We start from the raw sequence: 57,671 nt of genomic DNA, 5'->3' as shown, positions 1-57,671 counted from the left end.
TCATCACCTGCCGCCAGAGGCCCTGCCATTGCCGGTACCCGGCAACCAGGGTAGGGGAAAGGCTCGGGCACCCGGCCAACCTCGAACGCCGCCTCGTACTGCACCCAGATCAACATCGTGTTGTTGAACGACCGCGACCGGAACCATGCCGCAAAGGCCAGCGCATGCCGCCAGCCGTCACCCGAGACCAGCGACTCGACCGCGCCAGTCAGCTTCTCGTGCAGCTCGTCGAGCTTCGCCTCTCGCACCGCGCGGGCGTCCTCGTTCGATGCCATGCTCCGGCCTCCTCTTCGGCGGGCCGCGCCAAGGTTGCGCGCGGCGGTAAACCTGGCAGGTAGGCGCGAACACCCGCAACCAGACCGTGAGCTGGACATCGTTCACCACCTTGAGGAAGCCCGACCCGAGACGGGCACGCCGACATTGAGCATGCACAACCACACCTTGGGTGGACTACATCGATGCCTTGCCCGTCGCGAAGGGAGGGGTCAGCGTCATGACCGAAGACGAAAGTCAGGCTGCGGCCGAAGACCTCACTAAACGTCTGCGGCTCCTGATGGACGTCGCCGTCGTCGAGTCCGGCACGGAGCCGACCTACTCGCAGATCGCCGACTACCTCCAAGAGCGAGGCACCAACCTGTCGCGGTCGCGCTGGACATACATGGTCAGCGGTGACCGTTACGTCCAGGACCCGGCAGTGTTCGAGGGTCTCGCCGCGTTCCTGCTCGGCGAGGACGGTGCCGCCACGCCCGAGAAGGTCTCAGCGCAGCTCGATCTGGTTCGGTCCATGCATGCCGCGAAGGTGAAGTCCTACACAGCCCGCACCCTCGGCGATATCTCGCCGAAAGCGCTCCACGCCATCACCAAGTTCCTGGATGAGGAAATGACCTCAACGCCTGAGCACTGACGTGTGTCGCGCAAGTCGAAGCCGGTGCCGGTCGCTGCTCCCCACTGAGAAGGGCGAACCGTGAATACCGAACAGACCGTATCGGCGGCCGTGCCGGGCCTTCAGCTCGGTGATACCTTCACCTTCGACGAGCTCCTCCGCTCTGTCCAGGACCAGCGGCACCGCAGGCTTCGGGTCATTGAACTGGCTAATCTCGACACCCACGACGACCTCTGCGCGCTCTGGCGGGCAACCGAGACCGACGACCTCGTGCTCCACGCCCGCACCGACTCGACACTCCATAGACAGCAGTTCATCCTCCATGAACTCGCCCACATGATCCTCGCCCATTGCGACGGCGATGACTGCGCCGCGGGCATCCGAGGATCAGTGTTCGCAGAGTCGGCATCCGGTCTGACCCCGAAGGCCGGCGACCGGGCCTCCCGGCGCGGCATCCACTACGCCACCCCAGCCGACGCCGGACTCCACACCCGCGACATCACCATCACCACTCCGGCAGGGCCATGCCCGGCATGGCGCATCGACGGCGACCCTTCGACGTGGGCGATCCACATCCACGGCCTCGGCAGCACCCGCGTCGGCACCCCCGCGGCGTCCTCGCCGCAACCGAACTCGGCTACACCTCCATCCTCGTCAGCTACCGCAACACCACGGAAGGGCCACGAGCCGGCGCCGACCGCTCAACCCTCGGCGATACGGACATGGCCGACGTTGACGAAGCCATCGGATACGCTTTCCGACGCGGTGCTCGCCAGACCGTGTTCGTCGGTTGGTCGACGGGTGCCGCACTCGTCCTCGACTCACCCGTCCTCGACTGGACCGCACGATCAGCAGACCTGACGACGCCGACACTGATCCTCCGCGGCACGCGAGACGAGTCCGTACCGATCCAGCTCTCACAAGCACTCCGACACGCTCGCCCGGACCTCGTCGAGCTGGAGTCCTTCGACGCCGGCCACACCCTCAGCTGGAACTCCGACCCCGACCGGTGGCAGGAAGCAGTGACGACTTGGCTTCAAGCACGTGTCCCGCGCTGATCGCTGAACGGAGCGACCACCCTCGGCACCCATCTCGTTCAGCCACGCCCGGAGATATCCAACTCAAGCCGTACATCCACCGGTATCATCGTGAGTGATGGCCTGCCTGGGCCATTGAGCGAGGGAGGACCAAAGTGGGGTGAGCCGTGACTGTCTGCCGACGATATCGCCGCCCACTTCGGGTCACCAAAGACACCGTCTACACCTGGATCGCCGAAAAGGCCATGCCCGCTCACAAGGTCGGACGCCTCTGGAAGTTCCAAGCCGGCGAAATTGGTGACTGGGTTCGACGAGGTGGGGCTGCCGCCGACTCCGAACCCTCCGCACTGGGGTGAGCGTTTCGCTCGCTTCGAGCCACTAACACTTTGTCGGTGGCAGGACGAACCCTGATGCACTGCCCAAAATCGGAAGGAGGCACCAGATGAGCATCAGATCTCAGGGACATGATCGATACGCGCTGTCCTTCACCAGCGGTGCCCTCCTGGCTCGGGAGGCGGTGATCGTCGCGCCGCTCTTCCTGGAAGTTCGTGACTGGGGTCTGGTTCGAGACCAGCTCCGTTCAGAGAACTTGCTCCAGGCGCGAACCGCATCGTCCGGATTCCGGCTGGCGCGCGAGGTCGCGCAGCGATTGGCAGTGCTCACGGACCCGGAGCTGGAGTTGCTGCGAGACGCCAGCCCCAGTGAACGTGGGCACCTGATGTGGGTCGCGGCGTGCCGGCGCTACGCGCTCATCGGCGACTTCGCGGAAGAGGTGGTACGCGAGCGCTTCCTCTTGCTCACTCCCACCCTGGGATACGACGACTTCGACAGCTTCGTTCGTGGGAAGGCACTGTGGCACCCCGAGCTCGCAGAGGTGAAGGACTCGACGTTGCAGAAGCTCCGGTCGACCGTGTTCCGCATGCTGACCGAGGCTGGACTGCTTGCAGGCGGCGAGATCGTCAACGCGGCGCTGTCAGAGCGTGTCCGGGAAGCACTCGACGCTCAGCTACCAAGTGACCTCCGCTACCTCCCGGCCCGTGACAGCAAGGAGGCCTCGTTGTGACGCTCCATGAACTTTCCCGCCAGGAGGAGCATCTGTTCGCGGTGCTCAGCGGCGAGCGCTTCCTGAAGATGGAGGGCTTGTCGAACGAGGTCCCATTCTTCATTTATCCCTACGAGCCGGAGCACGCGCTCGATGTGGCGAAGGCCAAGAAGCGCGTCAAGAACCGCCTGGCCAGCAAAGGCATCGAGGTGCGCGAGATCAACCTCTACGACCTGTCGGTGGACGTACTCAAGGAGCGCGGCGACTGGGACGAGGTACTTGAGGTCGAACCCGAGCTCGAAAAGGCCGAGTTCACCGAGATGCTGCAGTCCATGCTCAACCCGCAGCAGCACCTGGCTCCCGCGATCCGCGAGCGGCTGGCAGACGGCGAGTTCGACATCGTGTTCCTGACCGGGATCGGTGAGGTCTTCCCCTATATCCGGTCCCACAACGTGCTCAACAACTTGCAGAGCGTTGTGGTGGGCCGGCCGATGCTCATGTTCTTCCCCGGCCGCTACGAACAGTCCGACACGCTCGGCTCATCGCTGGTGCTGTTTGGCAAGTTGAAGGACGACCAGTACTACCGTGCCAAGAACATTCTGGAACAGGAACCGTGACCGTTATGCAGCTCACCGAGATTTTCGCTAAGGACGTCCAGCGTCCCATCGAGGGCGTCATCAAGGCCGACGACGTTGCGCACCTTGCCACCGAGGTCGACGAGTACGTCCTGACCAACGAGGCCGCCAAGGGGCTGGAGTTGCTGCTGGAGGCGTACACGAACTACACCAACGCGAACGGCGTGTGGATTTCGGGCTTCTTCGGCTCCGGTAAGTCGCACCTCTTGAAGATGCTCGCACACCTCCTTGGTGATGTGGAGGGCGACGACTTCCCCCGCGAGCGTGTCTCGGCGAGCTTCCGCGCCAAGGCGACGGATGCGTTCTTGCCACCGCTGCTCGACAAGGCTGACCGCATCCCGGCGAAGAGTCTGCTGTTCAACATCGACCAGAAAGCGACCTTGATCAGCAAGGATCAGACCGACGCACTGCTACGCGTGTTCGTGAAGGTCTTCGATGAGTCCCGCGGCTACTACGGCGACCAGGGACACATCGCCCGCTTCGAGCGCCAGCTCGACGACGAGGGTCAGCTCGACACCTTCAAAAAAGCCTTCCTTAAGGTGTCGGGCCGGGACTGGGTGGAGCGCCGGCCGAGCTTCGGGCTCCCAACCGTGCGACGCCAGGTCAACGAGGCATACGCACAGATCACCGGGTTGGACGCGACGACCGCGCCCGACATCCTGAAGACCTATCAGGACACCTACTCGGTGTCGATTGAGGACTTCGCCGACGAGGTGCGCGCCTGGCTGGACAAGCAGCCGGCCGGCTACCGGCTCAACTTCTTCGTCGACGAGGTCGGGCAATTCATCGGCTCCAACACTCACCTGATGCTGAACCTTCAGACGATCGCCGAGTCGCTGAACACGAAGTGTGGCGGACGGGCGTGGGTGTTCGTGACCTCCCAGGAGGACATGGACAAGGTCGTCGGCGACCGCACCAAGCAGCAGGGCAACGACTTCTCGAAGATTCAGGCCCGGTTCAAGACCCGAGTGAAGCTCACCTCCGCAGACGTCGAAGAGGTCATCCGCAAGCGACTGCTGGAGAAGAACGACAAGGGCACCCAGGTACTCGAAGCCGTCTACGCGCAGGAGTCTGCGAACTTCAAGACACTGTTTGACTTCGTCGATGGAGCGAAGACCTACCGGAACTTCACCGACGAGACCCACTTCGCCGGCACCTACCCGTTCGTCAGCTACCAGTTCCCGCTGTTCCAAGCCGCGATCGAGGGCATCTCCGACCACAACGTCTTCGAGGGCCGCAACAGTTCCGTTGGTGAGCGGTCCATGCTCGGCGTCGTCCAGCAAGTCGCCAAGGACATCGGCAATGTCGAGATCGGCACGTTGGCCACCTTCGACGCCATGTTCGCCGGAATTCGCGCGTCGTTGAAGTCCGCGGCACAGCGCTCGATTGACCGCGCCGAGCGCGACCTGCCCGACAGCGGTTCACCGGTAACCAAGCTCGCGGTGCGGCTACTCAAGGCGCTCTTCCTGGTGAAATACGTCGAGAGCTTCCGGGCCACCCCGCGCAACCTAACAGTGCTGGTCTACGACCGATTCGGACTCGACCTGCCCACGTTGTCCAAGCAGGTTCAAGACGCGCTGATGCTGCTGGAGACGCAGACCTACGTGCAGCGCAACGGCAACGTCTACGAGTACCTGACCAACGAAGAGCAGGTGATCGAGGAAGAGATCAAGAACGTCGAGATCGACTCATCTGAGGTCTCGACCCGGCTGAACAAGATTCTCTCCGGCGATGTGGTCAAGACCTCCAAACTCCGCTACGCCAAGAACGGGCAAGACTTCCCATTCGGATACAAGCTCGACGACCAGCCGTTCGGTCAGCAACGCGAACTCTCACTTCACTTCATCACTCCCGAGTACCCGTACGGTCCGGAAGAGATTCGGATGCACTCGGCAGGCAAAGACGAGCTTCGTGTGATCCTCGCTCCCGACGACCGGGTGCTGGCCGACCTGCGGCTGCTGATCAAGACCGAGAAGTACACGAAGCGCAAGCAGACCAGTTCACTCTCTCCGGTCGAGGAGCAGATTCTGCGCGCCAAGGCGACTCAAAACGCGCAGCGCGAGAAGGAGCTTGTAGAGCGAATCCGCCGCGCCGTCGGGCGAGCCGATCTCGTGATCAACGCCGCAGACCTCACATCCGGGTCGCAGGAAGCAGTCACGCGGATCACCGAGGGGTTCCAAGACCTCATCGCGCGTACCTACACGCAGCTCAGCCTGCTCGGTGGACGCACCTACAGCGCGCAGCAGGTTGCCGGGTTCGCGAACCCCGACCAAGCCGCCATGATTGACGACTCCTCAATGCACGCGCTCGCGGCCCCGGCAGATGAGGTGCTGTCGTACGTCCTGCAGCGCGACCGTCTCGGGGAGCAGATCACCGTCAAGAAGATCGTCGATCACTTCCAGGCCAAGCCCTACGGATGGGACCTCGCCTCCATCGAGTGCGTGACGGCCTGGCTCGTCGGCACCTCGAAGATCACCCTCACCGTCGACTCGAATACCCTCAAGCGCAGCGAAGTCGCCGCCGTGTTGCGCAACACGCAGAAGCACTCCCATGCCGTCGTCGCCCCTCAGAAGACCTTCGACCAGCGCAGGATCGCAGCGCTGCGCACCTTCTGCACGGACTTCTTCGATGAGCCCAACGCACCGAAGGACCCGCTCGAACTGGCCCGGCACGCGAGCGAACGCCTCCGCGCCAAGTGTGAGGAGCTCAAGGCGCGAGTCAGCGGCTCGAAGTACCCCTTCGTGACTCAACTCGAAGCCCCGATCGCACTGCTGGAATCCGTGGCGGGCAAGCCCGACGACTGGTTTCTGACCGACTTCGTGCTCACTGACGACCTCCTCGATGCGAAGACCGACATCATCGATCCGATCCAGGCCTTCTTCGGTGACGAGAAGCAGCGAGGCGCTCAGCGCAAGATTTATGACGAGGCCACCCAACTGCTCGCCGACAACGCCAGCAACCTCAACTACCTCCCATCGGGGAGCAGTCAGGAGGTGGCGCAGCTCCTCGCCGACCCGCAAGCCTTCCGCGGGAACCGGATGACCAAGCTCAAGGGCGCTGCCCTTGAGCTCCAATCCCGCATCGACGAGGCGCTCGTAGCCAACCGTGATGGAGCAGTCCTGGAGATCGACTCCCGGTGGGCGCCTCTACAGACCAGCACGATCTATCTGGGAGCCGCCGACGACGCACAGCGAAGCGTGAGCCAGAAGGTCAACGCGATTCTCGATCGGATCAGCCGGGAGAACCAGATCGCCGTCGTCCGCGAGATCGCGAACACCTTCGAGGAATGCACCTACCCAGCCATCCTCGACCAACTCGCCGCATTCCCAAGCATCAGCAGTGCGGACGATAGCGACGAGCTGGCACCGGCACCGATCAAGAAGCAGACCGTCTCAGTCAAGAGCATCAGTGCCACCGGCATACACGGCGTGCTGGAAACCGAAGAAGACGTCGATCGCTACCTGGACGCGCTGCGCGCAGCGCTGGTCCAGGCTCTCAACGACGACAAGCGCATCGCACTGTAGGAGACACCACGCATGGAGACCACACCGCTGAAGAGCTTCGCCACCTGGGCCAGGCGCGAACTCATCACTCAGGTCAGCGCCCGGCTGACTGCCGTGCTCGCGCCCGGATCACCTGAGCGGGTCGAGAACCAGCGCGCCGTGACCATGCTTGAACGCGACATCACGGCCGCGGGCGGCGGCGCCAAGGGAAAGGACGCCATCGCTGACAGGGTTGCCTACACCTGGTTCAACCGCATCATCGCCCTCCGCTTCATGGACGCCAACGGCTACACCGGTGTTGGCGTGGTCTCGCCAGCCCACGGCCAGCAGACCGGGCAGCCAGAGATACTCGCAGATGCCAAGCGTGGCAGCATCGACCCCGCTGTTGTCAGCAACAAGCGCACCGTCGACACAATCACTGGACTCCTCGACGGAACCCGCCCCAGTGCAGACGCTCAGGGTGAGGCCTACACGCTTCTGCTCGCCGAGTACTGCCGCTTCTGGAACCGCTCGATGCCGTTTATGTTCGAGCGCGAAGGCGATTACACCGAACTCCTCATCCCTGCGAACCTTCTCGCCGCAGACTCGATCCTCGCCAGGGCTGCGGCGGTGCTCTCTGAGGAAGTCTGCCGAGATGTCGAGGTGATCGGCTGGCTCTACCAGTTCTACATCGCAGAGCGGAAAGACGAAGTCTTCGCCGGATTCAAGAAGGGCAATAAGGCAGGCGCGGCCGAGATTCCGGCCGCCACCCAGCTCTTCACTCCACACTGGATCGTCCGCTACCTGGTCGAAAACTCCGTTGGCCGGCTCTGGATGCTCAACCACCCTGAGTCTCGGCTCATCGACCAGATGGACTACTACATTGCGCCGGTCGACGAAGAAACTGACTTCCTCAAGATCGCCGACCCCGAAGAGCTGACGGTCATTGACCCAGCTTGCGGCTCCGGACACATGCTTACCTATGCGTTCGACCTGCTCTACGCGATCTACGAAGAGGAGGGCTACGCACCGTCCGAGATTCCCGGGCTCATCCTTGCCCAAAACCTCTACGGCACCGAGATCGACCCGCGCGCCGGCTCACTGGCGGCGTTCGCACTTACCATGAAGGCCCGCGCTAAGCAGCGAACATTCTTGACAAAGGGGCTCGCGCCGGCGATCACAGTCATCGACTCCATCTCGTTCACCCCGGATGAACTGGACCTTCTGGTCACGAGGAATGGAGACCTGCGTGCGGAAGAAGGAGTTTGGAATCAGTTCGCCGAGGCAAACGTGCTCGGGGCTCTCATCCTTTCCGACCTGGGACAAACCCAGCGGCTGTCTCACCGCCTCGAAACACTGGACGAAGCAAACGACCTCGTTTGGTCGGCCACCCTCAATCGTGCGTCAAAAGTGCTACGCCAAGCAACGGCACTGTCGCGGCGCTATGCCGTAGTGGTAGCGAACCCTCCTTACATGGGCTCGAAAAACATGGGAGCCACGCTCGCGGACTTCGCGTCGGGGAAGTTCCCCGACAGTAAATCTGATCTGTTCGCGATGTTCATCGAGCGCGGGTTTGAATTTCTGAAACCGGGGGGACTCTCGGCGATGGTCACCATGCAGTCCTGGATGTTCCTCAAGTCCTATGCCGGGCTTCGCAAACAACTGCTCAATGACCGACATCTGGAATGCATGGTTCACATGGGGAACGGAGTCATGGGCATAGCTTTTGGCACGGCGGCGGCCATCTGGCGTTCTACCCCGGGGGAAGGGGTCTCATCTTTCTCCTTCGTTTCGACGTTGGACCTTTATGGAGACAAGCCGAGGGTGTTCCCAGTACCAAACTCAAGACACACGGAGATGTCGCTTCGAGAGCTCAGTTCTATTCCGGGAAGTCCGATTGCTTACTGGGCGTCCTCGGCCCTTCGCGCCACGTTCCAAACTGGGCGAACTATCGAAAGTGTTGCGCCGGTACGCCAGGGATTTCAGACGGGCGATAATGACCGCTTTATGCGTTTCTGGCACGAAGTGTCCCGAACGCGAATTGCTTTCGACTCCGAGTCTACGGAAGAGTTTCATGCATGTGGGGCCCGATTCGCTCCATACCTAAAGGGCGGCCCCCTGCGCAAGTGGTTTGGCAACGACGAGTACATTGTTGCTTTCAGTCCCCATGACTTCAGTGAACTCTCGAAGCTTGGGAACAAGCTTCCTTCGCGGAACCTTTATTTCAAGGATTCGATCACGTGGTCGGCGATGTCCTCGTCCGACTTCGGCGCACGCTATGCGGGCGTCGGCAGTACCTTCAGTGCAAAAGGCGCGTGCGCGTTTCCAGTAGATAGATACTCCCGTTCGCTCACGCTGGCAGTCCTGAATTCGTCAGTGGCGCGTCAACTCCTCGAATTCATGGGTGCGACTATGGACTTCAACGTGGGGTCCCTGCGAGAGATTCCACTTCCAGCGGAGATTCCGCTCGACGACAGAGATCGGATATCTTCGCTGGTCGAACTGTTGGTGCACCTCCATCAGCAGGATTGGAATCTGAGCGAGTCTGCGCCCGGGTACGAAGAGAATGCGCTAATCAAGCGCGGCGGGGTAGGCCGCCTTGCGAGTCTGGTCGACGGACACTTCGCTGATTGGCGAGCCTACTCTGCGCAGGTCAACGAGGCTCAGGAAGCACTCGACGCGATCATAGCTAAGTCCTACGGATTGGAGCCCTCAGGTGAACTTAATGTCACTCTGAACAACCTGGTGGTGGGCACGCAAGGTAGAGCTGAGCGGAATGTTCAATTGCGCGACATGATTGCTGACCTTGTTTCTTTCGCTGTGGGATGTATGTTCGGCCGCTACAGCCTCGACGAGACCGGCCTAGTTCTGGCCGACCAGGGCGCGACAGTGCAGGACTACTTCGCGAAGGTGCCGCAGCCGAGATTCACCCCTGATGCTGACAACGTTCTCCCGATCGTCGATGGCGATTGGTTCGAGGACGACATCGTGGCGCGGCTCCGTCAGTTCCTGCGGGTTGCCTTCGGGGAGCAGTACTTCGAGGAGAATCTCCGGTTCGTTGAGGAGTCGCTCGGCGTCAAGACTCTGCGGGAGTACTTCATCACCCGAGCGGGCCGGTCGAAGTTCTACGACGATCACGTTAAGCGGTACAAGAAGCGTCCGATCTACTGGCTGTTCTCCAGCCCGAAGGGATCGTTCAACGCGCTGATCTACATGCACCGCTACACCCCGTCCACGGTCTCAACCGTACTGAACGAGTACCTGCGCGAGTTCGAGTCGAAACTGGAAGCGAACCTCCAGCACCAGGAGCGTCTCGCCGCCGGGGAGGGTACGCCTCGCGAGAAGGCAGCGGCACTGAAGGAAGCCGAACGACTTCGAAAGGTGCTGGTGGAACTCAGCGAGTACGAACACGACGTGCTGTACCCACTGGCGTCTCAGCAGATCGCCATCGATCTCGATGACGGGGTGAAGGCCAACTATCCGAAGTTCTACCCCGCCCTCAAGAAGATCGCAGGGCTGGAGGCTACCGATGCCTGAGATCGCTCGGAACAGCGAGGAGGCAGAGCGAGACCTGCTCGCTCGCGCCTCTGAGGTGAACGAGGAGGACAAGGACGGAATCGTGGTGGCGGAGTATTGGACGGCGCTGCCGCCGAAGGCCGAGCTTCGGGCCCGCATCCAACAGATTTATGAGGCAGCAGCAGAGCGGGTCGCAAGGCGCAAGCTCGAAGCTTCCTCGCAACGGGAGGACAACGAATGAGTTCGCTCAGTGTCGTCCTGCCTCACCTAGAGCAGAGGTTCGAGTCACAGCGCCTGGTCTTCTGGCACGACGCCGACGGCGAGTACGCCGCCGAGATTGATGCGCTTGATCTCAGCGGCGTGACCACTGTGCGGGTGGAGAACAACGAGTACGCGGTGAAGAACCGAGTGCTCCACGACGAGCCGGCGGGCAAGTTTCTCCTGTACCGAGGCGCTCCTGTGCCTGCGGGTACGGGGAACTGGTTGCTTGACCTTGAGCTTGCCTATGGGATCTTCACCGCTGACCGGACCGCGCTCGTGCGCCAGGACCTAGGTCTCAGCGGTAGCGGGATCGACGAGGTGGTGCGAGAGCACGAGAAGTTCTTCCGAGCCGTCAAGCGAGTCGAGAGCCTCAAATCCCTCCTCGCGACCAGCGATGACGCCGACAGGTTGCGAGCGAAGATGTCTGCCGTGGTGCTTGGTCAGCACGAGCACAGCATGCTTGAGCTCATGCGCGCGTTGCTGATCGAGAACGCACGCGGCGCGCACACCAAGTACGACGCGCTGGCCGAACAGGGTCTGGACAGCTTCCACTGGGCCGGTGTTGCCAAGATTTACGGCTACGAAGCAAGTGAGCCTAGCGTCGATGACTTTGTGCTGTGGATGTTCCGCCAGGCGATCAAGCGGTTTGCATCGGACACGCCCGGAGCCCTGCGCAATATCGAGCTCGACTTCGCGAGCCTGCGCAACGACCGACGCAGCGCCGATGCTCTCGCCACGTTGGCTCGGCGCGCAGCTGAAAGTCTTGACTACGCCAGCACCATCGAGGATGCCGAACTGGCTGAGCTTGTGGGCAACGATCTTTTCGAGGACGTGGAGCGCAAGATCATCAGCGTGCTGACACAGGCAATCGTCGAGCGGACGATGGGCACACGCGAGGTGTCCGAGATCATCCGTTCCCGACAGAGCAGCATCTGGGTGGACGGGTACCGGGAACTCTACGCGGCGCTCGCCGCTGCCTCTGACCTTCTGAGCGAGCTCGCGACTGCAAGATTCGAGATCGCGTCCTTCGATGACGGACTCGACCGTTACTGCAAGCGCTGGTTCCGCATCGACCAGCTCTACCGACAGTTCCACTTTGCCGCCCGCACAACGGAGTACACCGGCGCCCTCGAAGCGCTCCGGGTTGAGGTGGAGAAGCACTACGCGAACCGATTCCTCTACGAGCTCGGCAACGCCTGGCAGCAGCAGGTTGATGCCGTGACTGATTGGCGATCGGTGGTGTTGCGCCATCAGACAAGGTTCTTCACCGATCACGTCGAGCCCATCATCAGGAGGGGCAACCGGAAGGCCGTCGTCATCATCTCTGATGCGCTGCGCTACGAGGTAGCCGACGATCTGGGCTCACGTATCCGTCAGGAAGACCGCTTTGACGCGGAACTCCACGCGATGCTGGGCGTGCTTCCGAGCTACACACAACTCGGCATGGCCGCCCTGCTTCCGCACACGACGCTGGCTCACTCGCACGATGGCGACCTGGTGCTCGTTGACGGCCAGCGTTCCGACGGAACGGCGAACCGCAACAAGGTGCTGGCTCCGGTAGACGGGTTCGCAATCCAGGCCGAGGACGTTCTCGCGATGCCGCGCGGTGAGCTGCGCGAACTCTACCGTGCGCACCAGGTGCTGTACGTGTACCACGACCGGATTGACGCCGCTGGCGACAAGGCCCGCACCGAACGACAGGTGTTCGAGGCCGCCAACGACGCGCTACGCGAACTGGTCGTCCTCATCAAGCAACTGACGAATGCGAATGCCACGAACATCCTCGTGACCGCCGACCACGGCTTCCTCTACCAGGACACCGCGCTTGCCGGTGCCTCCTACCTCTCGACCAAGCCGCAGGGGGACGAGCTCGTGGTGACGAACCGTCGATACGTGCTCGGCCGGGGGCTCAAGGACGATCCCGCGTTTCGAAAGTTCGAGCCTGAACAGCTCGGGCTGAGTAGCGACCTTGAGGTGCAGCTTCCCAAGTCGATCCATCGACTCAAGCTGCCGGGCGCGGGCTCCAGGTTCGTCCACGGCGGCGCCGCACTCCAGGAAATCGTCGTTCCGGTGCTCACCGTCAACAAGAAGCGCAAGAGCGACACTCGCCTCGTCAACGTCGAGGTGCTGCCCGAGACGGACAAGATCACCACCGGTCAGCTCGTCGTGAAGCTCTTCCAGTCCGAGCCGGTTAGTGAGAAGGTCCAGGCTCGCACGCTACGCGGCGGCCTCTACGTCGGCGAGACCCTGATCTCGAATCAGCCCGAGCTGCTCTTCGACCAGCCCTCCGATGACACGCGTGACCGCTACCAGAGTGCACGGATGCTCCTTAGCCAGGACGCCAACGAGTTCAACAACCGCACGGTCGAGTTCCGGCTCGAAGAGCAGATACCCAACACCACCCAGTGGCGCGTCTACCAGCGGGCTCAGTACCTGCTCAAGCGCTCGTTTACATCGGACTTCGATTTCTAGAGGAAGTAGCAGCCATGACTGACACCGCGAGCCACTCCGGCGAGGAACGCAACACCGAGTCAGCCACACCGCAGCAGAGCGATCTTGACTACAAGACAAACCTGCTGTTCGCTGGCTCCGTCGTCCGCAAAGACCTCGTGAAGGCTGTCAAGGGCAACGCGATTGTCCCCTCTTACGTGCTGGAGTACCTGCTTGGCCAGTACGCCGCCTCCGACGACGAGGCAACGATCCAGGCCGGTATCGATGCGGTGCGCAAGATTCTCGCCGACCACTACGTGCACCGCAACGAGTCGGAACTGGTGAAGTCCACTATCCGCGAGAAGGGCCGCCACCGGATCATCGACAAGGTGACCGTGACGCTGAACGACAAGCAGGACGTGTACCAGGCCTCGTTCGCCAACCTCGGGCTCAATGGCGTAATCGTCGAACCCGCGACAGTGAAGGCGAACCCGAAGCTGCTGGTCAGTGGCGTGTGGTGCATCTGCGACATCGAGTACTTCCACAGCGACGACGCCCGCGTCGTGCCCTGGATTCTGGGGAGCTTGAAGCCGATCCAGATGTCGAGTTTCGACTACGAGGGCTATCTCGCATCACGGAAGGAGTTCAACACCGAAGAGTGGATCGACCTGCTGCTCCAATCCATCGGGTTCAACCCTGAGATGTTCGGACGACGGGCGAAGCTGCTGCAGCTCGTCCGTCTCATCCCCTTCGTCGAGCGGAACTACAACCTGGTCGAGCTGGGGCCGAAGGGCACCGGCAAGTCACACATCTACTCCGAGTTCTCGCCCCACGGCATGCTGATCTCCGGTGGCGAGGTCACCGTCCCGAAGCTCTTCGTGAACAACGCCAACGGTCGCATCGGCCTTGTCGGCTACTGGGACGTCGTTGCGTTCGACGAGTTCGCCGGCAAGAAGAAGCGCACCGACAAGGCGCTCGTCGACATCATGAAGAACTACATGGCGAACAAGTCGTTCTCCCGTGGCGTCGAGACCCTCGGAGCTGAAGCGTCGATGGTATTCGTGGGCAACACCTCCCACAACGTGCCCTACATGCTCAAGCACTCAGACCTGTTCGACGAGCTGCCGGAGGCATACCACGACTCCGCCTACCTCGACCGACTCCACTTCTACATCCCCGGCTGGGAGGTAGACACGATCCGCAGCGAGATGTTCTCGTCCGGCTACGGCTTCGTCGTCGACTACATCGCCGAAGTGCTGCGATCCATGCGGAACACCGACTACTCCGACCGCTATAAGCAGCACTTCACGCTCGGCTCCGACATCTCCACACGAGACCGAGACGGCATCCACAAGACCTTCTCTGGCCTGATGAAGCTCATCTACCCGGGCGGCGAGGCCACGCAAGAGGAGATCGAGGAACTGCTGCGCTTCGCCATCGAAGGACGCAAGCGCGTCAAGGACCAGATTCTTCGGATCGACAACACACTGGCCGCCGTCAACTTCGGCTACTCCGACAAGTCGGGCACCTGGCGTGGCGTCACCACGCTTGAGGAGGACGAGTACCCCAACTACTACCAGGCTCGCAGCCCCGAGGCCGAGGGCGAAGTAGAGGCGTCGGCGGAGGAGCGTGGGTCCGCGCAAGCAGAGGTCGCAGTTGCGGCTCCAGTTGCTCCCGAGGTGGCGGCGCCCCTGTTCGAAGGGCACAGAGAGTTCCAGGAGAACCAGCGTGGAGTCTCGTACGAGACGCTGCTCATGCCCTATTTGCACGGCGCCACGGACATCACCATCGTCGATCCCTACATCCGGCTCCCGCACCAGGGACGCAACCTCGTCGATCTGCTGGCCCTGCTAGCGGCGGCCAAGGACCCCGCCGACGAGATCGCGGTAACACTGGTGACCAAGGAAGACCGCGGCGAGTACGCACAGCAACACCTCCTCATGCTCAAGGACATCCAGGACAGCACCGCCACCGTCGGCATCAAGTTCACCGTCACCTGGGACGAAACCATCCACGACCGGTCGATCCGCACCGACCACGGCTGGAAGCTCGTCCTCGGGCGTGGTCTCGACATCTTCCAGAAGGGCTCCGGTAGCCAGTTCGACCTCGGCTCCCGCCGCCAGGAGTTCCGTCAGGTGTTCGCGTTCGGCATCACCTACATTCACGAGACTGAAACCGACGCGAACTGATGAAGGTTCGCCAACTGGAAATCGAGAACTTCCGTGGTGTCCGCGCGGGCAAGGTTATCTTCGTCGATAACACTCTGCTAGTTGGTGAGAACAACGTCGGCAAGTCAACCGTCTGCGAGGCTCTTGACCTCGTCCTCGGACCCGAGCGCACGAGTCGGCGCCCTGTCGTGGACGAGCACGATTTCCACAGGAGCACAGAGGCCACCTCCGACGGTGGAACGACACGGATCGGAGCTTCGTCGATGATCTGAAGAACGGCGCGGAGCACGCTGACGACGAGGGTGTAACCTGGGCGCTTCCAGTCTCCTTCCGCGCGCGATACGACGCCGTCGAGGACGACTTCGAAGCTGATACGTTCTTTGAGCATCCGCTTCCCGAACTTGACGAGCTTGATAACGAAGAGGCGAGTTCACTCAGCGAAGGACGCGATCGTTTCACCAGGACTCACAAGCGGCTCTGCGGATTCGTGTATCTCCGCGCTCTGCGCACTGGATCGCGAGCGCTTGGACTCCAGCGCGGTTCACTCCTCGACACGGTCCTCCGGCTGAGCGAAGAGGGTTCTGCCGAGATGTGGATGGAAACGCTTCGGCAGATGCGTGACCTCGACCCGGCCGGCATCACGTAATGGGTTAGCGCACCGCGAACGCCCCGTAGTAGTAGCTCTCATCCAAGTCGCCGGCCGCACCGAACGTGATGTCGGTCCAGTCGCCATCAAGGCGGCCTAGCTACTGTCTAGCCTTCGGTGAAGCAAGCTGGCAAGCGCTAAATACTCGACTATATGCCTTTCTTTACGCTCACATGTGCCGATGAATGCCGGGCTGTGCCGATCTTCGTTCACGAGTTACACAAGCAAAAGCATCACGCCGTCATCCTCACGGCCACCGACATCCTCGAATCCGAGAGAGCGGTAGAGCTGCTTCGCGAAGTTGTCCGGTTCCACGGACAGGCTGATCCGGCGAAGACCCCGTACCTTCGCTTCAGAGACAAGCGCCTGAAGCAGACGTCGCCCCACCCCCTGGCCTCTGGCACCGCTCGACACCCACAGGCTTGCTTCGGGCGTCTGCTCATCGATGAAGCCGTACCCAGGGTCGTCCGCTGGCAGGAACTGGGCCCAGCAGACCCCGATCGGGTTTCCTTCGACCTCCGCGACGACGCCGAAGTCGCCACGCTCAGGGCGGATGGTCACGTAGTGCGAGAATTCTGGACGGGCCAGAATGTCATCCATCATGAAGCGCTCGCCGCACCAGTTCATATTGCCCAAGGTCGCTCGCTGCAGCAACGACGTCTCTTCGGGTCCGAACTGCCGGAACACAGGGGCCATCATGGCGATAATCCTATCGACTGCGACTACCTGAAAAAATACCTATAACGGCGAGCTATTGACTTCAAAATCAGCATGACCACGAATCAGTATGAACCTGCGGGAAGCACTGAGTTTCACCCATAGAGTTTTCGAAACTACGCCATTCTCTCCCTTGCCCACAGCTTGGGCGCAGATTGCTACCAGAATCGGTTCAGAATCGAATAGTAGATTCTCTTCGATCCTTTTCGGCGCGCCCGTACACACCGCACAGTGCACGTCACACAGCACCGTGCACACGCGCCAACCGTTTTTACCGTGAAAGGGAAACTTTGACGTTTCTAGGAAGAGCCTGGCGCTACTGTGTCCGAAAGCCAGTCAAAACACTCATCATTTTCGTCGTCTTCATCATCATGGCCACCGTGGTCATGGCGACCAGCGCCGTCACCCGCTCGGCTGACCAGGTCTCAGAGGAGATCGACGCGAAAACCGGCCGCGGGTTCGTCCTAGAGAACAACCCCCAGAACAACCTCGGCACACCCCGAGGTGCCGGCACCGTCAAGGCTGCGGACATCGCCACGCTCTCAAAACTGGACGGCGTGGAATCCCACGTCGCCCGGCAAAACGTCACCGCCGACCTGGTCAGCGCCAAGGCCCAGAAACTCGACCACGACGACTACGACAAACAGCGCGAAGAACAGTTCGGCAACGCCGTCAACGTGTGGGGCGTCAACAACAGCGAAATCGACAACAACTTCCGCAGCGGCACCCTCAAACTCACCCAGGGCCGCCACCTCACGCCCGACGACTCCCACAAAGCCCTCATTCACGAAGACCTCGCCAAAGCCAACAACCTCAAGGTAGGCGACACGCTCACCTTGAAGGGCAACAAGTACGACGTCGACAACCAACGCCAGTCCACCAAGGAAGTCAAAACCCAGATCGTGGGCCTGGTTTCAGGAGAGAACACTAAACCGGCCGCCACGCGCAACGAACTTTTCGCCAACACCGTGTTCACTGACCTGGACACCACTCGTGAGCTCTACCAGTTCACCCCAGAGACCGAGATCTACCAGGACGCCAACTTCTTCGTGTCCAAAGACGCCAACTTCGACGACGTCACCAAGGCCGCCAAGGCCCAAGGGATCGACTGGCAGAACTACCAGATCTCACCATCCACCCAGTACTTGTCCGGCATCACCGGCGCCGTCGACGGCATCAAGAGCATCATGCGCAACACCACCGTGGGCGCCACCATCTTCGCTGCCGCGGTCGTCGCACTCGTCCTGTTCCTGTGGCTGAACGAACGCAAGAAGGAAACCGGCACGCTACTGTCCATCGGCGTCACCAAGGCCAGCATCGCCGCCCAGTACCTCGCCGAACTCATCTTCATCGCCGTACCCGCCTTCATCTGCGCGTACTTCGCCGCGAACCGTTTCGCACAGTGGATGGGAGACACCACCCTGGCCAGCGTCAACAAATCCGCGGCCCAAGAAATGTCGCAAGCCGGTCAGTTCGGCGCCGACCTGGAGTCCTCGGCCTCCGCCCAAACCCTGGACAACCTCACCGTGGGACTCTCCCCCACCTCGGCGGTCCAGGCATCCATCATCTGCGTGGCCGTGATCGCCGTGGTCGTCGCCATCACCGCGGTGCCCATGTTGCGTAAGAGCCCCCGCGCGTTCCTCGTGGACGCGACATGACCCATCCTTGGTCCCGAGCAATCCGCTGCGTCACCCGCAAACCGCGCCGCAGCCTCCTCATGATCCTCATCATGACCGTGGTGTTCACCGCACTCGTCGCCCAGTCCGGCGTGCGTTCCACCATGGCCCACGTCAAGCACGCCATCAACACCAACGTGGGCGCGGGCTTCACGGCTACCAGTCCCAGCCAAAACGGCGCCCCCAGTGACAGCCCCAAGGGCATTGACCCTTCCCTGGCTGACCGGTTGGCTTCCCTGCCCGAGGTGGCAAAGCACAGTCTGGAAGCGTCCACCTTGGCGCGCCCCAAGGACGCCACGCCAGTGGCTGGCACCGGTGGCGTCCAGCTGGACCCGAAGTTCGCAGGCGACGTCAGCGTCACCGGTACCAGCGACTCCGAACTCAACCCGGCGTTCCAAGGCAAGCTGTACCAACTTACCGAGGGCTCGCACGTGGGCGCGGGCACAACGCAGGCGCTCATCCACCGGGAGTTCGCCAGCCACAACCACCTCGCGCCCGGCGACACCTTCACGCTCACCCGCGACGGTTCCAGCGTGACCGTCACCGTGGCGGGAATCTTTGATGGAAAGACCGAAAACCCCACCGGCCTGCCTTCCGGAGCGTCGCAGAACCAGGTTTTCACGGACCTTGAGTCCGCTCAGAAGCTGGGCGCGCCGCTGACCACGGGCCGATACTTCACACACAACGCGAACCAACTCACCAGCGCACTCGACGCCGCGAAGCGCACCGCCCCCGACCTCACCTTGGAGGACAACTCCGCGCAGTTCGCGCCCGTGCTGCAGGCCATCGCCGGGGTTGACCGGCTGCTGACCATCCTGTTGCTCGCCTTGTGCGTGGCAGGCGCGGGTGTGCTCACGTTGGTGAGCACGTTCTGGGCCCGAGGTCGCATCCACGAAATCGGCATCCTCCTGTCCCTGGGGAAGAGTAAGGGCAATGTGCTGGCCCAGTTCGCGATCGAGTCCAGCATCTTTGCCGCCGTCGCAACCCTCATCGCCGCCGGGGCGGGCACGGTGCTGTCGAACCACCTCGGGCGGGCGGTGTTTACCCAGGTTGGCGGGGAGACGCTTTCTGCCCTGCAGCTGACCACCAACGTCGGGGACGTTGTGGCGGCCCTGGCGTTGGGCTTCGTCATCGTGCTCTTAGGCGTATCCGTGGGCGTGCTACCACTCATCACGCAACGCCCCAAACGAATTCTTGCAAAACTCAGTTAGGAAACATCATGACCATCATGCAACTCGACCACGTCAACTTCACCTACGCGAGTGCCGCCAAGCGGGTGCTGAGCAACGTCAGTTACGACTTCGAGGTGGGCACGTTCTACGCGATCGTGGGCTCCTCAGGGGCGGGTAAGACCACCATGTTGAGCCTGCTTGCAGGCCTCGACGCGCCCACTCAAGGCGCGGTTCTGTTTGACGGCGACGACATTGCCACCACCGGGTACACGCGCCACCGCAGGGACCAGATTGCGTTGGTATTCCAGAACTACAACCTGATCGACTACCTCACGCCGTTGGAGAACCTGCGCCTGGTCAACCCCAAGGCCAGTGTTGAAGATCTCACACGGTTGGGGATCGACGAGGCCGCGGCCAAGCGCAACGTGTTGGCCCTGTCCGGTGGGCAGCAACAGCGCGTGGCGATTGGGCGCGCGTTGGTGTCCTCAGCACCCGTGATCCTGGCTGATGAGCCCACCGGAAACCTGGACGAGGACACCGCCCAGGGTGTCATCGAGATCCTGCGCGACGCCGCCCACGAGCAGAACAAGTGCGTGATCGTAGTGACTCACTCGCGGCAGCTTGCGCGCGCCGCCGATGTCACCCTGCGTCTGGAACAACGCAAGCTGGTGGAGAGGAAGAAGGCTTAAGCGCTTGGGGGCCAGAAATCACCGGTGCGCTGCCACACATGTTGTACGGTTGTGATACGCGTCACCTGACGCTCGCTGGTGTCGGTGCTCGTGGACCCATGAACGTACCCGTATCGACAGCATAGGAGCGCGATGATCTCCGACGGTTTCTTCTTCCTGGCCACCCTGATAGGTATCTCAGCGATCCTGGTGTACTTGGAGAAACGTCGGGGGTTCGCGGTGTTCAAGTACGTACCCGGGTTTGTGTTCCTGTACCTGATCGCGGCCACGTTGAACACGCTGGGCGTGTTCGCGCAGTCCGATTCGATCGATGCCGTGGGGTCTGGAGTCAAGGACGCGTTACTGCCGGCCATGATCATGTTGTTGCTGTTCCAGTGCGACGTGCGTCAGATCATCAAACTGGGCCCCAAGCTTATGCTCACGTACGTGGCGGCGGTCGTGTCGATTTTCGCTGGGTTTGTGGTTGCGTTCCTCCTGTTTAAAGGTGTTTTGGATCCCGAGGCGTGGAAGGGTTTCGCGGCGCTGGCAGGTTCGTGGACCGGTGGTTCGGCGAATATGGTGGCCGTCCAGGAAATCCTTCAGGCGCCTGAGTCACTGTTTGGGCACGTGCTGATCGTGGACACCATCGTGTACTCGCTGTGGTTGCTGCTGATGTTTTCCGGAACGGGAATCGCCCAGCGCTTCAACGCCTGGGTTAAGGCCGACACCTCCTACCTCGAAACCCAAGCTGCGGCGGTCACGAACCCGGGTGACACCTCGGCGGCGGAAGGCGGCATGTCCAACGGCGGCGATTCCAATGGCGGCGGTGAAACCCTGGACCTTGTGGCGCTGTTCCGAGTCATCGCGTTGGGGCTGTTCGCCTCAGCGGCGGCCACGTGGGTGGGTAATCAGTTGCCCGAGATTGGCGTGGTCGTCACCTCCACCACCTGGACCATTCTGATCGTGAGTGTATTAGGGCTGATCATCGGGTCCACGCGGTTTGGCAAGATGCCCGGCGCGTCCGAGGTGTCCCACATCATGCTGTACATCATCATCGGGATTATTGCGGCCGGGTCGGACTTCAGTTCGCTGGTCGAAGCGCCGCTGTACCTGCTGGCCGGGTTCGTGGTGGTCACCTTCCACCTGCTGCTCATGGTGGTTTACGCGAAGCTCACCCGCACCGAACTGTTCAGCCTGGCCGTCGCCTCTATCGCCAACATTGGTGGTGTGGCATCAGCGCCCGTGGTAGCCAGCGCGTACAGCCAGCAGCTGGTACCCGTGGGTGTGCTGTATGCGCTCATTGGCGCGTTTGCGGGTACGTTCTTCGGGCTGGCTACCGGGCAGATACTGAGTATGTTGAGCTAGCCGCGTCGCGCGCGTGCCTTGTCCATGAGTCGCGCGTGGAAGCGCGTCTCGCCGGTGAGCTCGGGGTGGAAAGACGTCCCCAGAAGGTTGCCTTGTTCGACTGCGACTACCTCGCCTCCCGGGAGGGTGGCAAGAGAGCGGGCGGCGGGGCCCACCTCGGCGACAATGGGCGCACGGATGAACACGGCGCGTACCGGCTCCTCCCCCAGGTCAGGGGCGTGCAGATCCGGTCCGCAAGCAGGATCAGGACCGCGCACGTGCCGTAGACGGGGAGGCCGGCCGCGATCGCTGCTTGGATGGGTTTCTGAAGGTCGAATGCACGCGACAGTTTGTCGATCATGCTTGATTCACCACCCGGAAGCACCAGCGCTTCGACCTGTGACAGTTCGTGTGGCCGGCGCACTAAGGTGACCTGAGCGCCCAGGGTTTCAAGTGTGTGTGCATGTTCTCGCACGCCACCCTGGAGCGCCAGGATACCTACGCGAACGGGCGCGTTCACCAGCCACGCTCTGCGAGGCGGTGCGGTGCTGGGAGGTCCGCGACGTTGATGCCCACCATGGCTTCACCCAGGCCACGGGACACGTCCGCGATGACGGCCGGGTCGTCGTAGAACGCGGTAGCCTTAACGATCGCCTGTGCGCGTTTGGCCGGGTCACCTGACTTGAAGATACCCGAGCCCACGAACACGCCGTCGGCGCCCAACTGCATCATCATGGCGGCGTCGGCAGGGGTGGCGACTCCTCCGGCGGTGAAGAGGACAACGGGGAGCTGGCCTGTGCTGGCGACCTCGGCCACCAGGTCGTATGGGGCCTGGAGTTCCTTTGCGGCGACATAGAGTTCGTCTGGTGTCAGAGCGCGCAGACGGTTGATTTCAGCGGTGATGGTGCGAATGTGCTTGGTGGCTTCCGAGACGTCACCGGTTCCGGCTTCACCCTTGGAACGGATCATGGCGGCACCTTCCGTAATGCGGCGGAGTGCCTCACCCAGGTTGGTGGCGCCGCACACGAACGGCACGTCGAACTTTTGCTTGTCGATGTGGTTGACGTAGTCGGCAGGTGAGAGGACCTCGGACTCGTCGATGTAGTCCACGCCCAGCTCTTGAAGTACCTGCGCTTCCACAAAGTGGCCGATGCGCGCCTTGGCCATCACCGGGATCGATACCGCGTTGATGATGCCGTCGATGAGGTCCGGGTCGCTCATGCGGGCAACGCCACCCTGGGCGCGGATGTCGGCCGGCACACGTTCCAGGGCCATGACCGCGACCGCTCCGGCGTCCTCTGCGATTTTCGCCTGGTCCGGGGTCACTACGTCCATGATGACGCCACCCTTGAGCATGTCGGCGAGTCCGCGCTTCACGCGGCCGGTGCCGTGGTGGTTTTCACCCGTGTTTGTCATGTTGGTCTCCTTTGTCTTTGCTGGCCTGTCCCAGCGCTTTTGCTTTTGGTCTAGGCCAAACGAATGTACCATGTCACAGCCTAGACTGGAGCATGTGACTCACCACATGGAAATAACTGGGCAATCTGCGAGCGACATCGCCGACTCGGTCCGCACCCTCATCGACCGCGGACACCTGCGCCCCGGCGACCTGTTGCCACCCGTGCGCACCCTCGCCCGAGATTTAGGCGTCAACCGCAACACCACCGTGGCTGCGTACCGACTGTTGGCGACCTCGGGCCTGGTGGTTGGGCAGGGGCGCGCAGGCACCCGAGTTGCCGACCTCTCCCCTGGCCCCCAGGACGGGTACGCGACAGATGGGGCGGATGACACCTCGGCCGAGGTGGTGGACCTTGCCAGCGGCAACCCGCTTCCAGCGCTGATTCCCGATGTGCGCCCGGCCCTCACCGCGGCCGCGGGACACACGGTGTTGTACGGCGAGCCGGTGGTAGATGCGGGGCTCGCCCAGTGGGCGCGGGAGTGGTTTGCCCCGTATGTGCCGGGGGCGTTTGAACTGTCGGTGACGTCTGGCGCAGTGGATGCGATTGAGCGGTTGTTGGCGCAGTCACTCATGCGCGATGACGCGGTGGGCTTGGAGGATCCGTGCTTTTTGGCGAGTCAGCAGACGGTGCGGTTGGGCGGGTATCGCACGGTGCCGATTGCGGTTGACGAGCGTGGCATGACGCCTGACGGCTTGCGGGCCGCACTTGAGGCGGGGGTGCGCGCGGTGGTGTGTACGCCTCGGGCGCAGAATCCCACGGGCGCGTCGATTGATGCCGAGCGAGCCCAGCAGTTGCGTGAGGTTTTGGCCGACTACCCGTATGTGCTGGTGATCGAGGATGACTATTACTCGTTGTTGTCGCGGGTGCCGTTTGAGTCGATTGTGGGGCCTGAGCATCAGCGGTGGGCACTGGTGCGGTCGCTCTCAAAGTTCATTGGGCCCGATATTTGTGTTGCCCTGGTTGCCTCTGACCGGGAGACGGCGTCTCGGTTGGCGTTGCGGTTGAGCCCGGGCACCACGTGGGTGAGTCACTTGTTGCAGCGGATCGCGTTGGCGCAGCTTACCGATGCCAACGCGCGGGCTCTCATTGAGCGCGCCGCCGGCGTGTATGCGGATAACAACGAGGCGTTTGTGCGGGCGCTTGCTGGGCATGGCGTTGAGGCTTTGGCTGGTGACGGTATCAGCGTGTGGGTGCCGGTGGGGGCTCCCGCGGCCGAGGTGGCCTCCCGTTTGGCTCGTCACGGCTGGACCGTGCGTCCTGGCGATGAGTTTGGGCTTACCGAGGGTGGGCCTGCCAGTCACCATATTCGCGTGACCGTGCATGAGCTCAGTGAAGCACAGCTTGAGAGTTTCGTTTCCGACCTTGTGATGGCTGGCGGGTATGCGTAGACCTCGCAAAAAAGTTGGTTGGCTTGGCGGCTGGCTTGGTTGGGCATCCACCGCTACTCAAGCGAACTGGCGAACGCTTCTAGTTGTTTGTAGTGCGCTTGGTGTAGTGGTGATGCAGGCGGGTAGGACAACACGGTGCCGATCCGTGGGAACTCCCATTCCACTCCCCCGTCGCTTGTGCGCTTGGCGGTAAGTCGACCTTCTGTTTTGGCCTGATGATGCTTGCGACACATAGGGTGCAGGTTTTCAAGCACCGTCTGTCCACCGTTTTTGGGGCTCGCATGGTTGAACGGTTCGATATGGTCTTTGTCGCACGTCCGGGCGAGTCGGTTACACCACGGCACGGAACAGTACACCCATCTGACTTCGAGTGTCCGAGCCAGCTGCTTGGTTACCCTGTACCTGGTGGGCATAATTTCACACACTTCTCCCGTGGAGGGGTCGGTGAAGTACCTGTATATCGACGACGCTTCTCTTAACAGTTTGTCTGTGGTGTAGGCATCCAATGCGAATGTGTTGTTCACCATCACCGGCACCGGCGGGCCTGTCGCGCTTCTGCTTTTCGCAGGACCCTCGCGCTCTTGAAGTCCGCCCGCATCTATTTCCTGTGGGCCATCTCCGTCTCTCACCTGGGTCCTGCGTTCGCCTCTTGATCGTGGCCTGTCTTCGTTTGGCATGAGTCGTACTACCGGAACCATCACGTTGATTCCCGCTTGGGACTTCAACCACTCTTCGTTAGTTGGAATCGAGATGGTAAGTTTGACTTCTTTCACTTGCGTAGCACCGCAAGCTTCGTCTTGGTCGAGCCACATCTGTATTGCTTCTTCACCGTACTGTGGCGCCGGAACATCGCAACCTTCGGTCAGGCCGGTGGCTTTCGTCATGCCGGTGCGCGTGATTCGGGCCGTAACCTGCGTTGCGGGCCGAGCCCCGGTGAGCATGTCGTACATCACCTGGTGAAGCAACCGCTCTTCGTTTATTTCCACTTCTCCCATGCTACGCACGGGGACTTCTGTCGTAGGCGTGAAGTCTTTGCTTCCAATGTGGGCCGAGAAGCTGCCGATGGCCCCATGAATAATGGCACGGGCTCCACCTTCGAGGCGTTTGTGCATTGCTTCGATTTCGATGCTGGGGCCGATCAAGCTCAGCACCGATTCGCCACCTGGATTGTGGGTACACACGACCCGGCGGTTTTCCCTCACATGTTCATTGGTTTCTTGAGGCGTGGAGAGCATCGCGATGATTTCATTGACGTACTTCCTGAAAACTTTTGGCGAGACATCCAACCGCCGATCCATCATCAAACGGTCGAACTCAATAATGTCGATACCAGCCATTGCCACTTGCGCAGCGGTGGCTCGCACTCGCTCATACGACAGCTGGCCGTTCTGAACATAGCTCCACAGTCCTGGCATCAGGAGTGCCATGGTCACGATGGGTCGAATACGCGATGGCACCTGACGGCTAGTGCAATCAAGCGCAGTGGCAAAAATCCCGGCATCTTCAACGGAAAGTTCGTACTGCAGGCGCACAATATCTTCGACAAGCACATACCCCACGCCATCAATGCGTACGTATCGCGTAGGAACGCCCGAACTTCCCGCAAGTTCGGCAAGCCTAGACATTTCCAACCTCACTTTTTCGAGCTGCTTGGGCGCCATTACAGGAAGGATCTTCACGAACAATTGAACGACTACGCGCGCCAGTGTGACAAGACCTGCATCAGCTGAACGCCGAGCCTTTGTCAATACATCAATCTCTCGGCAACTACGTTCTTCAATACCGCGTTCGTACATTGTCCTCACCTCCCAATGCCTCTATTCTATTATGAATCGAACGCATGCACAAGAGGTCAAACGAAATTATTTCGATTTATTTTCGACTCCCCTATGCGACGCCATCGCCGCAACACTGCAGCCCACACATCATAGGTTTACGGGCCCCTCACCCTTCCAGTTCGGGCACCTCGGCGCGGGCTTGTTCGAAAACTTCTTTGGCCGCGTACAGGATGATCACGCCAATGACCAGCCCCACAACAACGTCGGGCCACACACTGGCCCAGAACACCGTCACCACGCCAGCGGCAATGATCATCACGTTCGCCAGCGCGTCATTGCGCGCGGCCAGCCACGCGCCCGTCATGAGCGCGCCACCACCGGTCCGCACCCGGAACAGCAACACCGCGCTCACCACGTTGATCACCAGCGCGCCCACCGCGGTCACCGACAGCGTCATCGGCTCCGGCGGCTCCCCCGTCACCAGCTTCAACCCGACCATCACAAACGCCGCCACCGCAGGCAACAGAATCAGTCCAGCCAACACGTAACTGGCCTTCCGCCGCGCGCTCAAAGACCACCCCACCGCGGTCAACACCAGCAGGTTGATCATCGTGTCCTCGAGGAAATCGGCCGCGTCCGCAAACAACGACGCCGACCCAATCACCAACGCCACGACACTCTCGCCCACGAACCCCACAAAGTTGATCGCAGCCACGACCGCAAGCATCACCCGCGCCTTCCCGGCCACGTTGGCGGCGTTGATGTTTCCCGAGGTGTCAGATGGTCCCAGCTCAGCCATCGTTTCCTTCAACATAGGTGGGGCGCACCCGCCCCACGTTCGCCACTTCCCTATTTACCCAAAAACCCGCACAAAGCAAAAGCCCGAGGCCGGAAACGACCTCGGGCTTCTGAATCAAGCTTTAGCGTGAGTAGTGCTCAACGACCAGCTGAACGTCACAGGTCACTGGGATCTCTTCGCGCTTTGGGCGACGCAGCAGCGTAGCCTGCAGAGCTTCCAAGTTCACGTTGAGGTAACCAGGAACGGTAGGCAGAACGTCGCGGTGTGCACCAGCGGCAGCCACCTGAAACGGGTCCATTGGCTGTGAACGTTCGTGCACGTGGATCATCTGGCCTTCCTTCACACGGTAGGAAGGACGGTCCACACGCTGACCGTCAACACAGATGTGACGGTGCACCACGAACTGACGCGCCTGGGAAATGGTGCGAGCGAAACCAGCACGCAGAACCAGAGCGTCCAGACGCATTTCCAGTAGCTCAACCAGTGCTTCACCGGTCAGACCAGACTCTTTACGAGCTTCCTTGTAGGTCTTGAGCATCTGAGCCTCGCGGATACCGTACTGAGCACGCAAACGCTGCTTTTCTTTCAGACGGATCGAGTAGTCAGAGTCATTACGACGACGAGCGCGACCGTGCTCACCCGGTGGGTATGGACGGCGCTCAAAGTACTTTTCAGCTTTAGGGGTCAGTGGAAGACCCAGGGCACGCGACAGGCGAACCTGACGGCGTGAACGCATTGCAGATGACATGTTTACCTTTCGGTTTGGTATTGCGTCACACCGCGACGTGGCCGTCTGCACAGCCGAACTCGGATCGTGGTGCAACAGTTGTTTCCCCCTGTGGGAAAGCAATCGACGCATGCGAGTCCACGCGCACGAAGGCCGCCCGAAAACGGGCACAACAGCAGAAAACTTTACCACGGTAGCCACACCAACCGCCAGTTCGTACATCTTGGGCTCAGTTCAACCGGCGCCTAAATCTCCTGGCGCACCCCGCGCTACTTAGGCTCCCGTAGCTGCTGCAGGATCGCCAAGCGTTCAGCCATGCCCTTTTCGTAGCCGTTGTCGGTGGGGTCGTAGTACTGCGTGCCCACCAGAGAATCCGGCAAATACTGCTGCGGCGACACAGAATGAGGGAAGTCGTGCGAGTACTTGTACCCCACGCCGTGCCCCAGCCCCTTGGCACCCGGGTAGTGCGCGTCCCGCAAATGCGGTGGCACCTCACCCGACTTGCCGGCCTTCACATCGGCCAACGCCTTGTTAATCCCCATGTAAGCGGCGTTCGACTTAGGCGCCAACGCCAAATACACCACCGCTTGCGCCAGCGGAATCCGGCCCTCCGGCATCCCGATCCGCTCCACCGCCGTCTGCGCGGACACCGCCACCGTCAACGCGTTCGGATCGGCCATGCCAATGTCCTCCGACGCCGAAATCACCACGCGCCTACAAATGAACCGCGGGTCCTCACCCGCTGAAATCATGCGCGCCAAATAGTGCAATGCCGCATCCGGGTCAGAACCCCGAATCGACTTAATGAACGCACTGATCACGTCATAGTGCTGGTCCCCCGCCCGGTCGTACCGGACAACGGCAGCCTGGGCCGCCTCGGCCGCGTGCCTCTCCTCAATCACGGGCGCCCCGGAGTCAGAGTCCGCCCCAGAGCCCGCGCCGTCACCCTCAGCGCCGCCGTCCTTCTCAGCCTTCGCCGAGGCGGCAGCGGCTTCCAGCACGGTCAGCGACCTGCGCGCGTCCCCGCTGGCGACCGAAACAATGTAATCCAGCGCCTCCTCGGACAGCTCGAACTGCCCTGCCAGACCCCGCGGGTCCGACACCGCACGCGTCACCAAGGTGCGCAGGTGTTCCTCCGTCAACGGTTTGAGCTGCAGAACCAAGGACCGCGACACCAACGGCGCAATCACCGAAAACGACGGGTTCTCGGTCGTCGCCGCCACCAACACCACCAGCCGATTCTCCACCGCCGGCAACAACGCGTCCTGCTGCGCCTTGGAAAACCGGTGGATCTCGTCCAAGAACAACACCGTGGTGAGCCCGCGCATCTCCCGGTCGCGCCTGGCGTTCTCGATCACCTCACGCACGTCCTTCACGCCCGCGGTGATCGCTGACAACTCCACGAACCGGCGCCCCTCGGCGTGGGACACCGCGTGCGCAATGGTGGTCTTTCCCACCCCGGGCGGGCCGTACAAAATGACCGAGGTGGCCCCGGCTACCCCGCGCGGGTCCGACTCTGCGAGTTGCCTCAGCGGCGAACCCTTAAATGTCAGATGGTCCTGCCCCACCAGTTCGTCAATGGAGCGCGGGCGCATACGAACGGCCAGGGGATCAAGCACCGATCCCCCGGCCGCGTCGTCAAAAAGATCCACTCTTATTCGTCGTCTTCCGGCGTGTAGTCCACGCCCGCTTCCTTGCGCTGCTGGTCCGTAATCGGAGCAGGTGCAGCCGTGAGCGGGTCGTATCCGTTACCCGACTTGGGGAACGCAATAGTGTCGCGAATCGATTCGGTTCCCGCGAGCAGTGACACCAGACGGTCCCATCCGAACGCAATACCACCGTGCGGAGGCGCCCCGAACTTGAACGCGTCCAGCAGGAAGCCGAACTTCTCCTGCGCGTCCTCCTGGCTGATACCCATGACCTTGAACACGCGTTCCTGAACGTCGGGACGGTGGATACGGATCGACCCACCACCGATCTCGTTACCGTTACACACGATGTCGTACGCATACGCCAACGCGGAACCCGGGTCCGTGTCGAACGTGTCCGCAAACTCTGGCTTAGGCGCGGTGAACGCGTGGTGCACAGCTGTCCATGAGCCGTCGCCAACTGCCACGTCTCCGGCAGCCACTGCGTCCTCGGCCGGTTCGAACATGGGCGCATCCACGACCCACACGAACGACCAGTCGCCTTCCTTGATGAGTCCCGTGCGCTCACCGATCTCAACCCGCGCAGCACCTAGCAGCGCACGCGAGTCCGTGGCCTTACCGGCTGCGAAGAAAATCGCGTCACCCGGGTTGGCACCAACAGCGGCAGCCAAACCGTTCTTTTCTTCATCCGACAGATTCTTGGCCACCGGACCGCCCAGCGTGCCGTCTTCGCCCACCTGCACGTATGCCAAGCCCTTGGCACCGCGCTGCTTGGCCCAATCCTGCCACGCATCGAACTGACGACGAGGCAGCGACGCTCCACCCGGGTACACAACAGCACCCACGTACGGCGCCTGGAACACGCGGAACCCAGTGCCCGCGAAGTACTCCGTGAGGTCCGTCAGCGGCAGGCCGAACCGCAGGTCCGGCTTGTCGGTTCCGTACTTCTCCATAGCGTCTTTGTACGTCATGCGCTCAATAGGCGTAGGAATCTCCACGTCGATGAGCTTCCACAGCTCAACCAGGATTTCTTCAGCCAACGCGATGATGTCGTCCTGCTCGACGAAGCTGGCCTCGATGTCCAACTGCGTGAACTCGGGCTGGCGGTCGGCGCGGAAGTCCTCGTCACGGTAGCACCGCGCAATCTGGTAGTAGCGCTCCATGCCTGCAACCTGCAACAGCTGCTTAAACAGCTGCGGCGACTGTGGCAACGCGTACCACGAACCCGGTTTCAGGCGCGCAGGCACCACGAAGTCACGCGCGCCTTCGGGCGTCGAACGGGTCAACGTAGGCGTTTCAATTTCAATGAACTTGTGCTTGTCCAGCACCTGACGAGCCGTCTTGTTGACATCCGAACGCAGACGCAGCACATTGCCTGAGGCCGGGCGACGCAGATCCAGGTAACGGTACTTCAGACGGGTTTCCTCACCCACCTTGGAGTCTTCAGCGTGCTCAGACACCTGGAACGGAAGTGCGGCCGCCTGCGCAAGAATCTCGACGTCGGTGTCCACAACCTCGATCTCACCGGTAGGCAGTGCGTCGTTCGTGTTGCCCTCCGGACGTGGCTTGACCGTTCCCGTGACCTTGACGACCGTTTCGTTCTTCAGCTCATCAGCAACGTCTTCGTGAACCACAACCTGCACAATGCCTGACGCGTCACGCAGATCAATGAACGCCACACCACCGTGGTCGCGACGACGATCGACCCAACCCGTCACCGTCACCGTCTGATCGACGTGGTCAGTACGCAAGCTTCCAGCTTCGTGAGTACGTAGCACCGAAGAGTCTCCTAGAGTAGAAAAGTCAGTATTCACATCCTAGGTTAGTCCAGGATGAATCCCGAACCAGGAGAACGCATGGAAACTCAACCCGAGGCCGTTGACAACCCCACCTCGGCACAAGTGCAGGTGGCGGCCGAAACTTTCCGCATGCTCTCCTCGCCCACCCGTTTACTCACCGTGTGGTTTCTCACCCACAACGAGTACGACGTGACAGGACTTGCCGACGCAACCGGCACCTCGGTCCAATCCATCAGCCAACACTTAGCCAAAATGCGCTTAGCCGGACTGGTGTCCTCCCGGCGCGACGGCCGCCGCATCTACTACGTGGTGGACGACCCGCACGTGGTCACGATGGTCACCCAAATGTTTGAACACATCGCGCCCGACGGCTCCCTGGCCCCGGACCCGGAGTAAACACCGGGCCCGGCACCCAGCCCGCAAGCCCTAAACGACCCGCACGACCTGCGGCCACAGATCCGCAGCCGGCGGAAGCCACTCGTCAGCAGCCGCAGATTCCTGCTTCCCTGAACGAATGTCCTTGACTTCGTGCCCCGATTCGCCGTCAGTAAACCACACGAACGGGATCCCCCGCTTGTCCGCAAACTTGATCTGCTTGCCGAATTTCGACGCCACCGGCGACACATCCGCAGGAATCCCCCGCTCACGCAAGGACCGCGCCACACTGTTGGCTTCTGCACGCGTCTCTTCATCGGTCACTGCGACCAAAACAGCCGTGGGCACCTCGCGCGTAGCCGTGAGTACCCGGTCCTTACCGATCAACCGCGACATCAACCGCGAAACCCCAATGGACATGCCCACGCCCGGGTACACGCGCTTGTCCGTGCGTGCCAACGCGTCATAACGACCACCTGAAGCCACCGAGCCCAAAGACTCGTGCCCCTGCAACAAGGTCTCGTACACAGTGCCCGTGTAGTAATCCAAACCTCGGGCGATCTTCAACTGCGCAACCACTGACCCCGGGGACTGTGCGTGTGCCTGATCAATGAGCTTGACCAGTGCCTCCACGCCCTCGTCCAACATGTCGTTGCTGACACCCAACGCCGCCACCCTGTCGGCAAATTCCGTCGTCGCAGACTCAATGTCAGCCAGTTTGAGGCAGGCCTCCGCCTGGGCCGAGGTGGCCCCCGCCTCCTCCTGCAGAAGTTCAGCTACCCGTTGCGGGCCGATCTTGTCGTACTTGTCGATACAGCGTAGGACCGCGGTGATGTTCTCCAGACCCACACCTCGGGCGAACCCCTCAATGAGCTTGCGGTTGTTCGCAACCACCTTCACCGGTGGCACACCCAGCTCACCCAGAGCGTCAAACGCCTGCACAATGACCAACGGCACTTCGTACTCGAAGTGCTCAGGCAGAGTGTCCTCGGCAATGATGTCAATATCCGCCTGGATGAACTCGCGGTAGCGGCCGTCCTGGGGCCGTTCGCCACGCCACACCGGCTGGATCTGATACCGCTTAAACGGAAAGTTCAAGTGACCAGCGTTTTCCACCACGTATCGCGCAGTAGGAACCGTGAGGTCGAAGTGCAACCCCATAGGGTTCTTTTCAGAACCTTCTGAGTGCAGACGCGACACCGCAAAGATTTCTTTGTCGATCTCACCGTCTTTAGCCAAGGCTGACAGTGGTTCAACCGCGCGCGTATGGATCCCAGCGTAACCGTTGAGCTCAAACGTGTGCTTGAGAAGATCGATGATCCGTTCTTCAACGGCTCGGTCGGCTGGTAACCATTCGGGAAAACCTGAAAGTTTGGCGGTTGCCACAGTACTAACTCCTTATATGCCCAGATTTCTGGCCATACCTATTATGTCAGTGCTTGCGATGAGAGCGCGCTGGGCGATCACAAAAATGGATTCACGCGCTTCTCGTGGTCAAGCCGCGTAGCAGGACCGTGGCCCGGGTACACCGGCTGATTCGCAAGCCCCTTCACAATCTCCAAGGACCGTTGCATGGCCTCCGGGTCACCGCCGGGCAAGTCCACGCGCCCAATCGACCCGGCGAACAACACATCACCGGTGAAGAGAAGAGACTCGTTTCCCTCTGTCACTTCAAACACGCACGAGCCCTCCGTGTGGCCCGGCGTGTGAATAATCCGAATGTCCAAGCCTGCCAACTGCAACACGTCACCGTCGCTGAAACGCTGCACCTGGGGCACTTCCCACTGCGCAACAAGAGGCGCAAGCATGGCCTTGAACTGCGGGTTCATCGTCTCAGCTGGACGTTCTACCCGATACATGTCGTCTGCGTGCAGATACGTGGGCAGCGCACCAAACTCTTCATAAAAGTGTGGGAGTCCCAAAATGTGGTCCGGGTGACCGTGGGTGAGCACGAGCGCTGTGGGTGTCAGCCCTTCTTCTTTCAGCAATTCATAAAGCTCAGGGGCACCATTGAGGCCTGCGTCGAACAACACACACTCGGAAGCGCCCTCACGCGCCACCGCGTAGCAGTTGACACCTAAAAATTCGGCAACACTGGAAAGAACAAACATAAACCAAGTGTACGAACGTCCCCCATCACCCACGAAAACGGTTATGCTAGCAATGTTGTCAACACTGCCGAGTGATCACACGTGATTCGACCGGCACCGCTAACAGTAATCCTAGGTAACTATGTCTGACTCACCCGCACCCAAGCCTCGTCCCGTCCCACGTCCGGGAGCCACTCCCCAACCCGGCACTCAGCCGGTCGCACCCGTTGCTCGAGACCGGAAAGCTGAGCTGGAAAAAGCGCGCGCATTTGGTCGCGTAGACGAAAACAACACTGTCTTTGTCAAAGTGGTGGGCGGTGAACGCGAAGTTGGCCAGTATCCAGACGCGGACAACGAGCAGGCACTTAACTACTTCGCTAAGAAGTACCTCGAACTTGTCGAATCAGCAGACCTCCTCGCTGAACGCCTCAAGGCAGGCGCCAACGGCGAAACTATTCGCCAGGCAGCGGTCAAACAACGCGAAGCACTCGCTGAAGCTCTCGTCGTTGGTGACCTAAATGCTCTCGAAACCGCCCTGTCCGAACTCGAAGAACGTGCGAAAGCTGCTCACACTCAGCAACAGAAACAGCACGAACAGGCCCGCGAAGAAGGACGCCAAGCACGCGCGGCCATTGTGGAAGAGGCAGAGTCGATCGCCGGAACCGATCCTGCGCGCGTTCAGTGGAAGAACTCCAGCAAGCGTATGAACGAACTGTTCGACCGTTGGAAGGAACTCCAGGCCTCCACCCCACGCCTGCCAAAGGACCAGGACCAAGAGCTGTGGGGACGTTTCTCCAAGGCACGCAACAGCTTCGACCGTCACCGCCGCGAATTCTTCAACGAACTCGACAAGCGTTCAGCAGAAGGCAAGCGCATCAAAGAAGGCATCGTCGCGGAAGCAGAATCCCTGTCGAATTCCACCGAATGGCGCGAAACCGCTGCCAAGTACCGCAAGCTGGTTGACAAGTGGAAGGCCGCTCCCCGCGCACGTCGCAAAGAGGACGACGCGCTGTGGGCACGTTTCCGCGCAGCCCAAGACGTGTTCTTCAACGCGCGCAACGCACAGAACGAAGCTCTCGACGCCGAATACCAAGAGAACCTCAAAGTGAAAGAGGAACTCTTGGAGCAGGCACGCGCCCTGTTGCCCATCGAAGACATTGAAGCGACGCGCAAAAAACTCCGCGATATTCAGGAAAAGTGGGAAGACGCGGGCCGTGTGCCACGTGCTGACGTCTCCCGTATGGAAGGCGGACTGCGCGACGTCGAACGTGCTCTCAGCGACGCCGAGAACGAAGAATGGAAGCGCACCAACCCAGAAACCAAGGCCCGCACCAGCGGTGTCATGGCCCAGCTGGAAGACGCTCTAGAAGAACTGCGCAAAGAACTCGACGTTGCACGCGAAAAGGGCGACCAGAAGCGTATCGCTGAAGCCGAAGAAGCGCTCAACACCAAACAAGCGTGGTATGACCAGTTGAGCAAGACCGCACAGGAACTCGACTAGTTATCCACAGATCCTTCTCCCCCTCTATGAATTGACCGCATAACCGGTCACAGTTGTTACATGACACAACTGTTCACCGCGGGAGAAGGACTTTCACACCACCAACTCGTCTCACTCGAGTTGGACGGGTTGCTCACCCCGCTCACACAACAGTGTTGGGTGGCCTCTGGGGAACCCATCACTCCCACAGTGCGGAGCAACGCACTTACCACTCCACCTGTCAAACACGTAGCCTTCTCGCACGAAACTGCGTACTGGGTGTGGTGGGGAGACGGCATGTCACCGGAAACCACCTCGGTCTCCGCAACAAAACGCAAACGAGTCCGCTCAATTCACGACGGTTTCCATATCCACGAAACCCTTGTCCCCCACGGCCATACGGTGAAGCTGGGTAAGAACTATGTGACGTCCGAATCCGCCACCCTGTACGCACTCTTGTTCGACCTGTGCGAAGACCGCGTGCCACCAGAAACCAGCGTGGCACAAGCACGCGACCTGCTGTTGCGCATTCCTGCTGAGGCCCGCGTGGCATTCGCCACGTTTCTACGCGGACTGTACCGCCGACCACGGCTGACGCGACTGCGAAAACTCGCTCACCTAGCCGATCCGCTTATCGCTCACCTGGGTTGACGTCAACTCAGCTACGTTGACTTCAACCGGTACACGTCGAAAACACCATCTACTTGGCGCACCGCGTTGAGCACGTTGTCCAAGTGGCTCGCATCCCCAATCTCAAACACAAAACGTGACTGAGCCACCCGCGCTTTAGACGTCGCCACGGAGGCAGACAAAATGTTCACGTGCGTCTCGCTCAACACCCGGGTGATATCGGACAACAGGCCCGCACGGTCCAGCGCTTCGACCTGAATCTGAACCAGGTACACACCCGAAGACGTGTTAGTCCATTCGACCTCAACCAAGCGCTCCGTGTCATAGGACGCGACATTGGGGCAGTCTTTACGGTGGACAGAAACCCCTGCCCCACGCGTGACAAATCCAGTAATCTGGTCACCTGGAACAGGAGTACAGCACCGGGCCAATTTGATGAGAATGTCATCTGCGCCCACCACGCGTACACCCTCAGAGGACGAGTGGTGACCACGTGACTTGCCCGTGGGGTTCGACGGCGGAAGCGTTGCGACATTCGCGTCATCCGGCGAACTGTCGACTTCCTTGGCCAAAAGATCAACCACGTGGGCTGCCGAAATATTGCCTTGGCCAATCGCCGCATACAACGCGGTCACATCCGGCAGGCGTTGCTCGTTCGCAACGACAACCAACGCTTCTTGGCTCATGAGCTTCTCAGCGGACAAGTGGTGGCGACGCATCGCGCGAGCCAACTGGTCACGACCGTTCTCAACCGCTTCTTCTCGCCGTTCCTTAGAGAACCACTGGCGGATCTTACTGCGCGCACGCGGTGAGGCCACAAACGCCAACCAGTCACGCGACGGCCCAGCGTTCTCATCCTTGGACGTGAACACTTCAACGACATCGCCGTTCTTCAGCTGGGTATCCAAAGGAAGCAAGCGGCCGTTGACGCGCGCACCCATGGTCTTGTGCCCCACCTCGGTGTGGACGGAATACGCAAAGTCCACCGGCGTTGAATTCACGGGAAGTGTGATGATGTCCCCCTTGGGGGTGAACACGTACACGTCCGCGCTTTTCACTTCATAGCGCAGGTTGTCGAGGAACTCGTCGGGGTCGGTGACCTCACGCTGCCAGTCCAGTAGCTGACGCAACCATTGAACCTGGTCGACTTCGCCCGCGTCGCCCACTTTTGCCATGCGCCCCGAGGCTGCTCCACCCGATTTGCGACGGTCCTTGTACTTCCAGTGGGCAGCAACACCAAATTCGGCTCGCCGGTGCATTTCGTGCGTCCGGATTTGAATCTCAACCGGCTTGCCCGTAGGCCCAATGACCGTGGTGTGCAGGCTCTGGTACATGTTGAACTTGGGCATGGCGATGTAGTCCTTGAATCGCCCCGCAACAGGTGACCACTTAGCGTGGACAATACCCAACACCGCATAACATTCGCGTTCCGTCTCTACCAGAACGCGCACACCCACCAGGTCATAAATATCGGCAAACTCGTGGCCTCGTACCACCATCTTTTGGTAGATCGAATAGTAGTGCTTAGGACGTCCCGTAATGGTCGCCTCGATCTTCGCGCCGGTGAGTTCCCGCCCCAGCTCTTTTGACACAGTGGCCAAATACTTTTCGCGCTCAGGCGTGCGCTCGGCAACCATGCGCACAATTTCGGAGTACACCTTGGGATACAGAACCTGGAATGACAGGTCTTCCAGCTCCCACTTGATGGTGTTCATCCCGAGGCGGTGGGCCAGAGGCGCGAAAATGTCCAGGGTTTCGCGGGCCTTGCGTTCAGAAGAAGAAGCCGGCACGTACTTCCACGTGCGCGCGTTGTGCAAACGGTCGGCGAGCTTAATGACCAGCACACGAATGTCCCGGCTCATGGCCACGATCATCTTGCGCACGGTTTCCGACTGCGCCGCCGCGCCGTACTGGATCTTGTCGAGCTTGGTCACGCCGTCGACCATGAGCGCGATCTCATCGCCGAACTCTTCACGGCACTGGTCCATGCCGTAGTCGGTATCTTCTACCGTGTCGTGTAGAAGTGCCGCAGCCAAGGTCACGGGCATCATGCCGATCTCAGCCAAAATCGTTGCCACCGCAACCGGGTGGGTGATGTACGGGTCACCACTCTTGCGTGTTTGCCCGCGGTGAGCCTTCTCAGCTACCCGGTACGCCTTCAGAATGATATTGATGTCGGCCTTGGGATGGTTCTCCGCGACCGCAGACAACAAAGGCCCCAGCGCTTTAGGAACCTGTGGAGCATTTTGGCTTCTGGCAGTCCAAAAGGCCAAACGGGAAATTCCGCGTGGCCTTTTCGACGTTGATTCAGGTTGAGACATGGAAACCCACTACACAGCAACTACACGGCAGCAGGTTCTGCAGACTTCTTCGACGCACGTGCTTCCAGAACAGCGTTCTCCTGTTCACGCACCGCTGGTTCGTTCTTCCGCAAGAAGTAGTACAGCGGAGACGCAACAAACAAGGTCGACGCAGCCGCGGTAATCGTTCCGACAAACAGCGACAGGGCAATATCCACCAGTGTTCCAGCACCCAGCATGAACACACCAATGAACAGAATCGACGCTATAGGCAAGATCGAAATCACCGTGGTGTTAATCGAGCGTACCGTGGTCTGGTTGACGCCCAAGTTCACCAGCTCACCGAAGGTCTGCTTGCGGTTCTTTGTGAAATCAGTCGTGTTTTCTCGGATCTTGTCGAACACCACCACCGTGTCATACAACGAGAACGAAAGGACCGTGAGGAACCCAATCACCGCCTCGGGCGTCACTTCAAAGCCCGACGCCGAATAAATCCCCATGGTGGTGATCATCACGAAGAACAGACCAGCAATAGCTGCCAGCGACATCTTCCACGTGCGGAAATACAGTGCCATCACAATCATCGAAATGACCACGAAGATCACCAGAGCGCGCGTCATCTTGTTGGTAATGTCCTGACCCCACAGCGGCCCAACGAAGTTGGAGGTGACGTCCTTGTTGTCCACGCTGTACGCGCTGATCAAAGCCTCGCGCACTTTCTGCATTTCCTCATCGGAAAGTTGGCGGGTCTCAATCCGGACCGAGGTGTCCGAACGGGGCACGCCGGTCGCCTCGGCGTGACCGACCGTCTTGTTAGTGGCGTCGATACCAGGCTGCGGGTCGTTCGACTTCACGTTCGAGATTTCAAACTCAGAACCACCTCGGAAAGCGATACCCAAGTTGAAACCACCCACAACAGGGATGAGCAGGGACAGAATCACCAGCACCGTAGCAATCGAAAGCCACAGTTTGCCCTTACCCACGAACGGGATGGACGTTTCACCCGAGTGGAGGCGGTTACCAAACTCAAAAAAGCGCTTCATTATGCGTCCTCCTCCGTGGTCTTTGTTTTCGTGTCCACGGATGAGGCCTTACGTTCAGCCGCCTTCCGCTCTGCCAAAGTTTGACCCGACTTACGAGTCCGGGACTCTTCGCGTCGCTTGGCTTCCTTGTGGGAACGACCCGTGCTCTTCTTCCGTGCCTTGTCCAGATCCAGTCCCATAGCGCCTCGGTACGCTTCCGGTTTCACACCCAACTGGCGAGGGTCCATACCCGACATAGGGTGTCCCTCACCAAAGAAGCGGGTACGAGCGAGCACCTGGAGCATGGGGTGCGTGAACAGAACCACGATCACAACGTCGACAATCACGGTCAAACCAAGCGTGAATGCGAACCCACGCACGGATCCCACGGCCAGAATAAACAGGATCACCGCGGCCAACATGTTCACGGCCTTGGACGCGTAAATGGTACGGCGTGCACGGTCCCAACCGACTTCAACAGCCGAAAGGAGTTTACGGCCGTCACGTAGCTCGTCTCGAACACGTTCGAAGTACACAATGAACGAGTCGGCGGCCATACCAATACCGATGATGATACCGGCGACACCGGCCAGCGAGAGGCGATAACCATAACGCCACGACACGAACAGCAAGAGTCCCCACGTCAGCACACCGGCGACCACCAGACTGGACACGGTCACCAAGCCCAGGACTCGGTACTGCAAGAGCGAGTACACAACCACGAGCAGCAGACCAATTCCACCGGTGATCAGACCCACCTTGAGGTAGTCAGCACCCAACGTGGGCGAAATCTGCTGTTCGCTCTGCACCTTAAAGCTGATGGGCAATGCACCGTTCTTCAGCTGGTTTGCAAGCGTCGACGCCTCTTCTTCGCTGAAGCTACCGGTAATCTGTGCGCGACCGTCTGTCACCGCACTCTGGGAGACAGGTGCTGACAGAACCAGACCGTCAAGGACAATCGCAAACTGGTTGTACGGAGGCTGAGCACCCGTGACAGCAGAGGTGACCTTTCCGAACACTTCACGGCCAAAGTCGTCGAACTCCATGGTGACGGCCAGTCGGTTGGTCTGGGTTCCCTGCGAGGTTGACTCGAATCCGAAGCTCGCGTCCTTCACGTGCGAACCAGCGAGCTCAACAGGTCCAAGAATGTACTTCGCTTCACCCGTTTGGTCACATGACACCATCGGTTCGTCACGTGGGCCAGAGTCACCACCAACCCGGTTTTCCGGTTTGGTGCAGTCGAGCTTGGCGTACTCTTCAAGCAGTTTGGAGTCCATCCACGACTGCTGGTCTTCCGGCTTGAAACGTGGCACGTCGTCCTGGGAACCAGGTTCGAAATCTTCTGGCAGCTTCGAAGGTTCTTCTTCTGACTTCTGTTCTGGTTGTTCGCCCTGTTGTGGCTCTTTGCCTTCTTCAGATGGGGCTGGCTGCGCTACCGGGCGAATGTTAGACGAGCCGGGGTTCGCGGGTTCCTGAGGCTGGCCCTGCTGTGGGGCACCCTGCTCTGGCTGGCTCTGTCCGCCCTGGCCACCGAGAAGTTCGTCGAGCTTTTTCTGGTCTTCTTCAGAGAGCTTAGGTCCCGTGTCTTCTTGGGGCTTATCTTCTTGTTGCTGTTGGTCCAAAGGCGTTGGAGCACCCACGAGTGCTACGCGCCTAAAGGCCAACTGGGCCGAAGACCGCACCAAGTTACGAGTTTCTTCATCGGGGTTACCCGGCAGGTTCACCACAATGTTGCGGTCACCCTGCGTGCTGATCTCCGCTTCAGAAACACCGGTGGAGTCCACACGTTGACGAATAATCGCAACGGCCTGTTGCAGTTGCTCTCGCGTCACCTGCTGGTCTTCAAGCTGTGGCTCCAGGATGATGGACGTTCCACCTTCCAAGTCCAAAGCCAATTTGGGCGACCAGGTCGCATTCGACCAAACCGCACCGGCGCCCACAAGCGCGAAAATGATTACAATAAAAGCTCCAAGCGCCAAAAACCGGCGCCCAGGACGGGGCTTTTTGTCAATAGATGCCACGGTTTTTACTTCTTGTCGGAATCGTTTGTGTCAGCGTTATCGTTAGTCATCGCGTTGCGCTTCGCTTCGTTCATCGCATCAAGCTCAGCGTCAGTAATACGTGGCGCTGTGTCCGCCTTCGACTCTTCAACGGCAGGCTCGTCAACATCTGAAGCTACATCCGAACTCACATCCGCGTCCGCTTCAGGAACAGCAGGAGCTTCACCTTCTGGAGCTTCAATCTGCGCAATGGTCTGACGGTGGATCACCACGTTGGTCCCTGGTGTTGTCTCAACGGTCACCTTGATCCCGTCTTCGTCAACGTCGGTCACAGTCCCAAACATCCCGAAGCTCGTCATCACGGTCGCGCCAACACGCAAGTTGTTCGAAAGTTTCTCCTGCTGTGCTTTCTGCCGCTTACGCGTGTTCATCATAAAGAACAGCAGAAGCCCACCTAGAGCAACCAGAAGGATAATCTCCACGACCAAACCCTTTCGAAGTCATTTAACGCCAAAATTGTAGTCTAATACTTAACCGGGCAACACCCAATCGCACAGACCGCACGCGTCAAAAAACTTACGTATCAAGAAAACAACGCCGGGTCATCTGGTGGAGTCAAACCAATGTGTTGCCACCCCGTCTGCGTTGCAATTCGCCCACGCGGGGTACGAGTCATCAGACCTTCGCGCACCAAAAACGGTTCAGCAACTTCTTCAACCGTTTCTGGCTCCTCACCCACGCTCACAGCCAACGTCGACAGACCCACCGGTCCCCCATTGAACCTTTCGCACAAAACCGAAAGAACTGCCCGGTCAAGTCGGTCCAATCCGCGGTCGTCCACCTCGTACACATTCAACGCAGACCTCGACGCATACAGATCAATGTGGCCGTCACCTCGGACCTGAGCCCAGTCACGCACCCGCCGCAATAAACGGTTCGCAATACGCGGAGTCCCTCGGGATCTGCGAGCAATCTCAGCAAGCCCTGCCTCATCGGCCTCGATGCCCAGCATTCCTGCAGACCGTTCAAGCACCCGCTGCAAATCCTGCGACGTGTAGAAATCCAGATGCCCCGTGAACCCAAAACGGTCGCGCAAGGGCGCCGGCAACAGCCCCGACCGGGTGGTGGCCCCCACCAACGTAAACGGCGGAAGATCCAGCGGAATCGCAGTAGCCCCTGGCCCCTTCCCCACGATCACATCGACGCGGAAATCCTCCATGGCCACGTACAACATTTCCTCGGCAGCCCGGGCAACGCGGTGAATCTCGTCGATGAACAGCACTTCGCCCTCATCCAGTGAAGACAAAATCGCAGCCAAATCACCCGCGTGCTGAACCGCAGGCCCGGACGTAATACGAATATGTGAACCCATCTCCTGGGCAATAATCATGGCCAGAGTGGTCTTCCCCAAACCGGGCGGACCAGACAACAGCACGTGATCAGGCGTGCGCTTACCGGCCTTAGCAGCGTCCAAAACCAAGGACAACTGTTCGCGCACCTGCTTCTGTCCCACAAACTCCGCAAGCCCCTTGGGCCGCAAAGCCGCTTCCTGCGCACGCTCAGCATCGTCGGCGCCGGAACGCATGAGCCGCTCTTCTTCCGCCCCCGTGAGATCGGAAGCACCAAAATCTACTTCATACGACTTGTCGCTCACCGCGAACCACCGAGTTCACGCAACGCCGCCTTGAGCATGTCTGCCACCGACGCCTGGCCCATCTCAGGCGCGACCGCCTCAACCGCTTTGATCGCGGTGGCCTCTTTCCAGCCAAGACCCACAAGAGCCTGCACGACCTCGGCGCTGGCAGGCCCAGCCCCGGAAGAAGGAACGGCCGAGGTGGCAGGCACCTTCCCTTGCAAGTCCACAATGAGTTTGGCGGCGACCTTTGGCCCAACGCCCGGAACGGCTGTGAGCACTTTAGGAGTGTTGTCAGAAATTGCGCCGTACACCTGATCTGGTGAAAGAACGGAAAGAATAGCCAGGGCGAGCTTAGGTCCAACCCCATTTGCGCCAAGCAGAGTAGAAAACAGTTTGAGCTCACTGGGCGTATCGAAACCGTACAGCGTCAACGCGTCTTCACGAACGATGAGCTCAGTGTGCAATGCGACTTCTGAACCTGTGCGCACCCTGCCGGCCACAGCGGGAGTCACAAAAACCTCGCGACCAACCCCGGAGGTGACAACTGTGAGCGAATTGGCCGAAACTGTGTGAACTGTGCCTTCGAGGTACCGAATCAATGGACATCCTTTGGGAACATACGTGCGATTAATTCTACGTTAGCGCACATGTCCACTAGGCTGTGGGATCCGCTTAGCGCGCGTCCCTGATCGCTTGCGCCCACGCGCGTTGCGCAGGTGTGAGATTGTCGCCCTGGCGACCGGCTCGCTGCCGGTCCACCACGTCTTTTGTGGACCCGGGGGTTGATAACGCGGACGAGGCGCCCCGCCACAAGTGGCAGATCGCAAGTGCCAGCGCGTCGGCTGCGTCGGCCGGCTTGGGAGGGCTGTCGAGTTTGAGGATGCGCGTCACCATGTGCGTGACCTGTTTCTTGTCGGCCCGCCCGTTACCCGTGACAGCCGCTTTCACCTCTGACGGGGTGTGCATGGCCACGGGGATTCCCCGACGCGCAGCCAGACCCATCGTGAGCCCTGACGCCTGAGCCGTGCCCATAATCGTGGACACGTCGTTGCGCGCGAAAATGCGCTCAATGCTCACGACATCCGGCCGGTAGTTGTCCAGCCACGTGTCGAATGCATCCGCGATACGTCCCAAACGCACATCCGAAGAGTCCTGCGAGGGGGTGCGAATGACGTCGACTGCCACCATGCGCGCTTGCCTGGCACGGCCCGCGTCAATCACACCCAAACCCAGGCGAGTCAACCCCGGGTCGACTCCCAGAATGCGCATTACTCTTCTTCGGCCTCCAGCTGGGCCATCACTTCGTCAGTGACATCGGCGTTGGTGAACACGTTCTGTACGTCGTCGAGGTCTTCAAGAGCGTCGATGAGTGTGAAAACCTTCTTGGCGGTTTCCGCGTCCAACTGTACTTCGAGGTTGGGCACGAACCGGGCTTCCGCACTGTCGTAGTCAATGTCTGCTTCCTGCAGTGCCGTACGCACAGCAACCAGATCGGTGGCCTCCGAAATGACCTCCAAGATGTCCCCCTGGTCTTTCACTTCTTCAGCACCTGCGTCCAAGGTGGCTTCCAGGATGGCATCTTCGCTGGTGCCTTCAACAGGCACAGCCACAACACCCTTGCGGTTGAAGTTGTAGGAGACCGAACCGGGGTCTGCCATGCTTCCGTTGTTGCGCGTCACGGCAACGCGGACTTCCGAGGCCGCACGGTTGCGGTTGTCGGTCAGACACTCAATGAGGAGCGCCACTCCCCCAGGCGCGTAGCCTTCGTACATGATGGTCTGGTAGTCAACACCGCCACCGTCGAGCCCGGCTCCACGCTTGACCGCGCGTTCGATGTTGTCGTTCGGAACAGAAGACTTCTTTGCCTTCTGAATCGCGTCGTACAGCGTAGGGTTACCCGCTACGTCAGCCCCTCCGTTGCGCGCGGCAACTTCGATGTTTTTAATGAGCTTGGCAAAGAGCTTGCCACGCTTCGCATCGATCGCTGCTTTTTTGTGTTTTGTCGTCGCCCATTTGGAGTGACCTGCCATGAACAGTTCCTTTCGTAAAATCTGAGCGCTATTCTACGCCTCTTGTGGTTGAGTCTTTTAGTCGAGAACAAGTGGGGTTTCGGGTATCTGCCCGGAGCTCACTACGTCCATGAGTTCGATGAGTTGGCGGGGATACACCGTTTCCGAGGTGGTTTCCAGCTCTTCGCGGGTCCACCACTTGGCACCGACGATCGACGCTTTTTCAACATCGGTCCACAGCGCTTCTTCGAAGTCCACGTCGGAGTCGTCAACAAGACCAAAGAACACTTCGTCTTGGTGGAGTGTATGGTCCGTGAACTCCATGACTGCCCGCCGTTTGGCAAGTGGGCCCACAAGCTCAGTGGGTTCACATTCGATGCCAGTTTCTTCAGCAAGTTCACGTGCCGCGGTCTGTGCTGGGAGTTCTCCCATTTCCTCACCGCCTCCACACGTCATCCACCACGTTTTGCTGGAGTCACCCAGGTCTTTTGCCTTCAGCAAGAACACAGCACCTTCCGTGTTCATGAGCACTACCCGTGCTGCACTGCGGACTTTCAATCGGACTCCTTGGAACGAAGTTGCACGTACACATTACTCATACGCTGAGCGATAGTAATACAGCACAGCACGACAAGTATCGCGAGAGCGATAGTTAGCACACTATCGGGAAGTCCGAGCCCTACCAAACCAGTAACGACGAGCGTCACCAGGAGCCTGTCTGCTCTCTCCGCGATACCTCCGGACGCCTGCACCCCCAGACCCTCACCTCGGGCACGAACATACGACACAATCGACCCCATCACCAGGCATGCCAGCGCCAAAAGGGCCGTCAAAGGATCGTCAGCCCCAAGAAAATACCACAATGCCAGCCCCACGAAAACAGCCGAGTCAGCCAAGCGGTCCATCGTGGAATCCAAAAACGCACCCCATGTGGAATTTCTGTCCAGAAGCCGTGCCATGATCCCGTCGAGCATGTCGCCGAAAACAAAAAACGTAATCACGACAGTGCCCCAGAACAACTGCCCCATGGGATAGAGAACCAAAGCACCAACGCATACGCCTAACGTCCCTATCACAGTGACGGCATCGGGGCCGATGCCGAGTTTGATGAGGAGCTGTGCAAGTGGCGTGAACAGTTTCGTAAACGCCGCACGAGCAATAGCGTTGAGCACGTTGGGACCTAACGGGGACTGCGGTTAAGGACAGTAGCTTTTGCGCACACTATGACGCATCTGGAGCACTCCAGGCTTCAGAGTACATTTCACGCACCTGCCCGTGAACGAGCGGTAACGCTTTGGTTTGCGCTATGACCGGGAAGAAGTTCGCATCCCCGCTCCATCTGGGAACCACATGCTGATGCAAGTGCGCGGCAATTCCAGCGCCCGCAACCGCACCCTGATTCATCCCTAAGTTAAAACCATCAGGCTTTGACACTCGCCGAATCATCCGCATCGCCTCTTGCGAAAACTGCGCGAACTCCAGGGTTTCTTCTTCGGTGAGATCCGTATAACTCGGAACGTGACGGTACGGGCAAATAAGCAAGTGCCCCGGGTTGTACGGGTACAGGTTGAGAACCGCAAACACCGTTTTCCCACGAGCAACAAGCAAACCGTCCTCATCGGACTTGGTGGGTGCTACACAAAACGGACATTCACTTTCGCTTCCGTCCTTAGGCTTGGTCTCGCCACCCACATACACCATACGGTGAGGCGTCCACAGCCGCTGCAGACCGTCCGGTTCACCGGGGAACCCGGCTGCTGCTTCCGGTTCTGGGATCATGTATTACACCTGCGCTTTGGTTTTGATTGCGTCCACAATGCGTTCAACTGCCTGGTCAACGGGAACCCCGTTTTCCTGCGAACCGTCGCGGAACCTAAACGACACGGCGTGAGCGTCGCGGTCTTCGCCACCGGCGATCAACGTGTACGGCACCTTCGACTTCGACGCGTTTCGGATCTTCTTGGGGAAACGGTCCGTGGAGTCGTCGATCTCAACCCGAATGCCGTGTGCTTTGAGCTTCTGTGCAATCTCTTCCACATACGGAAGGAATTCGTCAGCAACCGGCACCATAATGGCCTGCACAGGTGAGAGCCACACGGGGAACGCGCCAGCGTAGTGTTCCGTCAGAACACCCAGGAAGCGTTCAATCGAACCGAACTTAGCCGAGTGAATCATCACCGGCCGCTTACGGCTGCCGTCAGCCGCCTGGTATTCGAGGTCGAAACGTTCCGGCTGGTTGAAGTCCAACTGAACCGTGGACATCTGCCACGTACGCCCAATCGCATCGCGTGCCTGGACAGAAATCTTAGGCCCGTAGAACGCTGCGCCGCCCGGGTCCGGAACCAATTCCAGACCCGTTGCGCGCGCAACTTCTTCAAGCGTGCGCGTGGCTTCGTCCCACTGCTCATCAGAACCAATGAACTTGTTGGCCTTTTTCCCTACAGCATCGCGCGTAGACAGTTCCAGATAGAAGTCGTCCAAACCAAAGTCGCGCAACAGACTGAGCATAAAGTCAAGCAAGTGCTTGATCTCACTTGCAGCGTCCTCAACCGCAACATACGAGTGCGAATCGTCCTGCGTAAGCGCACGCACGCGAGTCAAACCGTGGACCACACCGGAGGCTTCGTTGCGGTACACCGTCCCAAACTCAAAAAGACGCAGGGGCAGATCCCGGTAGGAACGACCTCGGGAGCGGTAAATCAGGTTGTGCATGGGGCAGTTCATCGCCTTCAAGCGATACGGCTGGCCCTGCTTGATGATTTCGCCGTTTTCGTCGCGCTGTTCATCAACCTGCATGGCAGGGAACATGTTTTCGCCGTAGTACGGCAAGTGTCCCGAGGTGTAGTACAGAGCCTCTTTAGAAATGTGTGGGGTGCCCACGTACTCAAAGCCCTCTTCGATGTGGCGGGCGCGCACGTAGTCTTCCATTTCACGTTTGATGACTCCACCCTTGGGGTGGAACACCGGCAGACCTGAGCCTAGTTCGTCTGGGAAGCTGAACAGGTCGAGTTCGGCTCCTAGACGACGGTGGTCGCGACGCTCAGCTTCAGCGATGCGTACTTGGTACGCCTTGAGATCGTCTTTGCTTGCCCATGCAGTTCCATACACGCGCTGCAGGCTGGCGTTGTCCTGATCGCCTCGCCAGTATGCGGCCGAAGCGCGGGTAACGGCGAAACCATTGCCAATCAGTTTGGTGCTGGGCAGGTGAGGACCGCGGCACAAGTCCTGCCACACGACTTCACCCTTGCGGTTACGGTTTTCATACACCGTCAGCTCTGAACCGCCAACTTCCACGCTGGCGCCTTCAGCACCCTTGCCCTTGTCCTGGATGAGCTCGAGTTTGAAGGGCTCATTGGCTTCACGACGGATCGCTTCGTCTTCGTCAACGACGACGCGGTGGAAGGTCTGCCCTTCCTTCACAATCCGCTGGGCTTTTTTCTCGATCGCTTTGAGATCTTCAGGCGTAAACGGTTCCTCCACCTGGAAGTCATAGTAGAAGCCGTCCGTGATGTACGGGCCGATTCCCAGTTTGGAACCTGGGTACAGTTCCTGCACCGCCTGGGCTACCACGTGAGCGCACGAGTGGCGCAAAATGTCGAGTCCGTCCGGTTCAGAGATCAGGATTGGTTCAACCGTGTCGCCTGCGTGCAGTTCACGGTCCAGATCGGCTGGGGCCCCGTTGAGCCGAATAGCGATGACGTCTTTACGATCAGCGAAGAACTCTGTGGCTGTCATGCCGTCCTCGAAATCGATATTTTTACCGTCGAGGGTCACGATGTCTGCCACGTTTGTCTCCTGTCGATGTATTTGCGTTGTGCTTGTAGCAATTGCGTTCCGAGCACAGAACCGATTCTATCCCCTTTGATGATACGCACACGGCCCAGGTGTTCACCTGGGCCGTGTGAGAAAGAAGATCAACCGTTTGTGAAGTCGAACTTCTTGCCGTTGAGGCTCACCGTGACCTTCACATTCTTCGCATCGGCGCCTGATGCAACAAAGCCAGTTTGATAAACCGCTTCTTCACCAGGTGCAAGCGAGCTTGGCCAGTCGAGGGCGCCCTTCTTCTGGTTCTCCACGTCTGTTACTCGCTCTAGCTGCTTACCGTTGAGCTCTGCCGAAACGATCGGGTACGGAAGCGAGTATTCACTGTCCGAGTTGTTCGTAATAACAACCTCGATGAACATGTATTCCTTGTTCTGAACTTCCGTTGGGATAGTGTACTTCCCAGCCGTCGTTTGCTTCGAACGCACACCGAGGTTAACCCCGTTTTCGATTTCTGGGCTCTTACCTGATGAGTTTCCACCGCCGCTGCCGCCACCGTTGCTGCCGCCTGGCTCCTGGCCACCGTTGCCACCGGGTTCCTGACCTCCAGGGTTCTGGCCTCCGTTCCCACCTGGCTCCTGGCCACCCTGAGTCTGTGGTGACGTAGGCTCGGTCGTACCTGAACCACCGCTAAACAACGCTCCGGTTGCAATCAGAACGACGACAATGATGCCACCGATCAGACCACCGATCGAGGTGATGATACCGGCAATCAGACCAGTAAGCGCCTGCCCCTTGTTATCAGCTTCGCCGTTGTTGACGTTCTTCAACCCGATCATGCCCATGATGGCGCCGGGGAGACCGGTCAGCAGACCAAACAGAATTCCAGCAAGACCCAGGATCATCGCCCACAGGCCCACGCCGTTCTTTTCGCTGCTACTTCCGGAACCGCCTAGAGGCCCGCCAGGGTACGAAGGTCCTCCCGGGCTACTTGGGGCGCCGGGTGCGCCGGGGGCACTTGGAGCTGATTGTCCAGCCGAGGAACTACCGTAGCTTCCGCTACCATAGCTACCTCCTCCATATTGAGGTGCTTGGGGTGAGCTGGCTGAGGGGGGCTGTGAACCAGGAGCTGACGGTGGAGTGTTGTTACCTCCACCTGGGTAGCTTGAGCCACCGTATGGGTTAGACATCTGATCTCCTTCGTTGAAAATACATTCCTAGCCTAATGACTTCGCTCAAACATTGGTGGCCGCAGATGTTGCTAACCTGTTGCGATTCTGTTGCAAAACAGCGTTTGAACGAAAAACCCCGGCCTAAGCCGGGGTGATGTGTGCGCGATACTGGGATCGAACCAGTGACCTCTTCCGTGTCAGGGAAGCGCGCTACCGCTGCGCCAATCGCGCATGTAAACATGCGTATTTAGTTGTAGTGCACTTGCGTTGAACACGCGTGCGCGATACTGGGATCGAACCAGTGACCTCTTCCGTGTGAAGGAAGCGCGCTACCGCTGCGCCAATCGCGCCGGTCGAGGTGGCGACGGGATTCGAACCCGTGTATACGGCTTTGCAGGCCGCTGCCTCGCCTCTCGGCCACGCCACCGCGGAGGCGATCGCCGAGTCCAGATCACTCTGACCGGCGCCAGAGCGGATGACGGGACTCGAACCCGCGACCCTCACCTTGGCAAGGTGATGCTCTACCAACTGAGCCACATCCGCGTGTCAGGTTTCCCTGGCAACGAATAGAAACTCTATACGGTCTTTTCTCAGATGCCAAATCGATTTGCTGTGACGCGTGTCACCCGTGGATGTTCAATGCCGTTAAACCCGCGTCCAGACAAGGGAAGTAGGCTTGTTTCATGCCTAAGAATCGCGAGGAGAAACCCGAGTCACCGTATGAGGCTCGGCCTCGCACTCACCGTCCTCGCTGGATTCGCGCTAGCCATTTAAGTTATTTGCGTTGGCGACAGTCCATTGCCGCCCACCCCACTACGGAAGCGTTCTACAAGTGGACCGTGGGCATCGTTGGCGGAATCGTCATTGTTGTGGGACTCGTGCTAGTGCCACTGCCAGGGCCAGGCTGGCTGATCGTCCTGTTCGGCGTAGCAATCATTGCGTCAGAGTTTCACTGGGCCCACTGTTTACTCATGTGGGCGCGCAAAAAACTGCACGCATGGACGGTGTTTATCAAACGCTCTCACTGGTCGGTCGGAGCCGCAATTGGCTTAGTCACGTTCCTTTGCGTGACGTTTGCAGTGCTATGTGTCCTGTGGTTCAGCGGGTTTGATATAACGCGCTTCTTCTAATCGCGCACGTTCTTCTTCCACATCGAACGCTGGCGGCGGCCAGGCCACATTCATACCCTGCAAGTGGTGGATCACGATGCGAGTTACTGCCCAGCGCGCGTACCATTTGCGATCTGCAGGAACCACGTACCACGGCGTGTCGTTCGTGTCAGTTTCGTCCATGACATCGGAGAACGCTTGAGAGTAGCCGTACCAGCGCAAGCGGTCATCGACGTCTCCAGGAGAGTACTTCCAGAGCTTGTTTTCGCGGCTTAAGCGTTTAGAGAGACGTTGGTACTGTTCTTCCTGTGAAACCGTCAGCATGATTTTGACAACAGCTGTCCCCGATTGGACCAAGCCCTGCTCAAACTGTCGGATCTCTTCATAGCGGCCTTGCCATACTGATTCGGGTGCCAAGTTGTGCATGCGCACTGCCAGAATGTCTTCGTAGTGGGAGCGGTCGAAAACCCCGATTTGACCGTGTTCCGGGAGCTTCTTCTTGATCCTCCACAGGAAGTGATGCTGCTTTTCTTCTTCCGTTGGAACACCAAATGATGCGATTGACACGCCGTGCGGGCTCAAGACTCCTGCAACGTGGTTCACGATTCCACCTTTGCCGGCCGTGTCCCGCCCCTGGATCACCACCAAAAGGCTACGCTCAACCCCGGTTTTCGCATTCGCGTACAGCCGTTCTTGCAGGTCACTGAGAACTTCGCTGTCAGCGGTGCGAGCCGTCCGCCCCTGTTCCTTGTTTCCGCTAAACCCTGGCTTCGCAGTGGGGTCAACAGAATCGAACGAGGCACCGCGCTTCCACCGCAACACCTGAACCAGTTCCGCCGGTGACGCCTGGTCGACTTCGTCAGCGAGCTTGGGCGAAGGAGCTGGTTCGACGCTGTGAGCCGGTTCCACGATCGGTTCGTTGTTGAATTTCATCGTTCCTCACCTGTAGCCAGAGCGGTCAAACGCGACAAGCAACGCATGTACTTCTTGCGGTATCCGCCACCCAGCATGTCTTCAGTAAAAACCTTGTCGAGGCGCACACCCGAATTGTGAATCGCCACACCGCGGTCGTACATACGGTCGACAAGAGCAACAAAGCGGAGTGCCACCGATTCGTTCTCGACCGTGTGCACGTCCTGCCATGCGACAGCATCGATATCGTCTAAAAGCAGGCGGTAGCGCGATGGGTGCACACGTGGAAGGTGTTCCATGAGTTGATCAAACTCATCGCACGCGATCGTGCCAGCGAAGTCCTGAGCGACGGTTTGCAGTTCGTCGTTCGACACAGGCTCTGGAGGGTTTGGGATTCCGCGGTGACGGTAGTCGTCCCCGTCTATGCTGAGAACCTCGAACTGATCGGCCAGCGCTTGAATCTCGCGCAAAAAGTCTTGCGCGGCGAAACGTCCCTGTCCCAACGCTCCCGGCAAAGTGTTGGAAGTGGCCACAATTTTGACGCCCGCGTCGGTGAGCTCTCGCATGAGGCGGCTCATCATGACTGTGTCGCCCGGGTCGTCTAGCTCGAACTCGTCTACACACACGAGCTTGCACTGCGACAGATCAGCCGCTGCTTGTTTGAAACCTAGAGCACCAATGAGGTTGGTGTATTCCACGAAGGTTCCAAACGCGGCCGGCTTTTCTGACCGGTGCCACGCAGAAGCCAACAGGTGGGTCTTGCCCACACCGTAACCACCGTCCAGGTACAGCCCTTTCGCTGAGCTGTCGGACTTCCCCAGCATTTTCTTAAAAATGCTCTTCTTAGTGCTTTTCTCCGTAAACGCCTGGAGCGCATCACGGGCTTTTGCCTGTGACGGTTGTGTGGGGTCCGGTTTATAGGACTCAAACGACACGTCTTCAAAGTGCGGTGGTGGAACTAGCTGAGCAATCAGTTCGTGGGGGCTGATGCTGGGAGAACGATCTACGAGGTGTACTGAAGTCACAATCGCTAAGTCTATCCGGGGCTACGAGAAGTCAAAGCCTAAACGGCCCAGCGCTTTGGGGTCGCGTTGCCAGTCTTTAGCCACCTTGACGTGGAGGCTCAAAAAAACGGGCGTACCCAACAGTGCTTCGATCCCCTGCCTGGCCTGAGACCCGATCTGTTTCAAACGAGCCCCCTTTCGCCCAATAATGATGGCCTTCTGGCTGTCGCGTTCAACATACAGGTTCACGTGCACATCGACCAGCGGCTTGTCCTCCGGGCGATCTTCACGCTGAATCATCTCCTCGACTTGAACGGCCAGAGAGTGTGGCAATTCTTCGCGGATTCCCTCTAAAGCAGCTTCGCGAACTAGCTCAGCAATGAGAACGGACTCAGGCTCGTCAGTGATATCGCCGTCCGGGTACAAAGGCGGACTTTCCGGCAAGTACTTAGCCAAAACCTGATCGACCGTATCCACTTGGAATCCGTCCACCGCGGACACTGGGACGACCTCGGCGAAGTCCCCCAACTCATTGACAGCGGTGAGCGCCTCAACCACCTGCCCTTTGGGAACGGTGTCCGTTTTCGTCACGATCGCAACCACGGGAGTCTTGCGCGCAATCATCTCCAGCTGTTCGGCAATGTACCGGTCCCCCGGCCCAATCTTTTCGTTGGCCGGCAGACAAAAGCCAATCACATCGACTTCAGCGAGCGTCGAAGCCACCAGGTCGTTGAGTCGGGATCCCAAAAGCGTCCGAGGTCGGTGAAGGCCCGGCGTGTCAACGACGATCAGCTGGTGGTTGTCCCGGTGGACAACTCCGCGAATCGTGTGCCGGGTGGTCTGGGGCTTGTTTGAGGTAATCGCAACCTTGGTGCCTACAAGCGCATTTGTCAGAGTGGACTTTCCCGTGTTGGGTCGGCCCACAAAACATGCGAACCCGGCACGAAAGTCACTGGGTACCTCACGAAACAGGCTCATCTGGTTCCTCGATTCTTTTCACAATCACATGGTGGACGCGGTGGCGTCGCCCCTGCCCGGGTTCAGCCTCAATACTCAAGCCCGCGCATTCAGCCCGCGAGCCTTCGATAGGCACTTTTCCAATCAGCGTAGTCAAAAGCCCACCCACGGAACTGACGTCGTCTTCGTCGATCCGGACATCAAAAAACTCCGCGAGGTCGTCGATGAGCATGCGTGTGTCTACTCGGTACACGCCCGGCTCGATCTCAACAATTTCTTCGTCTTCCGAGTCATACTCGTCAGCAATTTCCCCCACGATCTCTTCCACAATGTCTTCGATCGTGATGATGCCGGCAGTGCCCCCGTACTCGTCAATGACAACGGCAACGTGAGTGGCTTCATGTTGCATTTCGCGCAACAAATCCCCAACCGGTTTCGTTTCGGGAACGTACGGAACCTTCCGGGCTAAGGTAGCTGCTTTCGTATCAGCTGCGTCAGGGTCCATGTACAACTTGCGTGAGACGTCCTTGAGGTACAGCACCCCAGTCATCTCATCGATATCGCCATTGACCACCGGAATACGACTAAACCCGGAACGGAAAAACAGACTGAGCGACTCGCCCAAAGTGTCGTTCGCGTCAATCGTCACGACATCGGTGCGGGGCACCATCACCTTGTACGTTCGCGTATCGCTCAAGTTGAAAATACGACCGATCATGTCGCGTTCGTCATCGTCGATAATGTTGCCAGCACTCGCCCGTTCAACCAAGTCACGGAGCTGTTCTTGGGTCACAAAAGGACCGTCGCGGTACACCCGGTCCGGGGTGAGCATGTTGCCCAACCACACCAGGACACGCGCAAGTGGTCCAAGCATCGTGCGCAGACCGGCAACTGGGCCAGCGAGAGCCAAAGTGACGGGGAGCGAACGACGACGCCCAATCGTACGCGGGGACACTCCCGCGATCACGAAAATGGCCACGCTTCCCATCAGAGCTGCAAGCACCATGCTCTTCCAGTTAGCGCCCAAGACTTCGACGAAGCCCCACACGATGAACACCACCGCGTTTGCTTCAAAAAGCTGGCGGACGAACGTGATCACATTGATGTGGGTGGGTAGATCACGCACAACCTTCAACGCACGTTCGCCACCACGCCTACCGTCCTCAGCGGCATCGTGAACTTCGTGGTGAGACACCACGCTGAACGCCGAATCAGCGGCAGCGAGAATGGATGCAAGAAGAACGCACACCACTGCGACCGCGAAATAGATAAAAACGTCCACGGTTTAGTCTTCTGTTGGTTCGGGAACGTGTGTGCGACCGGGCTCTATCTGGGCGAACCACATGAGCAACAGTTTTCTTTGCAGCGCAAACATTTCGGATTTCTGGTCTGGCTCTCCATGGTCATAGCCCAATAAATGCAAAATCCCGTGGACTGTGAGCAGGTAAATCTCGTCGCTCATAGAGTGCCCAGCCGCAGCTGCTTGTTCTGCAGCTACTGTTGGGCTGATCACAATATCGCCCAACATCCCGGGTTCGTCGTGTCCAGGTTTGAGTTCGTCCATGGGGAACGACATGACATCCGTTGTCCCCGGTAGCCCCATCCACGTTTCGTGAAGCTCGCTCATGACGTCATCACTGATAAACCGAATGGAAAGCTCAACGGCCGGATGAACATTCACCGTGTCAAGAGCAAACCGTGCGCACTCCTGCACTCGCTCCAAGTCGACTGGGAGTTCGGTTTCATTGCCCAGTTCGATACTCATGCCCCACCACCCGGCTGTGAGTCGTATGCGTCAACGATTTTGCTTACCAACGGGTGCCTGACCACGTCTTTACTGGTGAGGTTGAAGAAACAGATGTCGTCGACATCTTTGAGGATGTTCGCCACGATCCGCAGGCCGCTGGGGGTCGATCCGGGCAAGTCGATCTGGCTGATGTCTCCCGTTACCACCATGCGCGACTGGAAGCCCAGACGGGTGAGAAACATCTTCATCTGTTCGGGCGTGGTGTTCTGCGCTTCGTCCAAAATAATGAACGCGTCATTCAGCGTGCGACCACGCATGTACGCAAGCGGTGCGACCTCAATAATGCCGGACTCTAAAAGCCCTTTGATGCGTTCGGGTTCGACCATGTCGTGCAACGCGTCATACAGCGGGCGCACATACGGGTCAATCTTTTCATCCAGGGTTCCCGGCAAGAACCCCAGCTTCTCCCCCGCTTCCACGGCCGGGCGCGTCAGAATGATCCGCTTGACGTCACCTCGGCTCAGGGCATTCACCGCCATGGCCATGGCCAAATACGTCTTTCCGGTACCCGCCGGCCCAATACCAAACGTGATGGTGTGCTTGCGGATCGCGTTGACATACTCGTGTTGCCCAAAAGTCTTAGGACGTACCGTGCGACCCCGGTGCGACACCACGTTGTCGGTGAGGACTTGCGCAGGTTCAGCGTGCTCCATGCCGTGAACTTGCTCAACAGTCCCCGAGGTCACCTGTTGCCCCGCAGCCACCAAACGTTTGAGCTGCCCCACGGTTTTGACAACCGCATCGACATTTGCCTGTGGTCCGCGAATCCTTAAGCCCCTGTCGCGAGCCAAAATGTCGACAGAGGGTTCTAAACGTTCGAGCGTTTTCAGATTGGAATCGGCCGGGCCAAGAAGTGCAACAGGGTCAATCGAATCGGGAATCGTCAGTTGCACAGTGGGTGCGGTTTCCAGAATGTGTCCTTTCCTTGAGCTATCACCAGTCTAGCCCGGGTTACTTCCATCGCCCCAACAGCGTCTGCACAATCGCCAACGCCACAGGACCTGCAGTTGAAGCTCGCAAAATCGTGGGGCCAAGAACGGCCGTCCGGGCACCAGCTGACACCAGCGCGTCGATTTCTGCAGGTGTGATCCCGCCTTCCGGTCCAACGATCACCACAATCTGATCGATGTCTCCCTGGGAAATGTTGTCCTGGGTAGTGTTCCCCTGCCCGAGGTCGTTCACCGCTTCCGTAAGTCCGGTGGATTCCGTTTCGTCCAGGACGATCACGCGTGAAGTGGGGGTCACCAGTTGGGTAACAGCAGTTCCGCGGATCAACTCACCCAGTTCAGGCACCCGGGTGCGCCGGGCCTGCAACGTGGCAGCGGTGAGAACGTTGCTCCATTTAGCGGCCATTTTGTGAGCTTTTTTGGCCGGCCAGTCGGCGATGCTGCGTTGCGCAGCCCACGGAATCACCGCATCCACGCCCACTTCTGTGGCAGCTTCGATCGCTTGGATGTCCCGGTCGTTCTTGGAAAGGGCTTGCACAAGAGCCAGCCGAGGTCGTTGCTGGGGTTCTTCTGTCACCTCGGTCACGCTGAGCGTCAGGGACTCCGGGGTGCCTTCCTGGATAGTCCCCCGCAGACGCATCCCGGTGCCGTCGATAAGTTCAAGTTCTTCTCCGGCACCCATGCGGCGTACGCGCACTGCGTGGCCGGCGACCTCGGGCCCCACCGTGATAGTACCCGTGGCACCTGCCAAGGGGGTCTGGGTGAGGAAAACCGGAAGCGTCATAGGTTGAACCGGTCCCGCAGACGGCTAAATGGCCCGCGGTGGTGGTTGCCCAGTTTGACGTCGGGGTTGGTTTCGCCGCGCATTTGGGCAAGCTGTTCGAGCAGTTCACGCTGTTTTGCGTCGAGTTTGGACGGCACTTCAACGTTGACGGTGACCAGCAGGTCACCGCGCGAGGAGCGACGCAAGCGGCCAACTCCCAGCCCGGTCAGGGTTTCGGTAGTGCCCACTTGGGTTCCCGGTGCGATCTCAAGTTCACGTTCCCCGTCAAAGGTTTCCAAGCTGATGGTGGTGCCCAGGGCGGCAGCGGTCATTGGGATCGTGACTGTGGCACGCAGGTCGTCACCGTCGCGAGTGAAAACCGGGTGTTCACGGATGGCCACTTCGAGGTGAAGGTCACCTGC

General features: G+C 59.6%; 51 protein-coding genes, 4 tRNA genes and 2 pseudogenes (1 of these 57 running past the window's edge). 20 read left to right on the top strand and 37 right to left on the bottom strand.

Annotated elements, in window-relative coordinates:
• A pseudogene (locus HMPREF0183_RS08810) lies at nt 1-275 on the bottom strand (ArdC-like ssDNA-binding domain-containing protein); its annotated part reaches 212 nt to the left of the window's first position; the annotation flags it as partial.
• Nucleotides 276-445: 170 nt separating this feature from the next.
• Between HMPREF0183_RS08810 and HMPREF0183_RS08805 the strand changes: the two are divergent.
• The gene (locus HMPREF0183_RS08805; protein WP_005885110.1) at nt 446-904 is read left to right on the top strand and encodes a hypothetical protein; all 459 of its coding nucleotides are present in this window, start codon (nt 446-448) and stop codon (nt 902-904) included.
• On the opposite strand, the gene HMPREF0183_RS12860 is transcribed toward HMPREF0183_RS08805, so the two are convergent.
• Nucleotides 887-1,219, bottom strand: a complete 333-nt coding sequence (locus HMPREF0183_RS12860; RefSeq protein WP_050775397.1) for a hypothetical protein — start codon at nt 1,217-1,219, stop codon at nt 887-889. The two genes, HMPREF0183_RS08805 and HMPREF0183_RS12860, sit on opposite strands and share 18 nt — an antisense overlap.
• Nucleotides 1,220-1,443: 224 nt before the next feature.
• Here HMPREF0183_RS12860 and HMPREF0183_RS12855 point away from each other — a divergent pair, with 224 nt between their 5' ends.
• The 10 genes from HMPREF0183_RS12855 to HMPREF0183_RS13060 all read left to right on the top strand — a co-directional run bounded on the left by HMPREF0183_RS12855 (nt 1,444) and on the right by HMPREF0183_RS13060 (nt 15,726).
• Nucleotides 1,444-1,941, top strand: coding sequence for an alpha/beta hydrolase family protein (locus tag HMPREF0183_RS12855; RefSeq protein WP_050775396.1), 498 nt, complete (start codon nt 1,444-1,446; stop codon nt 1,939-1,941).
• 146 nt (nt 1,942-2,087) lie between these two features.
• Nucleotides 2,088-2,276, top strand: a complete 189-nt coding sequence (locus tag HMPREF0183_RS08795; protein WP_005885106.1) for an excisionase family DNA-binding protein — start codon at nt 2,088-2,090, stop codon at nt 2,274-2,276.
• 86 nt (nt 2,277-2,362) lie between these two features.
• Nucleotides 2,363-2,983, top strand: a complete 621-nt coding sequence (locus HMPREF0183_RS08790; RefSeq protein ID WP_005885104.1) for a DUF1819 family protein — start codon at nt 2,363-2,365, stop codon at nt 2,981-2,983.
• Complete coding sequence (locus tag HMPREF0183_RS08785; protein ID WP_005885102.1) at nt 2,980-3,579, top strand: DUF1788 domain-containing protein; 600 nt, start codon at nt 2,980-2,982, stop codon at nt 3,577-3,579. The genes HMPREF0183_RS08790 and HMPREF0183_RS08785 overlap by 4 nt, the downstream gene beginning before the upstream one ends.
• A 5-nt stretch (nt 3,580-3,584) precedes the next feature.
• Nucleotides 3,585-7,121, top strand: coding sequence for a BREX system P-loop protein BrxC (brxC, locus tag HMPREF0183_RS08780; protein ID WP_005885100.1), 3,537 nt, complete (start codon nt 3,585-3,587; stop codon nt 7,119-7,121).
• Nucleotides 7,122-7,133: 12 nt separating this feature from the next.
• Nucleotides 7,134-10,616, top strand: a complete 3,483-nt coding sequence (pglX, locus tag HMPREF0183_RS08775; RefSeq protein ID WP_005885099.1) for a BREX-1 system adenine-specific DNA-methyltransferase PglX — start codon at nt 7,134-7,136, stop codon at nt 10,614-10,616.
• The gene (locus HMPREF0183_RS08770) at nt 10,609-10,836 is read left to right on the top strand and encodes a hypothetical protein (protein ID WP_005885098.1); all 228 of its coding nucleotides are present in this window, start codon (nt 10,609-10,611) and stop codon (nt 10,834-10,836) included. Before pglX ends, HMPREF0183_RS08770 begins: the two co-directional genes overlap by 8 nt.
• The gene (gene pglZ, locus HMPREF0183_RS08765; RefSeq protein ID WP_005885097.1) at nt 10,833-13,328 is read left to right on the top strand and encodes a BREX-1 system phosphatase PglZ type A; all 2,496 of its coding nucleotides are present in this window, start codon (nt 10,833-10,835) and stop codon (nt 13,326-13,328) included. Before HMPREF0183_RS08770 ends, pglZ begins: the two co-directional genes overlap by 4 nt.
• 14 nt (nt 13,329-13,342) lie before the next feature.
• Nucleotides 13,343-15,475 (top strand): BREX system Lon protease-like protein BrxL, encoded by a 2,133-nt coding sequence (brxL, locus tag HMPREF0183_RS08760; RefSeq protein ID WP_005885096.1) that lies wholly within the window; start codon nt 13,343-13,345, stop codon nt 15,473-15,475.
• Nucleotides 15,475-15,726, top strand: a complete 252-nt coding sequence (locus tag HMPREF0183_RS13060; RefSeq protein ID WP_005885095.1) for an AAA family ATPase — start codon at nt 15,475-15,477, stop codon at nt 15,724-15,726. The genes brxL and HMPREF0183_RS13060 overlap by 1 nt, the downstream gene beginning before the upstream one ends.
• Nucleotides 15,727-16,316: 590 nt before the next feature.
• Here the strand turns inward: HMPREF0183_RS13060 and HMPREF0183_RS08750 are convergent.
• Nucleotides 16,317-16,799, bottom strand: a complete 483-nt coding sequence (locus HMPREF0183_RS08750) for a GNAT family N-acetyltransferase (protein ID WP_005885093.1) — start codon at nt 16,797-16,799, stop codon at nt 16,317-16,319.
• Between the two features lie 308 nt (nt 16,800-17,107).
• On the opposite strand from HMPREF0183_RS08750, the gene HMPREF0183_RS08745 reads away from it, so the two are divergent.
• From HMPREF0183_RS08745 to HMPREF0183_RS08730, 4 genes are all read left to right on the top strand, one after another.
• Complete coding sequence (locus HMPREF0183_RS08745) at nt 17,108-18,475, top strand: ABC transporter permease (protein ID WP_005885092.1); 1,368 nt, start codon at nt 17,108-17,110, stop codon at nt 18,473-18,475.
• Entirely contained in the window at nt 18,472-19,704 is a 1,233-nt protein-coding gene (locus HMPREF0183_RS08740) for an ABC transporter permease (RefSeq protein ID WP_211205336.1), read from the top strand. Before HMPREF0183_RS08745 ends, HMPREF0183_RS08740 begins: the two co-directional genes overlap by 4 nt.
• Nucleotides 19,705-19,712: 8 nt before the next feature.
• The gene (locus tag HMPREF0183_RS08735; RefSeq protein ID WP_005885090.1) at nt 19,713-20,354 is read left to right on the top strand and encodes an ABC transporter ATP-binding protein; all 642 of its coding nucleotides are present in this window, start codon (nt 19,713-19,715) and stop codon (nt 20,352-20,354) included.
• A gap of 132 nt (nt 20,355-20,486) precedes the next feature.
• The gene (locus HMPREF0183_RS08730; protein ID WP_005885089.1) at nt 20,487-21,698 is read left to right on the top strand and encodes a DUF819 family protein; all 1,212 of its coding nucleotides are present in this window, start codon (nt 20,487-20,489) and stop codon (nt 21,696-21,698) included.
• On the opposite strand, the pseudogene HMPREF0183_RS12565 reads toward HMPREF0183_RS08730, so the two are convergent.
• Nucleotides 21,695-22,200, bottom strand: a pseudogene (locus HMPREF0183_RS12565) (pyridoxal 5'-phosphate synthase glutaminase subunit PdxT). The gene HMPREF0183_RS08730 and the pseudogene HMPREF0183_RS12565 overlap by 4 nt on opposite strands.
• Complete coding sequence (gene pdxS, locus HMPREF0183_RS08720) at nt 22,194-23,093, bottom strand: pyridoxal 5'-phosphate synthase lyase subunit PdxS (protein ID WP_040348699.1); 900 nt, start codon at nt 23,091-23,093, stop codon at nt 22,194-22,196. Before pdxS ends, HMPREF0183_RS12565 begins: the two are co-directional and overlap by 7 nt.
• Nucleotides 23,094-23,163: 70 nt before the next feature.
• Here pdxS and HMPREF0183_RS08715 point away from each other — a divergent pair, with 70 nt between their 5' ends.
• Entirely contained in the window at nt 23,164-24,522 is a 1,359-nt protein-coding gene (locus tag HMPREF0183_RS08715; protein ID WP_005885086.1) for an aminotransferase class I/II-fold pyridoxal phosphate-dependent enzyme, read from the top strand.
• Between the two features lie 53 nt (nt 24,523-24,575).
• On the opposite strand, the gene HMPREF0183_RS08710 is transcribed toward HMPREF0183_RS08715, so the two are convergent.
• The 5 genes from HMPREF0183_RS08710 to aspS form a co-directional block, all read right to left on the bottom strand.
• Nucleotides 24,576-26,318 carry an HNH endonuclease signature motif containing protein gene (locus HMPREF0183_RS08710; RefSeq protein ID WP_005885085.1) on the bottom strand — a complete coding sequence of 581 codons (1,743 nt, stop codon included), beginning with the start codon at nt 26,316-26,318 and terminating at the stop codon, nt 24,576-24,578.
• 148 nt (nt 26,319-26,466) lie between these two features.
• Nucleotides 26,467-27,099: a cation efflux transmembrane domain-containing protein gene (locus HMPREF0183_RS08705; protein WP_050775395.1), complete on the bottom strand. Its 633-nt coding sequence runs from the start codon at nt 27,097-27,099 to the stop codon at nt 26,467-26,469.
• 121 nt (nt 27,100-27,220) lie between these two features.
• Nucleotides 27,221-27,847 (bottom strand): 30S ribosomal protein S4, encoded by a 627-nt coding sequence (rpsD, locus tag HMPREF0183_RS08700; protein ID WP_040348722.1) that lies wholly within the window; start codon nt 27,845-27,847, stop codon nt 27,221-27,223.
• Nucleotides 27,848-28,095: 248 nt separating this feature from the next.
• A complete protein-coding gene (locus tag HMPREF0183_RS08695) occupies nt 28,096-29,421 on the bottom strand; it encodes a replication-associated recombination protein A (protein WP_083801486.1) in 1,326 nt (441 codons plus the stop codon).
• 59 nt (nt 29,422-29,480) lie between these two features.
• Complete coding sequence (gene aspS, locus HMPREF0183_RS08690; RefSeq protein WP_005885081.1) at nt 29,481-31,253, bottom strand: aspartate--tRNA ligase; 1,773 nt, start codon at nt 31,251-31,253, stop codon at nt 29,481-29,483.
• A 78-nt stretch (nt 31,254-31,331) separates the two neighbouring features.
• Between aspS and HMPREF0183_RS08685 the strand changes: the two genes are divergently transcribed.
• Nucleotides 31,332-31,670 carry an ArsR/SmtB family transcription factor gene (locus HMPREF0183_RS08685; protein ID WP_005885080.1) on the top strand — a complete coding sequence of 113 codons (339 nt, stop codon included), beginning with the start codon at nt 31,332-31,334 and terminating at the stop codon, nt 31,668-31,670.
• A 30-nt stretch (nt 31,671-31,700) separates the two neighbouring features.
• On the opposite strand, the gene hisS is transcribed toward HMPREF0183_RS08685, so the two are convergent.
• Complete coding sequence (hisS, locus tag HMPREF0183_RS08680; RefSeq protein WP_005885079.1) at nt 31,701-33,035, bottom strand: histidine--tRNA ligase; 1,335 nt, start codon at nt 33,033-33,035, stop codon at nt 31,701-31,703.
• 77 nt (nt 33,036-33,112) lie between these two features.
• Nucleotides 33,113-33,760 (bottom strand): MBL fold metallo-hydrolase, encoded by a 648-nt coding sequence (locus HMPREF0183_RS08675; RefSeq protein ID WP_005885078.1) that lies wholly within the window; start codon nt 33,758-33,760, stop codon nt 33,113-33,115.
• A 121-nt stretch (nt 33,761-33,881) separates the two neighbouring features.
• On the opposite strand from HMPREF0183_RS08675, the gene HMPREF0183_RS08670 reads away from it, so the two are divergent.
• A complete protein-coding gene (locus HMPREF0183_RS08670; RefSeq protein WP_005885077.1) occupies nt 33,882-35,240 on the top strand; it encodes a DUF349 domain-containing protein in 1,359 nt (452 codons plus the stop codon).
• A 60-nt stretch (nt 35,241-35,300) separates the two neighbouring features.
• Nucleotides 35,301-35,870 (top strand): hypothetical protein, encoded by a 570-nt coding sequence (locus tag HMPREF0183_RS08665; RefSeq protein WP_005885076.1) that lies wholly within the window; start codon nt 35,301-35,303, stop codon nt 35,868-35,870.
• A gap of 11 nt (nt 35,871-35,881) precedes the next feature.
• Here the strand turns inward: HMPREF0183_RS08665 and HMPREF0183_RS08660 are convergent, their stop codons facing one another.
• The 17 genes from HMPREF0183_RS08660 to HMPREF0183_RS08580 all read right to left on the bottom strand — a co-directional run bounded on the left by HMPREF0183_RS08660 (nt 35,882) and on the right by HMPREF0183_RS08580 (nt 50,293).
• Nucleotides 35,882-38,170 (bottom strand): RelA/SpoT family protein, encoded by a 2,289-nt coding sequence (locus HMPREF0183_RS08660; RefSeq protein WP_040348694.1) that lies wholly within the window; start codon nt 38,168-38,170, stop codon nt 35,882-35,884.
• Nucleotides 38,171-38,190: 20 nt separating this feature from the next.
• Nucleotides 38,191-39,192: a protein translocase subunit SecF gene (gene secF / locus HMPREF0183_RS08655; RefSeq protein ID WP_005885074.1), complete on the bottom strand. Its 1,002-nt coding sequence runs from the start codon at nt 39,190-39,192 to the stop codon at nt 38,191-38,193.
• Nucleotides 39,192-41,192: a protein translocase subunit SecD gene (gene secD, locus HMPREF0183_RS08650; protein WP_040348693.1), complete on the bottom strand. Its 2,001-nt coding sequence runs from the start codon at nt 41,190-41,192 to the stop codon at nt 39,192-39,194. The genes secF and secD overlap by 1 nt, the downstream gene beginning before the upstream one ends.
• A 5-nt stretch (nt 41,193-41,197) precedes the next feature.
• The gene (gene yajC / locus HMPREF0183_RS08645; protein ID WP_050775394.1) at nt 41,198-41,653 is read right to left on the bottom strand and encodes a preprotein translocase subunit YajC; all 456 of its coding nucleotides are present in this window, start codon (nt 41,651-41,653) and stop codon (nt 41,198-41,200) included.
• A gap of 101 nt (nt 41,654-41,754) precedes the next feature.
• Nucleotides 41,755-42,825 (bottom strand): Holliday junction branch migration DNA helicase RuvB, encoded by a 1,071-nt coding sequence (gene ruvB / locus HMPREF0183_RS08640; RefSeq protein WP_005885071.1) that lies wholly within the window; start codon nt 42,823-42,825, stop codon nt 41,755-41,757.
• Nucleotides 42,822-43,406: a Holliday junction branch migration protein RuvA gene (gene ruvA, locus HMPREF0183_RS08635; RefSeq protein WP_005885070.1), complete on the bottom strand. Its 585-nt coding sequence runs from the start codon at nt 43,404-43,406 to the stop codon at nt 42,822-42,824. Before ruvA ends, ruvB begins: the two co-directional genes overlap by 4 nt.
• 73 nt (nt 43,407-43,479) lie before the next feature.
• Nucleotides 43,480-44,076, bottom strand: a complete 597-nt coding sequence (gene ruvC / locus HMPREF0183_RS08630) for a crossover junction endodeoxyribonuclease RuvC (protein WP_005885069.1) — start codon at nt 44,074-44,076, stop codon at nt 43,480-43,482.
• Complete coding sequence (locus tag HMPREF0183_RS08625; protein WP_005885068.1) at nt 44,076-44,837, bottom strand: YebC/PmpR family DNA-binding transcriptional regulator; 762 nt, start codon at nt 44,835-44,837, stop codon at nt 44,076-44,078. Before HMPREF0183_RS08625 ends, ruvC begins: the two co-directional genes overlap by 1 nt.
• Nucleotides 44,838-44,894: 57 nt before the next feature.
• The gene (locus HMPREF0183_RS08620) at nt 44,895-45,374 is read right to left on the bottom strand and encodes an NUDIX hydrolase (protein WP_005885067.1); all 480 of its coding nucleotides are present in this window, start codon (nt 45,372-45,374) and stop codon (nt 44,895-44,897) included.
• On the bottom strand, nt 45,371-45,988 hold the full coding sequence (pgsA, locus tag HMPREF0183_RS08615) for a phosphatidylinositol phosphate synthase (RefSeq protein ID WP_005885066.1): 618 nt from the start codon (nt 45,986-45,988) through the stop codon (nt 45,371-45,373). The genes HMPREF0183_RS08620 and pgsA overlap by 4 nt, the downstream gene beginning before the upstream one ends.
• 49 nt (nt 45,989-46,037) lie before the next feature.
• Complete coding sequence (locus tag HMPREF0183_RS08610) at nt 46,038-46,595, bottom strand: HIT family protein (RefSeq protein WP_005885065.1); 558 nt, start codon at nt 46,593-46,595, stop codon at nt 46,038-46,040.
• Between the two features lie 3 nt (nt 46,596-46,598).
• Entirely contained in the window at nt 46,599-48,551 is a 1,953-nt protein-coding gene (gene thrS, locus HMPREF0183_RS08605) for a threonine--tRNA ligase (protein WP_425358126.1), read from the bottom strand.
• 179 nt (nt 48,552-48,730) lie between these two features.
• Complete coding sequence (locus tag HMPREF0183_RS12205) at nt 48,731-49,498, bottom strand: DUF4190 domain-containing protein (RefSeq protein WP_050775393.1); 768 nt, start codon at nt 49,496-49,498, stop codon at nt 48,731-48,733.
• A 411-nt stretch (nt 49,499-49,909) separates the two neighbouring features.
• A tRNA-Val gene (locus HMPREF0183_RS08595) sits at nt 49,910-49,981 on the bottom strand.
• A 47-nt stretch (nt 49,982-50,028) separates the two neighbouring features.
• A tRNA-Val gene (locus tag HMPREF0183_RS08590) sits at nt 50,029-50,100 on the bottom strand.
• 6 nt (nt 50,101-50,106) lie between these two features.
• Nucleotides 50,107-50,177, bottom strand: a tRNA-Cys gene (locus HMPREF0183_RS08585).
• Between the two features lie 43 nt (nt 50,178-50,220).
• Nucleotides 50,221-50,293, bottom strand: a tRNA-Gly gene (locus tag HMPREF0183_RS08580).
• 140 nt (nt 50,294-50,433) lie between these two features.
• Between HMPREF0183_RS08580 and HMPREF0183_RS12560 the strand changes: the two genes are divergently transcribed.
• Nucleotides 50,434-50,880 carry a PGPGW domain-containing protein gene (locus HMPREF0183_RS12560; RefSeq protein WP_083801483.1) on the top strand — a complete coding sequence of 149 codons (447 nt, stop codon included), beginning with the start codon at nt 50,434-50,436 and terminating at the stop codon, nt 50,878-50,880.
• Here HMPREF0183_RS12560 and HMPREF0183_RS08575 read toward each other — a convergent pair.
• From HMPREF0183_RS08575 to HMPREF0183_RS08540, 8 genes are all read right to left on the bottom strand, one after another.
• Nucleotides 50,833-51,792, bottom strand: a complete 960-nt coding sequence (locus tag HMPREF0183_RS08575; protein WP_005885055.1) for a PPK2 family polyphosphate kinase — start codon at nt 51,790-51,792, stop codon at nt 50,833-50,835. The genes HMPREF0183_RS12560 and HMPREF0183_RS08575 overlap by 48 nt on opposite strands.
• Nucleotides 51,789-52,796 (bottom strand): cell division protein ZapE, encoded by a 1,008-nt coding sequence (zapE, locus tag HMPREF0183_RS08570; protein ID WP_005885053.1) that lies wholly within the window; start codon nt 52,794-52,796, stop codon nt 51,789-51,791. The genes HMPREF0183_RS08575 and zapE overlap by 4 nt, the downstream gene beginning before the upstream one ends.
• Before the next feature lie 21 nt (nt 52,797-52,817).
• Nucleotides 52,818-53,753, bottom strand: a complete 936-nt coding sequence (gene era, locus HMPREF0183_RS08565) for a GTPase Era (protein WP_005885051.1) — start codon at nt 53,751-53,753, stop codon at nt 52,818-52,820.
• The gene (locus tag HMPREF0183_RS08560) at nt 53,737-55,014 is read right to left on the bottom strand and encodes a hemolysin family protein (RefSeq protein WP_005885049.1); all 1,278 of its coding nucleotides are present in this window, start codon (nt 55,012-55,014) and stop codon (nt 53,737-53,739) included. The genes era and HMPREF0183_RS08560 overlap by 17 nt, the downstream gene beginning before the upstream one ends.
• A 3-nt stretch (nt 55,015-55,017) precedes the next feature.
• The gene (gene ybeY / locus HMPREF0183_RS08555; protein WP_005885047.1) at nt 55,018-55,497 is read right to left on the bottom strand and encodes an rRNA maturation RNase YbeY; all 480 of its coding nucleotides are present in this window, start codon (nt 55,495-55,497) and stop codon (nt 55,018-55,020) included.
• Nucleotides 55,494-56,432: a PhoH family protein gene (locus HMPREF0183_RS08550; RefSeq protein ID WP_005885046.1), complete on the bottom strand. Its 939-nt coding sequence runs from the start codon at nt 56,430-56,432 to the stop codon at nt 55,494-55,496. Before HMPREF0183_RS08550 ends, ybeY begins: the two co-directional genes overlap by 4 nt.
• Nucleotides 56,433-56,490: 58 nt before the next feature.
• Complete coding sequence (locus tag HMPREF0183_RS08545) at nt 56,491-57,270, bottom strand: 16S rRNA (uracil(1498)-N(3))-methyltransferase (RefSeq protein WP_005885044.1); 780 nt, start codon at nt 57,268-57,270, stop codon at nt 56,491-56,493.
• On the bottom strand, nt 57,267-57,671 hold a 405-nt coding region (locus HMPREF0183_RS08540; protein ID WP_005885042.1), incomplete at its 5' end, for a DnaJ C-terminal domain-containing protein. The genes HMPREF0183_RS08540 and HMPREF0183_RS08545, both read right to left, overlap by 4 nt.

The organism is Brevibacterium mcbrellneri ATCC 49030, from assembly GCF_000178455.1.
Taxonomy (GTDB): domain Bacteria; phylum Actinomycetota; class Actinomycetes; order Actinomycetales; family Brevibacteriaceae; genus Brevibacterium; species Brevibacterium mcbrellneri.
The sequence above is the reverse complement of the archived record's forward strand: the minus strand, read 5'-3'. Positions and strand labels throughout refer to the sequence as shown.

Bases quoted from the DNA above. Each gene is read 5' to 3' on its own strand.
- HMPREF0183_RS08660 (WP_040348694.1), bottom strand. From the start codon at position 38,170: ATGTCTCAACCTGAATCAACGTCGAAAAGGCCACGCGGAATTTCCCGT.
- thrS (WP_425358126.1), bottom strand. From the start codon at position 48,551: ATGACAGCCACAGAGTTCTTCGCTGATCGTAAAGACGTCATCGCTATT.
- rpsD (WP_040348722.1), bottom strand. From the start codon at position 27,847: ATGTCATCTGCAATGCGTTCACGCCGTCAGGTTCGCCTGTCGCGTGCC.
- HMPREF0183_RS08705 (WP_050775395.1), bottom strand. From the start codon at position 27,099: ATGGCTGAGCTGGGACCATCTGACACCTCGGGAAACATCAACGCCGCC.
- ybeY (WP_005885047.1), bottom strand. From the start codon at position 55,497: ATGAGTATCGAACTGGGCAATGAAACCGAACTCCCAGTCGACTTGGAG.
- HMPREF0183_RS13060 (WP_005885095.1), top strand. From the start codon at position 15,475: ATGAAGGTTCGCCAACTGGAAATCGAGAACTTCCGTGGTGTCCGCGCG.
- HMPREF0183_RS08625 (WP_005885068.1), bottom strand. From the start codon at position 44,837: ATGGCAGGTCACTCCAAATGGGCGACGACAAAACACAAAAAAGCAGCG.
- HMPREF0183_RS08665 (WP_005885076.1), top strand. From the start codon at position 35,301: ATGACACAACTGTTCACCGCGGGAGAAGGACTTTCACACCACCAACTC.
- HMPREF0183_RS08610 (WP_005885065.1), bottom strand. From the start codon at position 46,595: ATGATCCCAGAACCGGAAGCAGCAGCCGGGTTCCCCGGTGAACCGGAC.
- HMPREF0183_RS08545 (WP_005885044.1), bottom strand. From the start codon at position 57,270: ATGACGCTTCCGGTTTTCCTCACCCAGACCCCCTTGGCAGGTGCCACG.
- ruvC (WP_005885069.1), bottom strand. From the start codon at position 44,076: ATGCGCATTCTGGGAGTCGACCCGGGGTTGACTCGCCTGGGTTTGGGT.
- pglX (WP_005885099.1), top strand. From the start codon at position 7,134: ATGGAGACCACACCGCTGAAGAGCTTCGCCACCTGGGCCAGGCGCGAA.
- HMPREF0183_RS08735 (WP_005885090.1), top strand. From the start codon at position 19,713: ATGACCATCATGCAACTCGACCACGTCAACTTCACCTACGCGAGTGCC.
- pdxS (WP_040348699.1), bottom strand. From the start codon at position 23,093: ATGACAAACACGGGTGAAAACCACCACGGCACCGGCCGCGTGAAGCGC.
- HMPREF0183_RS08685 (WP_005885080.1), top strand. From the start codon at position 31,332: ATGGAAACTCAACCCGAGGCCGTTGACAACCCCACCTCGGCACAAGTG.
- HMPREF0183_RS08770 (WP_005885098.1), top strand. From the start codon at position 10,609: ATGCCTGAGATCGCTCGGAACAGCGAGGAGGCAGAGCGAGACCTGCTC.
- secF (WP_005885074.1), bottom strand. From the start codon at position 39,192: ATGAAGCGCTTTTTTGAGTTTGGTAACCGCCTCCACTCGGGTGAAACG.
- HMPREF0183_RS08675 (WP_005885078.1), bottom strand. From the start codon at position 33,760: ATGTTTGTTCTTTCCAGTGTTGCCGAATTTTTAGGTGTCAACTGCTAC.
- HMPREF0183_RS08740 (WP_211205336.1), top strand. From the start codon at position 18,472: ATGACCCATCCTTGGTCCCGAGCAATCCGCTGCGTCACCCGCAAACCG.
- HMPREF0183_RS08695 (WP_083801486.1), bottom strand. From the start codon at position 29,421: ATGCGCCCGCGCTCCATTGACGAACTGGTGGGGCAGGACCATCTGACA.
- era (WP_005885051.1), bottom strand. From the start codon at position 53,753: ATGAGCCTGTTTCGTGAGGTACCCAGTGACTTTCGTGCCGGGTTCGCA.
- HMPREF0183_RS08730 (WP_005885089.1), top strand. From the start codon at position 20,487: ATGATCTCCGACGGTTTCTTCTTCCTGGCCACCCTGATAGGTATCTCA.
- HMPREF0183_RS08715 (WP_005885086.1), top strand. From the start codon at position 23,164: ATGTCACAGCCTAGACTGGAGCATGTGACTCACCACATGGAAATAACT.
- HMPREF0183_RS12560 (WP_083801483.1), top strand. From the start codon at position 50,434: ATGCCTAAGAATCGCGAGGAGAAACCCGAGTCACCGTATGAGGCTCGG.
- HMPREF0183_RS08790 (WP_005885104.1), top strand. From the start codon at position 2,363: ATGAGCATCAGATCTCAGGGACATGATCGATACGCGCTGTCCTTCACC.
- HMPREF0183_RS08575 (WP_005885055.1), bottom strand. From the start codon at position 51,792: ATGAAATTCAACAACGAACCGATCGTGGAACCGGCTCACAGCGTCGAA.
- pglZ (WP_005885097.1), top strand. From the start codon at position 10,833: ATGAGTTCGCTCAGTGTCGTCCTGCCTCACCTAGAGCAGAGGTTCGAG.
- HMPREF0183_RS08710 (WP_005885085.1), bottom strand. From the start codon at position 26,318: ATGTACGAACGCGGTATTGAAGAACGTAGTTGCCGAGAGATTGATGTA.
- brxC (WP_005885100.1), top strand. From the start codon at position 3,585: ATGCAGCTCACCGAGATTTTCGCTAAGGACGTCCAGCGTCCCATCGAG.
- brxL (WP_005885096.1), top strand. From the start codon at position 13,343: ATGACTGACACCGCGAGCCACTCCGGCGAGGAACGCAACACCGAGTCA.
- HMPREF0183_RS08750 (WP_005885093.1), bottom strand. From the start codon at position 16,799: ATGATGGCCCCTGTGTTCCGGCAGTTCGGACCCGAAGAGACGTCGTTG.
- HMPREF0183_RS08670 (WP_005885077.1), top strand. From the start codon at position 33,882: ATGTCTGACTCACCCGCACCCAAGCCTCGTCCCGTCCCACGTCCGGGA.